Below are 56,005 nucleotides of genomic sequence, written 5' to 3' on the forward strand. Positions count from 1 at the left end.
GGCATGGCCCCGATGGGGAAGCCGAGGAAGGTGCCGCGCAGCCAGGGCTTCCACGAGCGCTTCCAGTCCTCGCGGGTCATGAACACCGAGCCCTTCACCGGCTCGATGATCTCGTCGGCGCGGGCGCCCGCCGCCACCACGGAGAGCGTCTCGCCGATGGCGAACAGGGCGACGGCGAGCGTGGTCACCTCCACGCCGTCGAGCAGGTCGGGCACGCCGAAGGACAGGCGCGCCTGCCCGCTCTGCAGATCGATGCCGATGAGGCCGAGCGAGAGGCCGATGAACAGGCTGGTGAGCCCGCGCGTCACCGACGAGCCGAAGGCCGCCGACACGGTGGTGAAGGCCAGCACCATCAGCGCGAAATAGTCCTCCGGGCCGAAGGAGATGGCGAGGTCGACCACGGTCGGCGCCACCAGCGCCAGCCCGATCGTGGCGATGGTGCCGGCCACGAAGGAGCCGATGGCGGCGGTGGCGAGCGCCGGCCCGCCACGCCCGGCGCGGGCCATCTTGTTGCCCTCCAGCGCCGTGACGATCGACGAGCTTTCTCCCGGCGTGTTGAGCAGGATGGAGGCGGTGGAACCGCCATACATGCCGCCATAATAGATGCCGGCGAACATGATGAGCGAGCCGGCCGGGTCGAGCTTGAAGGTGATCGGCAGCAGCAGCGCGACGGTCAGCGCCGGCCCGATGCCGGGCAGCACCCCGACGGCGGTGCCGAGCATGACGCCGACAAACGCGAAGAGGAGATTTATCGGCTGGAGGGCGACCATCACCCCGGAGCCGAGGGCGGCGAACGTGTCCATGGGTGCCTCCTCAGATCAGCCGTTCGAGGGGGCCGGCCGGCAGCGCGAGCTGCAGTCCCTTGGCGAAGACGACATAGATGACGAAGCACATCACCGCCCCGACGAGGAAGTGCTTCCACACCGGCCCGCGCCCGAAGCCCTTTGCGGTGGCGGCGAACAGCCATCCGGTGGCGATCGCGAAGCCGGCGCCGAAGGCCAGCAGCACGATCTGGCCGATCAGTCCCGCCAGCACCCAGGCCATGGGCCCGACCTCGTCGCGCGGGCGCTGCTGCGCGCCCTCGCGCACGGCCTCGACGGCATTGGCCAGCGCCAGCAAGGCGAGGCCGCCGGCGATGATGGCGGGGAACGCCTCCGGCCCCACGGCCGAATAGGAGTTGATCCCGGAGAGCCGCCACGCATCCCAGCCGACCACGAGGGCCAGCACGGCGAGGGCGAAGGCGATGACGAAGCGGGCCTTGTCGGGGCCGGCGGTGGAGGTGGGGCGGGAATCGCTCATCAGCGGGAGCTCCGGGGTGTCGGAACGAAAGACTCCCCCGCGGCACGCCGCGAGGGAGTCTCGGATCGGTCGTGAAGGCAGCGTCCCTTACTGGGCGAGGCCGATATCCTTCAGGATGGTCTGGGTGGCGGTAATGTCCTTGGCGAGCTGGGCGTCGAATGCCTCGCCGGCGAGGTACGTGTTGGCCCAGCCCTTCTGCGCCAGCATCTCGGTCCACGCCTTGGACTTCACCATCTTCTCGATGGTCTGGGAGAGTTCCTGCTTCTGCTCCGGCGTGATGCCCGGCGCGGCGGCGATCATGCGCCAGTTCTGGATTTCCACGTCGACGCCGGATTCCTTGAAGGTCGGCACGTCGGGGGCTTCCGGCAGGCGCGCGGCGCTGGACACGCCGAGAATGCGCAGCTTGCCCGCCTTCGCCTGCGCGTCATATTCCGACAGGCTGGAAATGCCGACCGTGACCTTGCCACCGAGAATCGAGGCAAGCGATTCGCCGCCGCCGGAGAAGGCGATGTAGTTCACCATCCGCGGGTCGACGCCGATGGCCTTGGTGAACAGTCCGGCGGTGATGTGGTCGGTGCCGCCGGCCGAGCCGCCGGCCCAGGACACTTTACGCGGGTCCGCCTTCAGCGCCGCGACGAGATCGGCCAGCGACTTCAGCGGCGAATTCGTCGGCACCGCGATGGCCTCGTACTCGCCGGTGAGGCGAGCGATCGGCGTTACCTGCGACAGGTTGACCGGCGACTTGTTGGTGATGATGGCGCCGACCATGACGTAGCCGCCGACGATCAGGACGTTCGGGTCGCCCTTGCTGGAATTGACGAACTGGGCGAGACCGATGGTGCCGCCGGCGCCCGGGACGTTGAGAACCTGCACGTTCTCCACCAGCTTGTCAGACTGCAGCACATGCTGGATCGAACGCGCGGTCTGGTCCCAGCCGCCGCCGGGGGCGGCCGGCGCGACGATCTTCAACTCGTTGATTTCGGCAAAGGCGCCCCCCAAAGGAGCGGCGACGACGGCGGCGGCGAGCAGCGCCCCGCTGAGCAGATGTTTCATGGTTTCCTCCAAGAGACAGGGCGGCGGCACGTTCTACGCTGGCCGCCGCTTGGCACGCGGTGAGCGAAGCTAAGGCCGCTGCCCCCCCGATGTCGAGTTCGCCGGAAGGATGAGAGTTTGCGCACGCCAGCCATGCACCGCCTTGACGCGGGCGGCTGGCGGGGCGACATGCCACCAGCAATCGGGCGCGCAGTGGAGAGACCCATCATGGACCAGTTCGACGTCGACCTGTTCGTCATCGGTGGGGGATCGGGCGGCGTGCGTGCCGCGCGCATCGCGGCGGGTTATGGCGCCAAGGTAAAGATCGCCGAGGAATACCGGCTCGGCGGCACCTGCGTGATCCGCGGCTGCGTGCCCAAGAAGCTGTTCGTCTATGCCGCCCGCTTCGCCCACGAATTCGAGGATGCCGCGGGCTTCGGCTGGACCGTGGAAGGCGCCCGCTTCGACTGGCCGACGCTGATCGCCAACAAGGACAAGGAGATCGACCGGCTGGAAGGCGCCTACCGGGCCAATCTCGGCCGGGCGGGGGTGGAGATCGTGGCCCAGCGGGCCGTCATCGAAGGGCCGCACGCGGTTCGCCTCGCCGACGGCACGGCGGTGACCGCGCGCACCATTCTCATCGCCACCGGCGGGCGGCCCAATCACGGCCTCGATTTCCCCGGCTGCGCGCTCGGCATCTCCTCGAACGAGATCTTCCATCTCGAACGTTTCCCGCAGCGCATCGTCATCCAGGGCGCGGGCTATATCGCGCTGGAATTTGCCAGCCTGCTGGCGGGGCTCGGCGCCAAGGTCACCGTCGTCCACCGCGGCGACAAGCTGCTGCGCGGCTTCGACGAGGATATCCGCACCCGCCTCGTCGACGAGATGGCGGCAAATGGCGTGGAGTTCGCCTTCGGCGTCACCATCGAGGCCATCCATGAAAACGGCGCCGAGAAGCGCGTGAGCCTCAATGACGGCCGCGACCTGTTCGTCGACGAGGTGATGCTGGCCATCGGCCGGGTGCCGAACACCACCGGGCTCGGGCTGGAGACGGTGGGGGTGCATCTCGACGCCGCCGGCGCCATTGTGGTCGACAGCGTTTCGCGCACCAATATCGATTCCATCTATGCGGTGGGCGACGTGACCAACCGGGTGAACCTTACCCCGGTCGCCATCCGCGAGGGCCATGCTTTCGCCGACACGGTGTTCGGCAAGCGGCCCTGGCAGGTGAGCTATGACAACATCCCGACCGCCGTGTTCACCGAGCCGGAGATCGGCACGGTGGGGCTGAGCGAGCAGCAGGCGCGGGCGCAGGGCCGCCGGCTCGACATCTACCAGACCGATTTCCGCCCGCTGAAGGCGACGTTGTCGGGCCGCACCTCGCGTACCTTCATGAAGATCGTGGTCGACCAAGCCAGCGACAAGGTGCTGGGCGTCCACCTCATCGGCGAGGGCTCGGGCGAGATGGTGCAGATGGCGGCCATCGCGATGAATGTCGGCGCCACCAAGGCGGATTTCGACCGCACCATGGCGCTGCATCCCTCCAGCGCCGAGGAACTCGTCACGCTGCGCTCCAAGCACGCCACCAGCGATCCGCTTCCCGAGGCCTCCGCCGAGGCGACGCCGGCGCTGTAGGGCGTGGGAAGGCCGGGTGCAAAGAGCGCTGGGCGCGGCTGCAATGACGCACCGTCGCCGGCCTCTGGTCTTGCCGGGATGCTTGGGTGTATAAGGCCCGCCTTTCCCGCCGGGGACAAGCTCCGGCGGCGTATTACGCTTGTTGGAGGCCGTCATGTCTGATCGCTGGACGCCGGATAGCTGGAGGGCCTTGCCCGTTCAGCAGGTCCCGGATTATCCGGACGCCGGAGCCTTGGCTTCGGTGGAGCGTCAGCTTGCCACCTTTCCCCCGCTGGTTTTTGCAGGTGAAGCCCGCCGGCTGAAGCGCGAACTCGCCAAGGTGGCGAATGGCGAAGCCTTCCTTTTGCAGGGCGGCGACTGCGCCGAGAGCTTCGCCGAGCATTCGGCCGACAACATCCGCGATTTCTTCCGCGTCTTCCTGCAGATGTCGGTGGTGCTGACCTATGCCGGCGCCTCGCCGGTGGTGAAGGTTGGCCGCATTGCCGGCCAGTTCGCCAAGCCGCGCTCGGCGCCGATGGAGACCGTGGACGGCGTGGAACTGCCGTCCTATCGCGGCGACATCGTCAACGATATCGAGTTCACGCCGGAAGCCCGCATTCCCGATCCGCGCCGGCAGATCGAGGCGTACCGCCAGTCGGCGGCGACGCTCAATCTGCTGCGCGCCTTCGCCAATGGCGGCTATGCCAGCCTTGGCAATGCGCATCAGTGGATGCTCGGCTTCATCAAGGACTCACCGCAATCCGGCCGCTACCAGGCGCTGGCCGACCGCATCACCGAGGCGCTCGACTTCATGCGCGCCATCGGGCTCGACCCGGAGCACCATCCGGAAATGCGCTCGACCGACTTCTTCACCTCGCATGAGGCGCTGCTGCTCGGCTTCGAGCAGGCGCTGACGCGGGTGGATTCGACCACGGGCGACTGGTACGCGACCTCGGGCCACATGATCTGGATCGGCGACCGCACCCGCCAGGCCGACCACGCTCATCTCGAATATTGCCGTGGCGTGAAGAACCCGATCGGGCTGAAATGCGGCCCCTCGCTGAAGCCGGACGATCTGCTGCACCTGATCGACATGCTGAACCCGCAGAACGAGCCGGGCCGGCTGACGCTGATCGCCCGCTTCGGCGCCGACAAGGTGTTCGACAATCTTCCCGGCCTGGTGCGGGCGGTGAAGCGCGAGGGACGCTCGGTGGTGTGGTCGTGCGACCCGATGCACGGCAACACCATCAAGGCCGGCTCGGGCTACAAGACCCGTCCGTTCGAGAAGATCCTGAGCGAGGTGAAGGACTTCTTCTCCGTCCATGCGGCCGAGGGCACCTATGCCGGCGGCGTGCATCTGGAAATGACCGGCAAGAACGTCACCGAATGCACCGGCGGCGCGCGGGCGATCTCGGATGCGGACCTGAAGGACCGCTACCACACCTATTGCGACCCGCGCCTGAATGCCGAGCAGGCCATCGAGATGGCCTTCCTCGTCGCCGAGCTGCTGAAGCAGGCGCGCTCCGGCCGGGTGCGCCCGGCGTTCGAGGCCGCCGAATAGCGCCAGCGCGCCGGCAGGGCTTTGCCGGCCCCGCCAGACGGACTAGGAAGCACCGCGGCTCCCCGGAGGCGCGGTGTTTTCATTTGGGAGGTTGCCCGCGTGCCGCAGGGCCAGGCCGGACGTCAGGTCTTTCTCGACACCGAGAACGTGCGCGTGGTGCGCACCGCCGGCACGCGCAGCGACGTCGTCTTCGTCACCTTCGAGGCGCACCAGCTCAACCCCGACCTCGAGCGGGCCGGCTTTGGCGAGAAGTTCCTCAGCGACAACGGCTTCCCCGCCTATCATTTTCTCGCCAAGGACAATTTCTGGTTCCAGTACCCGGAGATGGAGGAGGTTCTGGCAGCCGTGCGGGCCGATATCGCGCCGGGGACCGAGATCGTCGCGTACAGCGTCAGCATGGGCGGCTATGCCGCCATCCGCTTTTCCGGGCTGCTCGGCATTTCGCGCATTCTCACCTTCTCGCCGCAATACAGCATCGACCCGAAAATCGTGCCGTGGGAGAAGCGCTGGGACCGGCTGTTCGACCGCCCGCGCCAGATCTTGTGGGAGCGGCTGAGCCTTCCGCGCGGCGTGCCGATCATTCTCTTCTACGACCCGCATAACCGCGACCGCCGGCATGTCCGGCTGCTTGCGCGTGTCGCCGACGTGGTGCGGGTGCGCGTGCCCTATGCCGGGCATGCCTCGATCACCGTGCTGATGCAGTCCGGCCTGCTCGGCCGCGTGGTGCTGGACGTCGCCGAGAACCGCTTCGATGCCGCCGCCTTCCAGCGCGAGCTGGCCGCCCATCTCGACCGCTCGCCGCTCTACCGGGAAAAGCGCGCGCGCAAGCGCGGCCGGCTGTTCCGCCGGCTCCGCGCCGCCCTCGTCGACCGTTTCGGGTGACCCCCGCCCGCTTTGGGCAACGCTGCGACCGATTTGCCGCATTCCCGCGCAATTGCGCAATCTTTGGAAATTGTGATTGTCGGGTAACGCCGCCGGCCGTTAGCGTGACCTCTCGCAAGAGGCCGCCCCGCGGCCAGCGGGAGTTGCGGCGTGCGTCAGGTCATCTTCGAGAGCGAGAACCTCAAGGTCGTCAAGGTTCCGGGCCATGACGACGAGACGGTGTTCGTGACCTTCGAATCGCTGCGCCCCGACCGGCCGGACGACCGCAAGGCCTTCGGCGAGGTGTTCTTCGCCAAGCGCGAGCGCACCGCCTACCATTTCATGCCGACCGGAAATTGCTGGTATCAATACCCGGAAATGCCCGAGGCGCTGGCCCGCGTGCGCGCCGACATCGCGGAGAGCGCGCGCGTCGTCACCTATGGCATGAGCATGGGCGGCTATGCGGCGCTGCGCTTTTCCGAGCCGCTGCGGGCGGATGTGGTCATCGCCTTCTCGCCGCAATACAGCATCGACCGCTGGCGGGTATGGTGGGAACGGCGCTGGGGCTCGGAAAGCCGCTCTGTGCTCTGGGACCGCCAGAAGCCACGCGCGGAAGCGGTCAAATATGTCTTCTACGATCCACTCAACCAGGACCGACGCCATATTCGCGGCCTGTCGCGCGAGGCGGAACTCGACCTCGTGCGCATCTATTTCAGCGGCCACGCCTCCATCACCTATGTGCAGGAATGCGGCCTGCTGGACAGCGCCGTGCTCGACATCGCCGAAGGGCGCTTCGATGCCGCGCGGTTCGAGCGCCGCATCTGGCAGCACCGGCTGGTCTCGGCGACCTATGAGAAGATAAGGCGGCGCAAGAGCACCGGGATTTTCCGGCGCCTGCGCTATGTCCTCATCGAGCGTCTGCTCGAACGCCGGCTCGGTACGGCGGACCGGGCGGAGCCGGCCGGGCTGCTGCCCGACCGCGCGGTGTAGGGTCTGCTTCGCCGCAGCGGGGATCAGTCCCAGCCTTCCAGCACGATCTTGCCGATGGAGCGCCCGCTTTCCAATTGCGCATGAGCGCGCCTGAGATTGGCGGCGGTGATGGTGCCGAGATTCGCGCCCAGCGTGGTGCGCACCGTGCCGGCATCCACGAGGCGCGCGACCTCGTCCAGTATCTCGTGCTGGCGGATCATGTCCGGGGTCTGGAACAGCGAGCGGGTGAACATCAGTTCCCAATGCAGCGACAGGCTCTTGCCCTTGAGCGGCAGCGCGTCGAGCGACGCTGGGTCATCGATGATGGCGATGCGGCCCTGCGGCTTGGCGCCCTTCACGATCTCCGCCCAATGCGTGTCGGTGTTGGTCAGCGTGTAGGTGTAGTCCACCAGCCCCAGCCCGGCCGAGTCGAGTTCGGCGCTCAGCGGGCGGGAGTGGTCGATGACGGCATGGGCGCCAAGGGTCTCGACCCAGGCGCGGCTCTCGGCACGCGAGGCGGTGCCGATGACGGTGAGGCGCGTCAGCTGGCGGGCGAATTGCACCGCCAGCGAACCGACGCCGCCCGCTGCGCCGATGATCAGCACGCTGCTGCCCTCGCCGCCGCTCATCGGCACCTGCAGCCGGTCGAACAGGCCTTCCCAGGCGGTGAGTGAGGTGAGCGGCAGGGCGGCAGCCTCCGCGAAGCTCAGCGAGGCCGGCTTGTGGCCGACGATCCGCTCATCGACGAGGTGCAACTCGGCATTGGTGCCGGGCCGGTTGAGGTCGCCGGCATAGAACACGTCGTCGCCGACCTTGAACAGCGTGACCTCCGTGCCGACGGCCTCCACCACGCCGGCGGCGTCCCAGCCGAGGATGACGGGCGCGGCGTCCGTGCCGGCGCGGCGCATCCGCACCTTGGTGTCGACGGGATTGACCGAGACGGCCTTTACCCGCACCAGCAGGTCGCGCGGGCCGGGGCTGGGCGCGGCAGTCTCGAAATCGAAAAGCGCCCGCTCCTCGGTGATCGGAAGGGACTGGATGTAGCCGATGGCCTTCATGAGAGGTCTCCTGCACCGCGTCCGCAGACGCGTGCCCGATGGTGTGACAATCTGATCTCCAATGTCGCGATGCGGGCGCCAAGCGCAAGAACGCACGAAATTGTCGGCAGGTATCGAAAATGTGAGTCCCTTTCCTCGACATGGTGGACGACCTAAATTCCCGTGGCACGAAGCGGAGACAGCCCATGGCGAGGCGTCATCAGGATTACGGATGCGGCGCGGGTTGCCCGGTCGAGGCAGCGCTGGAGATCATCGGCGCCAAATGGAAGGGCGGCATCGTCTATCACCTGCTCGCCGGCGAACTGCGTTACAGCGAACTGCGCCGGCGCATGCCCAATGTGTCGCCGCGCATCCTCGCCAAGGCCCTGCGCGAGCTGGAGGCGGACGGTGTGGTGGCGCGCGCGGTCTATCCCACCGTGCCGCCGCAGGTCGGCTATCGCCTCACCCCGGAGGGCGGGCGCCTGCGTACCGCAATCGAGGAACTGCACCGCTGGGGAAGCCGCCCGCGCGGGCTTTTCGACATTGCCGCGGAATGAGTTTGCGGCCGTGGCTCTGGCCTTCGGCGCCGGCGCTGATTAGAACGCGGCGCAGGATCTTCCGCATCGGCCCGCCCGGAGTGTCATGAACCGTCCCGAGCCTCCCTTGTCGGCGCTGCCGCCGGCGCCCGATGCCGGTGACGCGGTGGGGCGCCGCCGCTATTTCGTGCCGAAGCAGCGCGGCAAGGTTCGCCGCACCATCACCGCGTACAGCCAGAAGATCGGCCGGTTGTTCAACCGCCTGCTGTTCGAGGCGGATGGCCGGCCTGGCGCGGTGCTGCGCACGCTGCTTTTCGATGCCTATCACCGTCCCCGGCCGGCCTTCGAAGCCATTGTGTTCAAGAAGCCGGGCTGGCCCCGGCGCGCCTTTGCCCCCTGGCTGGAGCAGGCGGACGACGCCTTGGCGCCGCTCGTGGCGGGGCTGGAATTTCCCGCGGCCCCACCGCCGGGACGCCGCCGGGTGTTCGTCATCGTCGAGGCCGATGCGGCGCCGGCGCGGGACCTCGCCCGTCACCTCGGCCACGAATATGAGGTGGTCGTGCTGCGGCTCGACGGCCCGCCGCCGGGTGAGGCTGCCACCACGCCGGCCAGCGAGGTTGCCGTGGCCGTGGCGGGGCGCCGGGTGCCGCGTGCCGTGCTGGTCGAAGCGCTGGCGCTGCGGGCCTATCAGGACCGGCCTTTCTTCGCCGTCACCATCGGCGGCAAGGTCGCGGACGCGGCCGATGCCTTCGAGCGGCGCAATGTTCCGGTCGTGGCGGTGGTCGATCCTTCCGAAGCGGGCTTGGCCGACATGCCGGAACTGGCGCTGGAAAGGCTGCTGGACCGGGCCAGCGCCGTCGTCTTTCCGTCCGAGGCGGTGCGCGAGGCCGCGCTGGCCGCCCTGCCGCAGTTCGCTGCCCGCCGCCGGCGCGTGGCGGTCGCCGGGCCGCTGACCTCAGGCGTCGCCACGGTCTGCGCGCTCGGCCGCGAGATCGGCGCGGAGCTGGACAATGAGCGGGCGCTGGCGATGTCCATGGGGCCGGCGCGGCTGGAGATGCTCACCCTTCCGCGCGAGAAGGACCCGCCGGGCCTGGTCTCGCTGGAGGCGAGGCTGGAGCGCGCCATCGCCGCCTGGCGGCACAGCGCGCTGCTGCACCTCAACCCCAATCGCCCGCCGCTGCGCCGCAACTGCTCCGGCTTCCATGCGCTCATCTATGCCGAGCACCATCCGGTCGCCTGCTTCGACCAGCGTCGCTACCCGCTCTCGCACTGGGTGGAACGCGGCAGGCCCGACGGCCCGTGGACCCTGCCGGTCTTCGGCCCGCTGGCGGCGCCGGCGCCCAGCCGTCTGAAGGCCGGGCTGCACGGGCATTTCTTCTACACCGACCTGCTGCCCGAACTGCTGGAGCGGGTGGCGGCTAATGCCGCGCGGCCGGACCTTTTCCTCACCACCGACACCGCGGAAAAGGCGGACGATCTGCGCGCCCTGACGGCGGCCTATCCCGCCCCGGTGCGCGTCGATGTCGTGCCCAATCTCGGCCGGGACATCGGTCCCTTCCTCACCGCCCTGCGCGACGCGCTCACCGGCGGCGGCTATGACGTGTTCTTCCATGTGCACGGCAAGAAGACCAAAGGCCGGCGCCGCGCCATCGGCGATCCGTGGCGCAGCTTCCTGTGGGAGAACCTGATCGGCGGGCAGCGGCCGATGATCGATTCGGTTCTCGCCTGCCTGGAGGCCGATCCCAGGCTCGGGCTCGTCTACCCCGAAGACGTCAATCTGCTCGACTGGGCGCGCAATGGCCGCATCGCGGACGAGCTGCGGGCGGATCTCGGCATTGCCGAGCCGGCAGGCACCTATGTCGACTTTCCCGTCGGCAACATGTTCGCCGTGCGCCCGGCGGCGCTGGCCGGCATTCTCGCCCTTGACCTGCAATGGGACGATTATCCACCCGAGCCGATACCGCTCGATGGCACGGTCATGCACGGCGTCGAGCGGCTGCTGCCGATGGCGGTGCGCAAGGCGGGCTTCGGTGTCGCTGCCATCCGGGTTCCGGGCACGGATTGGGAGTAGGGAGCGCCGCACGCGCCCCATTGCCGCCATGCCGGGGGGAGGCTAAATCACCGCCATGTCCCAAGCCCCCGCCGACCAGCTTCTCATCGCCCTCGCGCAGCTCAACCCCATCGTCGGCGACATCGCCGGCAATGCGCGCAAGGTGCGCGAGGCGCGGGCGCTGGCGGGCGGGCAGGGGGCGGAGCTGGTGGTGTTCTCCGAGCTGTTCCTCTCCGGCTATCCGCCCGAGGATCTCGTGCTGAAGCCGTCCTTCCAGGCGGCGGTCCGTCAGGCGGTGGAGGAACTGGCGGCAGAGACCGCCGATGGCGGGCCGGCGCTGCTGGTCGGCGCGCCCTGGGTCGACGGCGGCAAGCTCTACAACGCCGTGCTGCTGCTCGAGGGCGGCACCGTGGCGGCCATCCGCACCAAGGTGGACCTGCCCAATTACGGTGTGTTCGACGAGAAGCGCGTGTTCACCCCCGGCCCGATGCCGGGCCCCATCGCCTTTCGCGGCGTGCGGCTCGGCGTGCCGGTGTGCGAGGATATCTGGTCGCCGGACGTGATCGAGTGCCTTGCCGAGACCGGGGCGGAAATCCTGCTGATCCCCAATGGCTCGCCCTATCGCCGCAGCGTCTATGACGAGCGCACCAACATCGCGGTGGCGCGGGTGGTGGAGAGCGGGCTGCCGCTCGCCTATGTCAACCAGGTCGGCGGTCAGGACGAGCTGGTCTTCGATGGCGGCTCCTTCGTGCTGAACGCCGACCGCACGCTGGCGGTGCAGCTGCCGAATTTCCAGGAGCGCGTCCGCCTCACCCGCTGGGAGCGCTGGGCGGATGGCTGGCGCTGCGAGGAGGGCGCCCGCGCCCCGCTGCTGCTGGAGGACGAGGCCGACTATGCCGCCTGCGTCATGGGCCTGCGCGACTATGTCGGGAAGAACGGCTTTCCCGGCGTGGTGCTGGGCCTCTCCGGTGGCGTCGATTCCGCGCTCGTGGCGGCGATGGCGGTGGACGCGCTGGGCGCCGCGCGGGTTCATTGCGTGATGCTGCCCTATCGCTACACCTCGGACGAATCGCTGGCCGACGCGGCCGGCGTCGCGCAGGCGCTGGGCGTGCGCTACGACATCCTTCCCATCGCCGAGGGGGTGGAGGCGCTGGAGACGGTGCTGGCGCCGCTGTTCGCGGGTACGGCCCGCGACGTGACGGAGGAGAACCTGCAGTCGCGCGTGCGCGGCACGCTGCTGATGTCGCTCTCCAACAAATTCGGCGCCATGGTGCTGACCACCGGCAACAAGTCGGAGATGTCGACCGGCTACGCCACGCTCTATGGCGACATGAATGGCGGCTATAATCCGCTGAAGGACCTCTACAAGACGCAGGTTTTCCGCCTGTGCCACCTGCGCAACCGCTGGAAGCCGGCCGAGGCGCTGGGGCCTTCGGGGATGGTCATCCCCGAGAACATCATCACCAAGCCGCCGACCGCCGAGCTGCGCGAGAACCAGAAAGACCAGGACAGCCTGCCGCCCTATGAGGTGCTGGACGCCATTCTGGAGCGGCTGGTGGAGCGTGAGCTGCCGCTTGCCGCCATCGTCGCCGAGGGCTTCGAGCCGGCGCTGGTGGCGCGTGTCGAGCGGCTGCTGAACATCGCCGAGTACAAGCGCCGGCAGGCCGCGCCAGGGGTGAAGGTGACGGCGCGCAATTTCGGCCGCGACCGTCGCTACCCCATCACCAACCGCTTCCGCGAGACGGTGTGAGCCTCATGACCCCGCCCGTCCTGCGCTTCGCCCCCTCGCCGACAGGCCTGCTGCATGTCGGCAATGCCCGAACCGCGCTCTACAACGCTCTGTTCGCGCGGCGCGGGGGCGGCACCTTCATCCTGCGCTATGACGACACCGACACCGCGCGCTCGACGCCGGCTTTTGCCGAGGCTATCGCCGGGGATGTCGCCTGGCTCGGCATCGCGCCGGACCGGGTCGAGTACCAGTCCCGCCGGCTCGCGCGCTACGATGCGGCGGTGGAGCGGCTGAAGGCGCTCGGCCGGCTCTATCCCGCCTATGAGAGCGAGCAGGAACTGGAGGCGATGCGCCAGTCGCGCCGCCGGCGTGGCCTGCCCCCGGTCTATGACCGCGCGGCGCTGAAGCTGACCGACGCCGCCCGCGCCGCGCTGGAAAGCGATGGCCGCCGCCCGCACTGGCGCTTCAAGCTCGAGGGGCGGCAGGTGGTGTGGGACGACATGGTGCGCGGGCGCCAGGGCGTCGACACGGCCACCCTGTCCGATCCGGTGCTGGTGCGCGAGGACGGCTCCTATCTCTACACGCTGACCTCGGTTGTCGACGATATCGAGATGGACGTGACCCATGTCGTGCGCGGCGAGGACCACGTCACCAATACCGGCGTGCAGATCGAGATCATCGCGGCGCTGGGCGGAACGGTGCCGACCTTCGGCCACCACAATCTGCTCACCCTGCCGAGCGGCGAGGGGCTCTCCAAGCGCCTCGGCCACCTCTCGCTGCGTGCCCTGCGCGAAGAGGGCGAGGAGGCGCTGGCGGTCGCCGCGCTTGCGGTGCTCACCGGCACCTCGCTGGCGGTGGAGCCGGTAGCCGGGCTGGACGAGCTGGCCGCCAAGATCGACTTCGCCAAGATTTCCCGCGCGCCGGCGCGGTTCGATCCGGCGGAACTGTCGGCGCTCACCGCCGCGACGCTGCATCACCTGCCTTTCGAGGCGGTGGCCGGCCGGCTGGCCGCGCTCGGCATTGGCGGCGGCGAGGCGTTCTGGCGGGCGGTGCGCGGCAATCTCGCCCGGCTGGCCGACGTCGCCGACTGGTGGCGCGTCGTGGAGGGGCCGGTCGACCCGGTGGTGGAGCCGGCCGACGCGGCATTCCTGGCGCAGGCGGCGGCGCTGCTGCCGGAAGGGCCGTGGGACAATGAGGTCTACCCGCGCTGGATCGCGGCGGTGAAACCGGCAAGCGGGCGCGCGGGGCGGACGCTGTTCCACCCGCTGCGCCTCGCTCTCACCGGGCGGGAGAGCGGCCCTGAAATGAAGGCGCTGCTGCCGCTGATCAGCCGCGAAAAGGCAGCCGCACGACTGCGGGGCGAGCGGGCCTGACAGGGCGACCGGTCAGGGCTTCTTGGCGGTCAGGGCTTATTGGTGGTTCAGGGCTTCTTGGTTGCCGGGGGCGCTGCCGGTCGCGGCTGCGCCATTTCGCGCGAGGCATCCTCGGTGACGACGATATCGCCCTTGCGCAGGGTCGGGTCTTCCTGCCCGGCAAGTGCCTGCGACCAGCTCATGCCGGTGGGGCGGCAGGTGCAGGCAGGCACGAATTGCTTCTTGAACAGCAGCGCGGTCGGCAGCGACATGTAGGTCTGGCCGTTAATGCCGACCGCCTGGTTGATATCCTCGCCCGGGTTGCGATAGGCGAACAGGCGCGCCTCCGTGCCGGGGCACTGGCGCTGGCACTGCGCCTCGTCCGAGCCGAACTTCGCCGGGGTGGCAGCGAAGGAGACCGGGAAGAAGAAGCCGTCGCAGGTGCGCACGCAGACGGTGCGATAGGTCGAGACCTTCGGCATCTCCAGCGGCTGCACGTCAAGCGGCTCGGCTTCCTCGAGCGGCACGCCGAAGAGCTGCTCGATGAAGTTGCGCGGGCGGCGGTTCTGGTTGCCGTAATTGCCGCCGGCGCCCTGGCCACTGCCCTGTCCGAGGGCTGCCTGATACTGCGCGCCGCAATTGTTCTGGGCGAGGGCATAGATGAGCTGGCGGCGCTGCTCGTCATTGCCACTCTGCTGCCCGCGCGCCTGCATCATGGTGCGGTCGAGGGTCGAGCGAACCTGCGTCAGGCGACGGTTGAGCGCCTCGCACTGCGGCGGGAGCTGCGGCTGGAAAATCAGGAAGCCCCGCTTGTCGCACCCGAGCTGGCGGACCTGGGCCGACAGGTTGGCGATGTCCTGCTGCTGCTGGGCAATGGCGGCGCCGAGATCGGGCTGGCCACCGCCGCGGCCGCGGTCGAGGCCGGCAAGCTGGCCTTCCAGCCGGATGCAGGTCGAGCGATCGCCGCCGTCCACGCTTCCGGGCGGATAGTCCTGCGCGCCTGCGAGGCCGGTCGAGGCGACGAGCATCGCGGCGGCCAGGAAACGGACGGCGCGGCGGGCAGCGAGGCGGTGGCGGCGGAATGTCATCAAGGGGACTGCAATCGGGTGTCGGAGATGAGCCGGTGTGCCGGAATCGGGCGGAGGCCGCAAGGAGCACTGCAAGGTTGTCGAAAGTTTGAAGCGGCTTTCGCCCCGGAGCACAAGCGGGTAACCGTTCGTCATGCGTCGCGGCCGCCGCCCGTTGCGCTGCCTTCGCGCACCCCCATATGCGGAGCGTTGCGATCGGAGTTCACATCCGCATGACACGCGCCTTCCGGGTTTCCACGTTCCGCGCTTTCGCTCTCGCCGCCCTCGTGCTGGCCACCAGTCTCGCAGCCGGCCCCGTCCGGGCGCAGGAGCCGGACCTCATCTTCCGCAAATCGACGGTGTGGAAATTCCTCACGCCCGACGACAAGCTGGCGACCTATGGGATCGACGACCCCGTGGTGGATGGCGTGGCCTGCCACTACACCGTGCCCGAGAAGGGCGGCGTGAAAGGCATGCTGGGCGTCGCGGAGGAGGTGTCGGACATCTCGATCGCCTGCCGGCAGATCGGCCCCATCACCTTCAAGAGCAAGTTCGACCAGGGCGATATCGTCTATCGCGAGAGCCGCTCGCTGATCTTCAAGAAGATGCAGATCGTGCGTGGCTGCGACGCCAAGCGCAACGTGCTGGTCTATCTGGTCTATTCCGACAGGCTGATCGAGGGCAGCCCGAAGAACTCGACCTCGACCGTGCCGGTCATGCCGTGGGGTGCGACCAATGAGGCGCCCAAATGCGGCGACTATCTGAAATGAGGCGCGGGGCGCGTCTGCTCGACGCGCCCGAGATCGAAGCGTGCAGGCGCGATGCGCTCAGCGCGCGCAGGTGATGGCGACGGCTTCCTGGCAGGCCGCGCCTTCGCAGGCGGCGGTGCGCACCGGCTTGGCGCTGGCCTTGACCGGCGTAGCGTCCGAGCGGGCGATGCCGAAGCTGGTGGCGCGCTCGAAATCATGCACGCGGCACCAGGCATCTGCCATCGCCTGGCCGCAGGGCGAGCCGGAGGCGACGCAGGTGTCGATTCCGTAGCCGTCTGACAGGTCGACAAGGAAGATGCCGTTGCTCTCGTCCGCCACGGCGAGGCCGGGTGCGAACGACAGGGCAAGGGCGAACAGGGCAGGACGGAGGCGGCGGAAGCCGCGTGCATTCGCGATCATGGCGGGAGCATTTCTTGTGACGACAAGGTGGCGGCAGGACAACGCGAATGTGGCGAAAAGGTTTGAACCGACCCTTAATGTTTTTCGCGCGCTCGTCGTCGTTGGCGGGGGATAGCCCGGCCCGCCCCGCAGCGTCAACCATACCGCGATCCGCCGTCATGCGATTGGCCGCGTGACCGGGCGAATGCGCAGATATGCGGCGTTCGGCTTGACGCGGCCGGCCAAACCGACGACAGACGCGGCGCCGTGCCTCACCTGACGCGGCAGGATCCGGAAGGCACAGATATGTCGGGCACCAACGCGCAGGCGCTTCCCGAGCTCAAGCTCTACAACACGCTCTCCCGGACCAAGGAGGTGTTCGCACCGCTCGATCCGGCGAAGGTGCGCATGTATGTGTGCGGCCCGACGGTCTATGACTTCGCCCATATCGGCAATGCGCGCCCGGTGATCGTGTTCGATCTGCTCTACCGGATGCTCCGCCACCTCTATGGCGCCGACCATGTCAAATATGTGCGCAACATCACCGACGTGGACGACAAGATCAACGCGCGCGCCGCCAGCGAATTCCCGGGCCTCAACCTCAATGAGGCGATCGGCCGGGTGACCTTCACCACCGAGGCGCAGTTCCACGACGATCTCGAAGCGCTCGGCGTGCTGCACCCGGATGTGGAGCCGCGCGCCACCGAGCATATTCATGAGATGCGCCAGCTGATCGAGAAGCTGGTGGCCTCCGGCCACGCCTATGTCGCCGAGGACCACGTGCTGTTCTCGGTGCCGTCCATGCCCGATTACGGCAAGCTCTCGAACCGGCCGCTGGACGACATGCTGGCCGGCGCCCGGGTCGATGTCGCGCCCTATAAGAGGGACGCGATGGACTTCGTGCTGTGGAAGCCCTCCAAGCCCGGCGAGCCGGGCTGGACGTCGCCCGCCGGCATCGCGGCGCAGGGCCGTCCGGGCTGGCACATTGAGTGCTCCGCCATGTCGTGGAAGCATCTGGGCGAGACCTTCGACATTCATGGCGGCGGCATCGACTTGGTCTTCCCGCACCACGAGAACGAAGTCGCGCAGTCGCGCTGCGCCTTCCATTCCGGCGTGATGGCCAAGGTATGGATGCATAATGGCTTCCTGCAGGTGGAAGGCGAGAAGATGTCGAAATCGCTCGGCAACTTCATCACCATCCGCCAGTTGCTCGCCGACTGGCCCGGCCCGGTGCTGCGGCTGAACATGCTGAAGACCCATTACCGCCAGCCCATCGACTGGACGCTGAAAGGGCTGGAGGATAGTGCCAAGACGCTGGAACAGTGGTTCGACGCGGCGGCGCCCGACGCCTATCCGCGCCCTGCGACGGCGGTGCTGGAGGCATTGGCCGACGACCTGAACACGCCCAAGGCCATCGCCGAGATGCACGCCTTGCGCGACCATGCCGGCAAGAAGGCGCTGGCGGGCACGCTGGCCTTTCTCGGCTTCGAGCCCGGCCCGCTGGAGGCCTGGGCGGCGGCGCGGGTGCCCGAGCTTTCCATTCCGGCCGAAGCGGTCGAGGCGCGGATCGCCGAGCGCATCGAGGCCCGCCGCAACCGCGACTGGGCGGCCTCCGACCGCATCCGCGACGAGCTTCTGGCGCTCGGCGTGGCGCTGAAGGACAACAAGGACGGCACCACCTCATGGGAGCCGAAGCGGTGAGCGGGGACGCGAAGAAGGCCCCGGCCGCCGCGCTGCGCCCGGCGTTGCCGGGCGATGTGCCGATGCTCGCCGCCATCGCCGAGGCGGCAATTCTCGAACTGACCGGCGAGGATTACGACACGGATCAGCAGGAAGCCTGGGCGGCTGTGGCCTCCGACGAAGAGGCGCTGGCGGCACGGCTCACCGACCAACTCACGCTTGTCGCCACGCGCGAGGGCGAGACGGTGGGCTTCATCGCGCTGGCCGACAACCGGCTGATCGATATACTCTATGTGCGCCCTGAAGTAGCGGGCGAGGGCATCGCGGCGCTGCTCTATGACGCCGTCGAGCGGCTGGCGGGTGCGCGCGGGGCGACGAGCCTCACCGTCGATGCCAGCGACACCGCGCTCGATTTCTTCACCAAGCGCGGCTTCACTCCCAAGCAGCGCAACACCGTCTCGCTCGGCGGGGTCTGGCTCGGCAACACGACGCTGGAAAAGACGCTGGCGGCTCCTGAGACGACGCACTGACGGCAAGCACCCGGAACATCGCCCGGGCGCTTTTCTCATTCCCCTCAGGGTGCCTTGGCGGCGATGAGAGCGGCGGTGGCGTCGCCAGCCATGCCGTTCAGCGTTGCCAGCGGCAGCGAGACCACCGCGTCGCCGGCCGCGAGCTTGGTGAGATCGAAGCTGCTGTAGTTCATCCCGCCATAGGTGCGGACATAGAGCACGCTGCGGTTCAGATCGGTCAGCGCCGTCCAGGACGTGTATTCGCTGGTGAAGGGCGGGGAATCCTTGGTAGCCACCGCCGCGATGCCCTCATTGCCCCCAGAGTTGGTGTCGATGGTGATGTCCTTGGGGCGGTCGAAATTGTTCATGATGTGGGCGAGCGTGCGCACCGCGTCGTCGGGCTTGGTCACCTTTTGCGCGTATTGCGAATAATAGACCGCGCGTACAAAGCGCCCCACCGATGTGTTCGACGCCGGCAGTCCCGCCGTGGCGATGCCGGAATCGGGCTGGGCCACCTTCAGCGAGCCGAACTGGCCGCTCGACTGATCGACATTGCTGAGGAAGGTGTAGTTGTTCAGGTTGGTGAGATGCCAGGGCAGTTCCGGCCCGTTGGTCATCACCCCCACCGGGTTGTCGTAGACGGTCTGCTTGCCATTGGCGAATTCGATGACGATCGAGGCGCCGCTCCGGTCATGCAGCACATAGTGGAACGGCGATTTGGCGTTGCCGAGCACGGCCAGGGGGGCAAGCAGCACCGGCTGGCTGGCAAGTGCGGCCTTCACTTCGGCCACGTCCTGGAACTGGCCGAGCGTCCAGGAACCAAGATCGATGGCGGAGAGCGCAGCCTTGGTCATCTCGAAGGCGCGCGCGGGCCCAGCGGCGCCGGCGAAGGCGAGCAGGCTGAAGGTGAGGCCCCTCTCGTTGAAGCCCTCGACGATCTTCAAATCGTCAAGCGAGCCGTCCGGCACGGTGATCGCGAGCATGCGGTATTTGGTGGTGTAGGTGAGCGCGGGGGCACCGGCGTCGGCGGTCGACGTATAGCGCTGGCCGGCCGGGAGATAGGTCGCCCGGTAGGGAAGCTCCATCGCCAGCTCCAGCGTGCGGCCGAAATAAACCCCGCCATTGGCATCGCGATAGATCAGCGAGGTGCAGGCCTGCGCGCTCGGCGCGACCGCGAGGGTGAGTGAGATACCGGCCGCTGGCAGCAGCCGTGCCAGGGAGCGGCGGCCGATATGGGTGGAGAACGACATGATGAACTCGTGCGGGCCGGAGTGGCGACGGCCCTTGAATACCGTCCTTGGCCTCGCAACGCCATCGCCCTCGGCATCACGAAAGCCGGAGGGAGGCCGGCCCGCAAGGCCGACCACTCACATCCGGTCGAGCACCCGCTCCTCGGCCTCGCCGTGCAGTTCCCCCTCGCCGAGATGGGCGACGGCGCCTTGCAGCTTGGGCAGAATGGCGCGCACATTATGCGCCACCAGCAGCTTTACCGGGCGGGCGATGTTGACGAAGCCGGTCGACTGCATGTGGTCGAGCAGCGTCAGCAGCGGGTCCCAGAAGCCGGCGATGTTCAGCGCCATCACCGGCTTGGAGTGCCGATTGAGCTGCACCCAGGTGAGCTGCTCGATCAATTCCTCCAGCGTGCCGATACCGCCCGGCAGCGCGATGAAGGCATCGGCGCGCTCGAACATCAGTCGCTTGCGCTCATGCATGTCCTTGGTGACGATCAGCTCGTGAGCGTGGTCGAAGGCCTGCTCCTTGCCGAGCAGGAAGTCGGGGATGATTCCCGTCACCTTGCCGCCGGCCTCGGCGCAGGCGCGGGCGGTCGCCCCCATCAGCCCCACGCCGCCGCCGCCATAGACGAGGCGGATGCCTTCGGCGGCCAGTAACCGGCCGAGGGCCGTAGCCGCTTCGAGATAGACGGCCTCGGCTCCCGTAGCCGCACCGCAATAGACGCATATGCTCTTGATCTTTGTCATAGATACCATGGTGCACTGCGCAATAGGCCCGTCAAGTCCGGCCGTCCGGCCTGCGGTGTGAAGTTGCTGCGGGGCGTCGAGGTTCCGTGAGGACCGCTCACAGACCTTCGCGTGCTCGATAGTCGTCTACTGCGGAACGGACAAGCGGGCGCAGGACATTGACGAAGGTGTTCACCCGTTCGGCCAGCCATGCGAAGGCCAGTTCGCGCTGGCCGGGGTTTTCAAGGTCTGAGAAGCTGCGATGGTCGCCGACTTTCGGGCGGCCATAGCTGTCCTTCCAGAGTGCCGCCGTGCCGCCCAGTTGGGGCTGAACGGAGTTCCATTCCTCGGCGATCGTCGCCGCCGCGTATTCACCCGCGCTGTTGCGCGAGGCGGACAGGAAAACGCCCACCTCGTTCTTCTTCATGTCGCGATAAACCGTCAGCCAGCTGCTGCCATTCGGCGCCGGGAACATGAAGCTGAGATAGCCCTGCCGCGCGGGACGGGGAATCGGCTGCTCGGGGTCGTCGAGCTTCAGAACGGCGAGGAACTCTTTCCAGAATTGCTGGCGCCTGGCCGCCAACTCGGCCTGGTCGGGGTCTATCGACTCCGCGCTTTCGTCATCAGAGCCAACATCGGCGATGGCCATGCCTTCCGGAACCGCAACGACCTGGCGGACAATGTTGACGGTGCGGGCCAGCACCCGGGGCGTCACGAGGCGGCTGCCGTCGGGAAGGAGGAAGATGGGAAGCTCGACCAGACCGAAGGAGAAGTGAAGGCCCGCGTGCCTTTGCAGATATTCGGTGATGGCCTCTACGCCCTCACGGATGCCGTAGCCGACGATCAGAAGAAGGAAGCGCCCACGTCGGAGATTGGAACTGAGGGCATCGTTGAAGGCGATCTCGTCCACCTCGGGCGCGACCTCTCGCACCTTCTCCAGGAGAATATTGCCGGTCGTCCGCAGCCGCACATTGGCCTCGCGCTGAAGGTCCGACTGGGTCCAGCGGCTAAGCTCCTTGGCATAATCGAGAATCTGGCCGACCACCTCCCGCCGACCTTCCGGATTGCGCCAAAGCTTGCACTCCACAAGCACCGGCAGGCCGCCCGGCGTGACCAGGAAATTGTCGATGGGGCCGGCGGGCGTGCGCAGTTCGCGGCAAATCGAAACGGCGCCGACAAAGGTGGGGTCGATCTCCTCGATTGGCAGAACAGTCGGATGCTCGTGCACCAGCCGCTGAATATCGGTCTCGGCGACAGCTCCCTCGCCAGCCAGCATCGCCATTGGCGTCAGCTTCAAGGGGGCAGTGGTGCTGTCGCTGCGCAGGAGCAGCGGAGTGGCATGCTGGCGAGACACGAATCGACCTTCTCCGTGGATGGGACACCACTATGAGTGGCATCGGGGTAGTTGTCGCCTCACGCTGGCCGCTGCCGTCTTGAAATCATCGTCTATCGACGATAGACGATGACGATGTCTTCCGCCTCCGCCTCTTCCGAACGCGACGATGACCTGCTGGCCCTGCGCCTGCGGGCGCTGGCGCATCCGGCGCGGCTTGCCATTGTGCGGGCGCTGGCGCGGAACGAGCGCTGCCAGTGCGGGCAGATCGTGCGCGGGCTGGCGCTGGCCCAGTCCACCGTCTCGCAGCACCTGAAAGTGCTGAAGGAGGCGGGGCTCATCACCGGCACCATCGAGGGGCCGCGCTCCTGCTACTGCCTCGACCGCGCGACCGTCGCGGCATTGGCGGAGGATCTGGCGCCGCTCTTCGCCCTGCTCGTCGCGACGCCTCCGGCCGTGCCCGGCGGCAGCGAGGCCGGCAACCCTGATACGCGCGAGGACGCTCTGGTCTGAGCGCCCCACGTCCCTATCTGCACGACAGCCGACACCAACCGGGCCCCTGCCGCCCGCGACTGAGAAGAACTGGAATTCCTATGTCCGCAACCGATGGCGGCCCGGCCGCCTCGCGCTCCCCCAAGGCCTCCGAGATCAACCCGCGCGGCAGCCTGCTCGTCGCGCTGAGGGGCCTGTGGCCCTATCTCTGGCCGGCCGACCGGGCGGATCTGCGCACGCGCGTCGTCTGGGGCCTGCTGCTGCTGGTCCTTGCCAAGATCGCCACCATGTCGACGCCCTTCTTCTTCAAATGGGCGACCGACGCGGTAGCGGAAGGCGAGGGCGCCCGCATTTCCACCGATACCATCGCGTGGCTCATCGCCGGCCCGCTGATGCTGACGCTGGCCTATGGCTTCTCGCGCATCGTGATGGCGTCGCTGACGCAGTGGCGCGACGGGCTGTTCGCCAAGGTGGCGATCCACGCGGTGCGGCGCCTCGCGCTGGAGACCTTCCAGCACATGCACGCGCTGTCGCTGCGCTTCCACCTCGAGCGCAAGACCGGCGGCCTGACGCGGGTGCTGGAGCGCTCGCGCGAGGGCATCGAAACCATCGTGCGCATGCTGGTGCTGCATCTGGGCCCCACCATCCTCGAATTCGCGATGGTGATCGGCGTGCTGTTCTGGCAGTTCGACTGGCGCTATGTCGCGGCCACGGTGGGCATGATCCTCGGCTACACCGTCTTCACCTTCGTGATGACCGAGTACCGCATGGGCATCCGCGCGGCGATGAACGAGAGCGATACCGAGGCCAACGCCAAGGCGGTGGACAGCCTGCTCAACTACGAGACGGTGAAGTATTTCGGCGCCGAGAAATGGGAATCCGAGCGCTATGACCGCTCCATGGCTCGCTACGAGCGCGCCACCGTCACCACCCACACCTCGCTCGCCTGGCTGAATGCCGGGCAGGCGGCGATCTTCACCCTCGGCCTCACGGCGGTGATGGCGCTGTGCGTGTTCGACATCCGCGCCGGGCGCCAGTCGGTCGGCTCCTTCGTCATGGTCAACGCCATGATGGTCCAGCTCTACCAGCCGCTGAACTTCCTCGGCATGATCTATCGCGAGATCAAGCAGTCGCTGATCGACATCGAGGCGATGTTCGCCATTCTCGCCCGCTCGCCGGAGATCCGCGATCGCCCGAGCGCCGCGCCGCTGGAGCTGAAGGGCGGCACGGTGCGTTTCGAGGATGTGCGGTTCTCGTATGATCCCGAGCGCGAGATTCTCAAGGGCGTCAGCTTCGAGGTGCCGGCCGGGCGCACCGTGGCCATTGTCGGTCCCTCCGGCGCCGGCAAGTCCACCATCTCGCGGCTGCTCTACCGCTTCTATGACATCAATGGCGGGCGCATTCTGGTGGACGGGCAGGATGTGCGCGAGGTGACGCAGGCGAGCCTGCGCGCCGCCATCGGCATGGTGCCGCAGGACACGGTGCTGTTCAACGACACGCTCGGCTACAACATCCGCTACGGCCGCACCGGCGCCAGTGACGCCGACGTGGCGCGCGCGGCGGAACTGGCGCAGATCGACGGCTTTGTGCGCCGCACGCCCAAGGGCTATGCCACCGAGGTCGGCGAGCGCGGGCTGAAGCTCTCCGGCGGCGAGAAGCAGCGCGTCGCCATCGCCCGCACCATCCTCAAGGACCCGCCGATCCTCATTCTGGATGAGGCGACCTCGGCGCTGGACAGCCACACGGAGCGTGAAATCCAGGACGCGCTGGAGCGGGTCTCGCGCGGGCGCACCACGCTGGTCATCGCCCATCGCCTGTCGACCGTGGTGGGCGCCGACGAGATCATCGTGCTGGAGCATGGCAGCATCGCCGAGCGTGGCACCCATAACGAGCTGATGGACCGGCAGGGCCTGTACCACTCCATGTGGGAACGCCAGCGCGAGGCCGAGCGGGCGCGCGAGACGCTGAAGGCGGCCGGCGAAGCGGACGAGGACGACGCGGATGCGGCCATCGCCGCGCCCACCTCCGTGGCGGCACCGGACGCCGTCGTCGCCTGAAGCCCTTCCGCACCGGCTTGGCTGCCGGTGCGGAACCATGTCGCGCATCCGGCATTTGACGGGCGGGCCGGCTGGCCCTACCTCTCGCGGCAGGACCCGGTCCTGCCCCATGGGCGCCGGGCAGAAAGGCTAGTTGATGTCCGTCCTCGATTCGATCCGCAGCGGTCTCGCCCCCGTTCATCGGGAAGGCTACCCCTTCATCCTGATCGGCGCTGCCGTCTCGGCGGTGCTGCTGTGGCTGTTCCCGCCGCTGGGCTGGATCTGCGTGCTGATCACGCTGTGGATCTGCTATTTCTTCCGCGATCCCGAGCGGGTGACGCCGGTGCGCGAAGGCCTAGTTGTGTCTCCCGCCGACGGGCGCGTCTGCCTTGTCGGCCCGGCCGTGCCGCCGGTCGAGCTGGGGCTGGGCGATTTGCCGCTGCCGCGCGTGTGCATCTTCATGAACGTGTTCGACGTGCATGTGAACCGGGCGCCGCTGGCCGGCCGCATCACCCGCATCGCCTATCGCCCCGGCAAGTTCCTCAATGCCGACCTCGACAAGGCGAGCGAGGACAATGAGCGCAGCGGCATGGTGCTCGACACCGCCATCGGCCCGGTGGGCGTGGTGCAGATCGCCGGCCTGGTGGCGCGGCGCATCGTCAGCTTCGTGCGCGAGGGCGACCTGCTGGCGCCGGGCGAGCGCTTCGGCCTGATCCGCTTCGGTTCGCGCGTCGACGTCTACCTGCCGCTGGGCACCCGTCCGGCCGTGGCCGAGGGCCAGCGGGCGATTGCCGGCGAGACGGTTCTGGCGGATCGTGCGGCGCTGGGCACCGAGCCGACCTTCCGCGTCGATTGATCCAACCGAGCGAGCGTGCGATGGCCGATCCTTTCTCTCCCTTCGAGCCCGAGGCGACCGAACCGCCGCGCCGGCGTTTCCAGGCGGTGCCGCTGCGCGTGCTGCTGCCCAACCTGGTGACGCTGCTGGCACTGTGCGCCGGCCTCACCGGCATTCGCATGGCGATCGAGGGGCGGCTGGAACTGGCGCTCGGTGCCATCGTGCTGGCGGCGGTGCTCGACGGTCTCGATGGCCGGCTCGCCCGGATGCTGCAGGGAACGTCGCGCTTCGGCGCCGAGCTCGACAGCCTCTCGGACTTCGTCTGCTTCGGCGTGGCGCCGGGGCTGGTGCTGTATATGTGGGGGCTGGAGACGCTCGGCTCGGTCGGCTGGATCGCCGCCCTGGCCTTCGCCATCTGCGCGGCGTTGCGCCTCGCCCGCTTCAACGTGATGCTGGAAGACCCCAACAAGCCGCCCTTCGCCGGCGACTTCTTCACCGGCGTGCCGGCGCCTGCCGGGGCGATCTGCGTGCTGCTGCCGGTCTATCTGGAACTGATCGGCCTGCCGCGCCTCATCGCTTCGCCGGCGGTGGCGGCGTTTTACTGTCTGTGCCTGGCGTTGCTGATGGTGTCGAAGGTGCCGGCCTTCTCCGGCAAGCGTCTCGGCGCGCGCATCCCCCGCGACAAGGTGCTGCCGCTGTTCGTGTGCGTGGTGCTGTTCGTGGCGGTGCTGGTCACGTGGCCGTGGACCGTGCTGTCCATCATCTGCGTCGCCTATCTCGCGGCGCTGCCGTTTTCGGCCATGCGCTACACGCAGCTGGCGCGCGAACATGAGAAGAAACAGATGGTCGCGGCGGGAAATGCCGGACCGCACGCCGCGCCTGTTACCGGCGAGGACCGCAGCGACCGGCCCGGGCACCTCAACTAGACGCTGCCGCACATTTCAAGACGGGATTGCCGGACCGAACCGGCCAAAGGAAAGTGCCGTTCAGCGGGCGCGCAGCTTCATGGCATCGACCCGCGCCGCGAGAGATGCGCTGGGGAAGGCCTGCCTCAGCACGCGCAGGGCCTCCGCGTCCGAGCCGGGACGGGCGAGATCGAGGTGCTGGGACATCATCTGCGCCACCGTGGCCGGCTCGCGCCGGGGATAGCCGATCCGGGGGGCGTCAGCTTCGCGCAGCTTGGCGGCAGCCGGAACCGTCACTGTCACGCTCGCAGACTGCAGCATCACAACTTCCTCCGATCGCCGACACGAATCAATCAGCTTTCCTCATGCTTAAAATGAGGCCGATGAGCGTGAAACGCACGATCTAATTTTACGTTCCCGATCTTGTGAACGAGGGTGTGGCCAAGTTCTCACAGCCCACCTTCGTCGTCCTTCGAGACAACACGAAGACGAGGCGCTGGTATTTTCAATATCCAACCGGAATGTCCGCCTCGCACGACGTCGCGGGACGCGCGGAACAAGGCGGGGAGGGAGCCAACGGGCGAGGAATGACGCGGTCCCGGAGGGGCAGGCTGGACAGCGCCGCTTGAAACGGGCTGCGGGCGTCAGGAGCGCGTCAGCGTCACCTTGGCGCCGTCGCCGGTGGCGACGCCGTCATACTGGCCGGTGGCGGCCGGCTGGAGCCGCGCCGTGACCTTGCCGACATGGTTCTGCAAGACAATCTCGTTGCCCCACACATCCCAGCCCTTGGTCATGAAGATGTCGTTCGGGCAGTCGACATCGGCGGTGGCGGCGAAGCCGGACATGCCGCGCTCGGTCGACAGCGTGACCTTGCAGCTCTTCTGGCCGTCGTCCCACGCGAATTTCCAGGTGCCGGCGAGTTGGGTGCGCGCGGCGCCCGGCTCGGCATAGGCGACGCCGCCCGGCGCGGTGGCGGGCGGCGGGGCGAGCGCCACCTGCGAGGCGGTGGTGCGCTCTGTCGGGGTCACGGCGGCGGCGGCGGTGCTGGCCGAGGCGCCGTAGGTCGTCGCGGCCGGCGCCGGGAAGGGCGCGCTGGTGATCGAGCCCGAGGGGGCCGGGGTGATCTGGCTGGTCTCGACCGGGCTCGAATCCTTGTCGCCGAACCCGTCGAGCACCGTGCTGCATCCGCCCAGAAGGAGGGCGGTTGCGGACGTGATGGCGACGGCGGTGAACTTCATCGACGCTGTACTCCTCGCCCGGCAAAGTTCGCCGGACGTCTGCTCAGATTCTACACGGTGCGCGGCCTCGCGTGGCATTCGCACACTCCCTGTTTCCCCGGGGAAGATGGCATCAGCATGACCCCAACGCCCCGCAACGTGTCTTGGCTTCCGCTAGGGCCCCATTTCGCGCGGTTATGCTCAACGAAGGCTTAACGCGGCCGCACTACCGAAGGCAGCTGCCGGAGGTGGCTTTTGTACGCCGGCACGTTCAATTCTGCCGCAAACTGTTCTATGTGCGATGCAGCGAAGAGGAGTTGCGCCATGTACCAGATGCTGGATCCCGCCACACTGCGTGTCCTTGTCACCGGAGCGACCTCCGGCATCGGCGCCGCCACGGCCCGGCGCTTTGCGCTGGCGGGCGCCCGCGTCGTCGGCACCGGCCGCCGCGCCGACCGCCTGATCGCGCTGCGCGATGAACTCGGCAGCCATTTTCACCCGCTGGAAGTCGATGTGCGCGACAATGACGCCCTGGTCGCCGCGCTGGCCGGCGTCCCGGAGGCCTTCGCCCCGTTCAACGTGGTGTTCGCCAATGCCGGCCTCGCGCTGGGGCTGGAGCCGGCGCAGAAGGCAAGCCTCGACGACTGGGACGACATGGTCGAGACCAACATCAAGGGCCTGCTCTACACCGTCCGGGCGACGCTGCCGGCGATGGTGGAAGCCAAGGAGGGGCACGTGCTGTTCACCGGCTCGGTCGCCGGCGATTACGCTTATCCCGGCGGCAACACCTATGGGGCGACCAAGGCCTTCGTGAAGCAGTTCGCGCTCAACCTCATCTCCGACGTTGCCGGGACGGGGGTGCGCGTGACCAATATCGAGCCGGGCATGGTCGAGACCGAGTTTTCGCTGGTGCGCTTCCATGGCGATGCCGCGAAGTCGGAGGGGGTCTATGCCGGCACCGAGGCGATGAGTGGCGAGGATATCGCCGAGCAGGTGTTCTTCGCGTCCACCCTGCCGCGCCGCGTCAACATCAACCGCATTCAGGCGTTCGCCACCTGCCAGAGCTTCGCCCCGTTCAAGGTGTCGCGCGGCTGACCTCCGCAGCTTGCAGCGGTAGTTTCTGCAGCCTGGGTTTGCAGCAGCACTGCACTGCCGCCCTGCCGCGCGCGGGGGGATCTTACAGCAGGAAGGCGCCGCCGAGCGCGGCGCCCGCGACCACCGCCCAGGCCGGCACGCGCCACAGCGCCAGCGCCAGATAAGCGAGCAGTGCCAGTGCGAAGGCGCGGCCGGAGGTGATGCTCGATGTCACCACCGGGTCCCAGAACGCCGCGCCGAGCAGGCCGACCACCGCGGCATTGACGCCCGCGAGGCCGTCGCGCACCCGCCGGTTCGCCGCCAGCCGGGTCCAGAAGCGCAGCGCCGCGAAGACGAGCAGGGCCGAGGGCAGGAACGCCGCAACCAATGCCAGCAGGCCGCCCGCCACGCCCTGCAGCGAGCCCGGCATCATGGCGCCGACATAGGCGGCAAAGCTGAACAGCGGGCCCGGTACCGCCTGCGCCGCGCCATAGCCGGCGAGGAACACCTCGCGCGTCAGCCCGCCGGGTTTCACCACTTCCGCCTCGATAAGCGGCAGCACCACATGCCCGCCACCAAAGACCAGCGCGCCGGCGCGGTACAGCGTGTCGAACAGCGCGATGCCGGCATTGCCGCTGGTCTGCGCCAGCAGGGGAAGACCGACGAGCAGCACCACAAAGAGCGCGAAAGCGGCCACGGAAGCAGCGCGGCCGGGCAGATACGTCCCCGCCGGCTCGCGCACCGGCGTGCCGTCGAGCCGAATGAAGGCGAGGCCGATGAGGGCACCGCCGACGATGACGCCAATCTGGCCGAAGGCTCCGGGCAGCAGCGCCGCCATCGCGGCGGCGAGAAGGGCGAGGCTGCGGCGCGGGCGGTCCGGGCAGAGCGTTCTCGCCATGGCGAGCACCGCGTCGGCGACGATGGCGGCGGCTGCCACCTTCAGCCCATTGAGCCATCCCCCGCCAATGCCGGCGTTGTCCGCATGCATGACGCCATAGGCGAAGGCCAGCATGAGCAGCGCCGAGGGAAGGGTGAAGCCTACCCACGCGGCCGCCATGCCGGCCGGCCCGGCGCGCAGCAACCCGGCCGCCATGCCGACCTGGCTGGACGCCGGGCCGGGGAGGAACTGGCACAGCGCCACGAGGCTGGCATAGCTCTCCTCGCTCAGCCACCGTCGGCGGCCCACGAGTTCCTCGCGGAAAAAGCCGAGATGCGCCACCGGCCCGCCGAACGAGGTCAGGCCGAGACGCAAGAAGACAAGGAACACCTCCAGGGGCGTTCCCTTTTCTGTGGACTCGACAGGGGCCGGCGCATCGCTCATGGCGCAGCGATAGCGCGGCGCTGCAGGCTCTGCATGTGAATTTTCGACGCCGCGGCGCGCGTCCGGCGGATCAGGCGGCTTCCACCACCGGCATGGCCAGCGCCGCGCGCAGCATGTCGGCCAGGCGGCGGGCCGCCGAGGAGGCGGCGGGCGCGAGGAACAGCGCGATCTCTATATCCGGCAGCGGCGGCAGGCCCTCCGCCGCGCCCAGCCGGCGCCAATCCGCCGGCGCGGCGCATTCCGGCAGGGCGGTGATGCACAACCCGGTCTCGATGGCCGCGTGGATGCCACCTTGCGAGGACGAGGTGCAGGCGACGCGCCAGCCAAGTCCCGCCTTGTCCAGGCTGGAGGCAATGTGCGGGCGCACGCGGCAGCCGGTGGGAAAAAGCGCCAGCGGCAGCGGCGAATTGCGCTCCGGCCGGTAGCCGCGCGCCGCCAGCCAGAACAGCTTTTCGCGCTTGATGAGTTCGCCGGTCGGTCGGGCGCTGTCGCGGGTGAGCAGCGCGACGTCGATGTGCCCGCGATCGACTTCCGGCTCGATATGCTTGGACAACTCGCAGCGAATGGAAATCTCGACGCGCGGATAGGCGGCGGCAAAGCGGGCGATGGTGGGGGTGAAATAGGCGTCGACATAGTCGTCCGGCATGCCCACGCGCACGCTGCCCTCGGGCGTGCCGCCCTTCAGGTCGGCCAACGCCTCGCTCTCATAGGACAGCAGCCGGCGCGCATGGGCGACGAGGCGCTCCCCGGTCTCGGTGAGCGAAATGCCGCGCCGCGAGCGCTCCAGCAACCGGACGCCGAGATTATCTTCGAGCTGGGCGATGCGCGCGGACACCGCCGATTGTGTGCGGCCCACGCGCTCGGCCGCGGCCGTGAACCCGCCCGTATCAACAATGGCGATCAGCATGCCAAGCGATTCGGTGTCGAGATGTCGCATCGCGCCCTCCGGTCCGCCCGATGAGGATGTGCGGCGCCTGATGCCGACACACCGCCATTCATATCAGAAACGATGATGGAATGACAAAATAAACTCGCTTTCGCGATGCGTGTCTTCAGTCTAAACAGGTTGTGCTGGGGTGGGTATTCGACTCCACGCCGCAGCGAGAGCCGGAAGCCGGCTCGCCAGCGCTGCGTTCCGCCATAAATGCACCTGTCGAGTTCGGCAATGTCTCCGCCCCCCGCCGCCGTGATCGCGCCGTCGCTCGCGCTCTCTCATTCCGTCCCGTCCGCGACTGGCGAGACGCATCTGCGGCGCCAGGCGTTTTTCGCCGCGGTCCTGGCCGCGATGTGCATCGGCTTCTCGGCGCCGCTGGTCCGGCTTGCCGACGCCGGCCCCGCCGCCATTGGCTTCTGGCGTCTGTTCTTCGCGCTCGGGCCGATGCTGGTCTGGGCCTATGCCGAGCATCGCGCCGCAGCCCGCCATGCCCGTAGGGTGGGCGGCGCTACCCGACGCCCCTCGCGCAAGCAGGTGCTGCTGGCGATGCTGGCCGGGTTGTTCTTCGGCGGCGATCTCATCGTGTTCCACAAGGGGCTGGCGCAGACCAGCACCGCCAATGCGCTGCTGCTCGGCAATCTTGCCGTGGTGTTCGTGTTCGCCTTCGGCTGGCTCATCCTGCGGGAGCGGCCGACGCGCGGACTGATGGTGGCGCTGGTGATGGCGCTGATGGGCACGGTCATCATCATCGGCTCCAGCGCCTTCCACGCCAGCGGCATCGGCGGGCACCCGGTGAGCGTCGCTGGTGATGTGCTGTGTGTCCTGGCGGCTCTTTTCTATGCCAGCTACATGCTGGTCACGCGTGTGGTTCGCCGCGCCGGGAGAGGGGAGGCGCTGCCCCTGGGCGGCGGCATGGTCTCGCTCATTGCCAGCGCAACCGGCGCCGTGGTCTGCCTCGGCTGGGCGGTGGCGACCGGCGAGGTGTTGATCCCGCGGTCGCTCCAGGGGCTTCTGGCGGTGATCGGCCTTGGCCTCATTGCCCATGCGACGGGGCAGGGCCTCGCCACCTTTGCGCTGGGTCGGCTGCCGGCGGGGCTCATTTCGCTGGTTCTGCTGCTGCAGATCGTGGTCGGCGTCTCGCTGGCGGCGCTGATGTTCGGCGAAATTCCCTCGCTGACCGTTTTCCTTGGCGGCCTGCTGGTCGTCGCCGGCGTCGCGACCGCCCGCCCGGGCGGCCCCGGCTGAACGGCGGCGGCTGCAAACGCACTTGCGCTGCCGGGACAGCCGGACTACCTCCTGCCGGAGCCAAGGAGCACGACGATGCAGCCCAATCCGTTCGGTGGCGTGATCGAGAACCTCACGGTCGAGGAGGTCAAGGCCGGCCTCGACGACGGCACCATTCTGCTCGTGGATGTGCGCGAGCCGAACGAGACGGCCGCCGAGCGCATTCCCGGCGCCGTCGACTTCCCGCTTTCCACCTTCGATGTCGCCGCCTTGCCGGATCCCGGCGAGAAGACGCTGGTCTTCTCCTGCCGCTCGGGCCAGCGTTCGCAGAAGGCTGCTGCTGCCGCCCAGGCTGCGGGCCTCGACCTGCACCGGCACATGGCGGGCGGTATCCTCGCCTGGAAGGACGCGGGCTTTCCTACCGACAAGGGGTGAGGGCTCGGCGCGCGCCGCGTCGGTTCTTATTCGGTGAGCCGCCCCACGACCTGCGCCGTCGCCTCGATGAGCCGTTCGACCTGTGCGTCGGACGTGGCGGGGGAGGCCAGCATCATGTCGTGGAAGGGTGAGATCAGCACCCCGCGCACCAGCAGCGCGAGATGGGTCGTCGCCTCCAGCGCGGGGTAATGCGCGCTCTTGGCCTGCCGTCCATCGGTGAGGGGGAACGGCGCGCGCACCACCTCCACCCGTGCCCCGCAGCGCGCGACATGCCAGGGCAACCGTGCCTGCGCCAGCACGTCCGCAAGGCCCGTCTCCATGCGGTCGGCGAGGCGATCCATCTGCGCATAGGCGGCGTCGGTGGCGACGTGTTCGAGCGTGGCACGCAGCGCGGCGAGCTGCAGCGGGCTACCCGATAGCGTGGTGCCCATGCCGGAATGGCCGTCCGGCCGATTGATGCGGGCGGTGCGGAAGCGCTCGGCGACCTCTGCGTTCATACCCCAGACAGCCGCCGGAATGCCGCCCGCCACCGCCTTGCCGGCCACGAACATGTCTGGCTGGAGGCCGTGTGCGCGGGTGTAGCCGCCCGGGCCGGTGGAGAGGGTGTGGGTCTCGTCGATCAGCAGCAGCGTGCCATGCCGGCGGGTGATCTCGCGCAGGCCCTCGTGAAAGCCGGGCTGGGGCAGCACCATGGCGCAATTGGTCATGACAGGCTCGGCGATGACGCAGGCCACCGTGCGGTCGGCCAGCGCTGTCTCCAGCGCGTCGAGGTCGTTGAACGGGACGACGCGGGTGAGCTTGGAGAGATCGCGCGGCTCGCCCATCACTGCCGGCCGGTTTCCCACCCGCCCGTCCGGCCCGATCTCGACGAAGGTCTCGTCCACCGCCCCGTGATAGGCCCCGTCAAAGACGAGGATGCGGGGGCGCCCGGTGGCGGCGCGGGCGGCGCGCAGGGCGAAGCGGTTGGCGTCGGTCGCGGTGGTGGCAACCTGCCAGAAGGGCAGGCCGAAGCGCGCGCTCAGAAGGTCGCCGACGATCGCCGCATCCGGGCTCGGCAGCATGGTGGCGAGGCCGGCCCTGGCCTGACGGGCCAGCGCCTCCGCCACCGGCGCCGGACCGTGCCCGAACAGCGAGGCGGTGTCGCCAAGGCAGAAGTCGTCATAGGAATGGCCGTCGACATCGACAAGCCGGGCGCCGTCAGCCTCGGCGATGACGAGCGGCACCGGGGTCGACCAGTCGACCATCCAGTGCATGGGCACGCCGTCGAGCAGATGCGCGGCGGCCTCGGCGGCGGCGCGCGTCTTCGGGCGGGTGCCGAGATAGAGCGCTTCCGCCTCCGCCCGCAGCGCGGCGGTGCGGGCGGGGCTGACGCCCGGTCCTTCCGGGATCGAGGTCACGGCATTCATGTCGGGCTCGTGCGTGTTCTGCCTGCGGGCGATATAAGCACGTTTCCGCCGGCAAGGCGCCCGGTGTCTACCGCACCCAGCCCCAGCGCTTCAGCTCGGCATGGGTCTCGTCCAGCGTCCTGCGGGTGCGGGCCACCAGCTCGTCGCACTCCTCATGCGAGATGACCAGCGGCGGGGCGATGATGAGCCGGTCGCGCACGGCGCGCATCACCAGCCCGTTCTTGAACGAGAAGTCGCGCGCCAGCGTGCCGACCTTGCCGACATCGGCGAACTTAGTGCGGCCGGTCTTGTCCGGCGTCAGCTCCAGCGCGCCGACGAGCCCCATCATCGGCGCCTCGCCCACCAGCGGGTGTTCGGCCAGCGCGCTCCAGCGCGCCTGGAGATAGGGGCCGACATCGTTGGCGACGCGCCCGACAAGGTCCTCGCGCTGCATGATGGCGAGGTTGGCCAGCGCGGCGGCGCAGGCGGCGGGGTGGCCGGAATAGGTGTAGCCATGGTTGAAGTCGCCGCCTTCCAGCAGCACCTCCGCCACGCGGTCCGCCACCATGACGCCGCCGAGCGGCATGTAGCCGGAGGTGATCCCCTTGGCCATGACGAGAATGTCCGGCTCGGTGCCGAAGCTCTCGCAGCCGAACCAGTTGCCGGTGCGCCCGAAGCCGCAGATCACCTCGTCGGAGATGAACAGGATGTCGCGCTCGCGGCAGATGCGGGCGATCTCGGGCCAATAGGTGGCGGGCGGGATGATGACCCCGCCGGCGCCCTGGATCGGCTCGGCGATGAAGGCGGCGATGCGGTCCTCGCCCATGGCGTCGATGGTGGCTTCCAGCGCGCGGGCGGTGCGCAGGCCGAACTCGTCCGGGGTCTCGCCCTGGCGCGCCTCGCCCCAGAAATAGGGCTGGGCGATGTGCATCACGTCGGGGATCGGCGCACTCTGGCCGTGCATCGGCGCCATGCCGCCCAGGCTGCCGGCGGCGACGGTGGAGCCGTGATAGGCGTTGCGGCGCGAGATGATGATCTTCTTCTCCGGCTTCTCCTTGATCTGGAAGAAGCGGCGGACCAGCTTGATCACCGTGTCGTTGGATTCCGAGCCCGAGCCGGTGAAGAACACCCGGTTGAACTGCGGCGGGGTCAGCTCGGCGAGCTTGGCGGCCAGCTCGATGGCCGGCCGGTGGGTGGTCTTGAAGAAGGTGTTGTAATAGGGCAGCTCGCGCAGCTGGGCGGCAACAGCCTCGACGATTTCCTCCCGCCCATAGCCGACATTCACGCACCACAGACCCGACATGCCGTCGAGGATGCGGTTGCCTTCCGAATCGGTCAGCCAGACGCCCTCCGCCTTGACCACAATGCGGGAGCCTTCCGCATTCAGCGATTTCATGTCGCTGAAGGGGTGCAGGTGATGGGCGGCATCGAGCGCACGAAGCTCGGCAGTGGAGAGGGTGTGGGACATGACGTGCACTCGCGAGGGGGGACGGAATTTGCGACGCACAATGTGATCACATTTCGCGTGCGTCAAGCCATCCGCCGTGGCACTACTGCCGTCGGCGCGTGTGGGGCTTGACCCGGTCGCCCGTGCCGTGACCAGAATTACCTATCGACTTTTACCAGGTGGATCATGCCATTGCCCCAAGCCGTGGACGACGCCACGGCCGCTGCACGCGAAACCGTCCCGCAGATCGACGCCTTCGGTGCCTATGTCGCCGCCCATGGCGCCCCCGAGATCGTCGAGGTTCTGCTGCCCGACACGCATGGCATTCTGCGCGGCAAATGGATTCCCGGCGGCGCCGGGGCCAAGATCTGGGGCGATGGTGTCGCCATTCCGCTGTCCATCTTCGGCCTCGACATATGGGGCCGCGAGGTCGAGGAGACCGGCATCCATATCGAGACCGGCGACCGTGACGGCATCTGCCGTCCGGTGGCGGGTACACTCACCCCGGTGCCGTGGTCGCCGCGCCCGGCGGCGCAGGTGATGCTCTCCATGTATGAGCCGGACGGGCGGGGCGGCGAGCGGCCCTGGGACCTCGACCCGCGCCACAAGCTGGAGGCGCAGGTGCAGCGCCTCGCCGCGCGGGGGCTCACTCCCTGCGTCGCCTTCGAACTGGAATTCTATCTGCTCAAGCCGGCGCCCGGGCCGAACGGCGTGCCCGAGCCGGTCTTCCCGGCCTCGTCGAGCGGGCCGGCACGGCAGAACATGTACTCCATGTCCGACCTCGACGCCTATGCGCCGCTGCTCCACGATGTGCGCGAGGCCGCCCGCATACAGGGTCTGCCGGCCGACACGGTTATTTCCGAGGCGGCGCCCGGCCAGTATGAGGTGAACCTTTATCACCGGCGCGACCCGATGGCGGCGGCGGATGATGCCATATTGCTGCGCCGGCTGATCGACGGCGTGGCCCGCAAGCGTGGCGTGCGCGCCAGCTTCATGGCCAAGCCGTTCCTCGATTTCGCCGGATCGGGCATGCATGTGCATGTGAGCCTGACAGATAGCGCCGGCAACAACGCCTTCGGCGCCGGCGAGGCGGGCGAGCGGCTGCTGCGCCAGGGCGCGGCGGGCCTTTTGGAGACCATGGCCGACACCGCCGTGCTCTATGTGCCGAGCTATAATGGCTTCCGCCGCCTGGTGCCCGGCAGCTACGCGCCCACCAGTATCTCCTGGGGCTATGACAACCGCGCCGTCGCCGTGCGGGTGCCGAACGGGCCGCCCAAGGCGCGCCGGCTGGAACACCGCATCGCCGGCGCCGATGCCCATCCCCATCTCGTGCTGGCGGCCATTCTCGCCGGCATGCTGGAGGGCATCGAGCGCGACCTGGAGCCCCCCGCTCCGCTGACCGGCAATGCCTATGAGCAGGGCGCGCCGCATCTGTCCTATGACATGGGCGACGCCATCCGGGCCTTCGGGCAGTCGGACTTCGTGGCCCGCGCCTTCGGTGCCGAATACCAGCGCGTTTTCGCCATCATGAAGGAGGCGGAACTGCACGCCTTCGAGCGGCGGATCAACCCGCTCGAATATGAGACTTATTTGTAGGCAAGGCCGAGTTTCTATGCAGGCTCATGGCTTGAGCAGAAACGTTCGACGCTCTAGCCTTGGCGCCATGTGGCTCTCGCTCCACGCAACAACCCACCTCCCGAGGAGAATAGGATGTCCCGCCTCCTTACGACAATCGCGGCAGGCCTCTTGAGCGCGCTGGCCATCGTGCCGGCGTCGGCCCAGGAAAAGGTCGTGAACGTCTACAACTGGTCCGACTATATCGACGAGTCGGTGCTGGCGGAGTTCACCAAGGAAACCGGCATCAAGGTCCGGTACGACGTCTTCGACTCGAACGAAGTGCTTGAGACCAAGCTCCTCGGCGGCAAGACCGGCTATGACGTGGTGGTGCCGACCGGCTCCTTCCTGCAGCGGCAGATCCAGGCCGGCGTGTTCCTCAAGCTCGACAAGTCCAAGCTGCCGAACCTGCAATATGCCTGGCCGCTGATTTCCGAGCGCCTGGCCGTCTATGATCCCGGCAACGAATATGCCGTGAACTACATGTGGGGCACCACCGGCATCGGCCTGAACGTCGACAAGGTGAAGGAGCGCCTCGGCGACATCCCGCTCAACAGCTGGGACATCATCTTCAAGCCGGAAATCCTCGGCAAGCTGAAGGATTGCGGCGTCTATTTGCTGGACGGCCCGGAAGAGGTGATCCCCACCGCCCTGCGCTACATGGGCATGGATCCGAATTCCAAGGACCCGAAGGACATCGAGGCGGCCGGCAAGATGATGGCGCCGATCCGCAAATTCGTGAAGAAGTTCGACAGTTCGGGCTACATCAATGCGCTGGCCGGCGGCGACATCTGCATCGCGCTCGGCTGGTCGGGCGACGTGTTCCAGGCCAAGGCCCGCGCCGAGGAAGCCGCCGAGAAGACCGGCAAGAAGGCGGTCAACATCGAGTACATCATTCCCAAGGAAGGTGCGCTCATGTGGTTCGACAACTTCGCCATCCCGAAGGATGCCCCGCACCCCGAGGAGGCGCTGGCCTTCATCAACTATATGATGAAGCCGGAAGTGGCGGCGAAGAACTCCAACTACATCTCCTACGCCAACGGCAATCTCGAATCGCAGAAGTTCATCGACAAGGCGATTCTCGACAACCCGGCGATCTACCCGGACAAGGAGACGCAGGACAAGCTGTTCACCGTCACCACCTATCCGCAGAAGGTCCAGCGCGTCGTCACCCGCACCTGGAGCGATTTCAAGCGCGGCAAGTGAGCCCTGGGCGAGCAACGTTTCCAGCTGATACGAAAGGCCGGGCCCAGCGCCCGGCCTTTTTGTTGGGGCGGGGTGCCGTGGCCGTTGCTCTCCCTGCATTTGCGCCTTGGTGCGCCGTCAGCGTGAGGTGCGAGCACAGCGCGCCGCGAGGGATGGTCGTCACGCACAGGGCTCGCGTACTTCGCAGCGGGGCTGTGCCCGGCACCTCAGCATGGAGGGGGATTGGGAGCCGTCAGCCCGGCTGGGCGCCGTGGGATCCCGGAGCGACCTTCGGCCGCCGAATGACTGGGAACGTGCTTCCCAGCGCCTGCGCGGGGCTACATCCGCCAGCGCTTGTAGAACCAGGTCCATTGCTCGGGATATTCGCGCACCCAGCCTTCCACCACCGAGGTGATCATCTGCATGGAGCCGTCGACGTCGATCTTGCCCTTGGCGTCGCGCGGCAGGTCGAGGGCGGGGGTGCACTGGATGCGGAAGCGGCCTTCCGGCAGGCGGATCACCCGTACCCCGTGCACCGGGCACTCATAGAGCCGGGCGAGGCGGGCGATGGTGGGGTTGGACGAGCAGGGCTGGCCGAAGAACTGCACCACCGGCCCGCCCTTCCGCGCCTGGTCGACCAGAATGCCGAGATGCTTGCCCTGGTCGAGCACGGCGGCGAGCTCGAACACCGCGACATGCGAGGCGGCGACGAGGTTGCCCATTACCCGGCTGCGGGCCTCGAACAGCAGGTCGGCGAAGAAGGAATTGTCCGGCGCGCGGAACAGCACCGCACTGTCGAGCCCCTGCGCGGCGGCGGCGATGGCCGGCAGTTCCCAATTCGCCAGATGCGCGGTGAAGACGAGGGCCGGCTTGCCGTCCACCCGCATGGCGACGAAGTTGGACACGCCGGTGGTCTCGATCCGGCTCTTGGCCGGCTCCCACATATTGTACTGCCAGATGCGGTCGAGATGGACGAACTCTCCGCCCATGCGGCCGAGATTGTCCCACATGCCCAGCGCGATCGCCTCGCGCTCGGCCTCGGTCTTCTCGGGGTAGGCGAGGCGCAGATTCTTCAGCGTGGTGCGGTGGATCGATGTCCGCGGCCCGATCTTGCGCGCCCAGAATCCGCCCGCCCAGGAGGCGAAGCGCGGCGGCTGCAGGCGCATGGCGCGCGCCAGCGTCCACACGCCGGCCGAAAGGGCGGCGTCGCGCAGGCGCGTGGTCCAGGGGCGGGGCGCGGCCATCGGCGGTTGCTTCGGTCCTGGCTCCCGCGTCAGAAGGTGATGACGACCTTGCCGAACACGCGGCGCGTTTCCAGCCGCTCCAGCCCGGCGCCGAACTGCGCGAGCGGGAACTCGGAATCGATCACCGGCCGCACGCCGCGCTCCATGCGCTTCAGCCCGTCGGCAATGGCGCGGATCGGCGCGCCGAAGGAGCCGATGATGCGATACTGGCGCTGGAACAGCTGCATCAGGTTCATGCTCACCGACACGCCCGACGTCGACCCGCAGGTGACGAGGCGCGCGCCGGGCTTCATGGAGAGCAGCGAGCCGTTCCACGTCTCGGCGCCGACATGCTCGAACACGACGTCGACGCCTTTCTTCTTGGTGATCTTGCGGACCTCGTGCTCGAAGCGGTCGGTCTTGTAGTTGATGACGTGGTCGGCACCGAGGGCGGTGGCCTTGGCGCATTTCTCGTCGTCGCCCGCCGTGGTGATGACGGTGCAGCCGATTTCCTTCGCCATGCGGATCGCCACCGTGCCGATGCCGGAGCCGGCGGCGTGGACCAGAATGGTCTCGCCCGGCTCCAGCTTGGCGTTGTCGAACAGCATGTGCTCGACGGTGGAGAAGGTGACGGGCGCGGTGGCGGCGTCAGTCCAGGAAATGCCATCCGGGATCGGCACGCACAGGCGTTCCTTGATGTTGAGCTGGTCGCGGGCGAAGCCGTCGACATGGAAGCCCATGACGCCGGCGACCTCCTCGCAGAGATTGTCGCGGCCCTGCCGGCACATCTTGCACTGGCCGCAGGTCAGCGCGCCATACATGGCGACCTTGGAGCCCGGCTTGAAGCGGGTGACGCCTTCGCCGATGGCGGTGACCTCGCCCACCGCCTCGGCGCCCACCACCAGAGGCATCTTGCGCTTGGCGAAGGCCATGCCCCGCCAGCCCCAGACATCGATATGGTTCAGCGCCAGCGCCTTCACGCTCACCTGCACCTCGCCGGGCTCCGGCGCGCCGGGGGCGGGCAGGTCGGTGAGGATGAGTTCGCGGTCGGAGACCAGCTGAAGCGCGCGCATGAACAACTCCGGACAGATGTCGGCGGCACTCTGTGCCCCGCCCTACGCCAAAAGGGCGGATGGGGGGCGGCTGGATGCCGTCCGCAAAAGGATGAGGGTGGATACCGAAATCAGCGCTGGATGGCTAGTGCGGCGGTGAGCCCGCCATCGACCGGCAGGGTCGCGCCGGTGACATAGGCGGCGCCGGGGGAGAGCAGGAACGACACCACCGAGGCGACATCCTCCGGCGCGGCGAAGCGGCCGGCGGGGATCTGCTTCTCGACATTGGCGCGGTAGGCGGCATAGGGCGCCAGCATGGCCGTGTCGACGAAGCCGGGCGCCACGACGTTGACCGTTACCCCCCGCCGGGCGCTCTCGATGGCCAGCGTGCGGCAATAGCCCGCCAGCGCCGCCTTGGAGCCGGCATAGATGGCGTTGCCGGCATTGGCGACATCGGCGGCAATGGAGCCGATGGCGACGATCCGCCCGGCACGGGCGCGGGTCATCGGCCGCACCAGCGCGCCGACCAGCTTCACGAAGGACCAGTAATTCACCTGCATGAGCTGCTCGGCGCGGTTCTGGTCGACTAGCGCGGCCAGCGTGTCGTAGCTCATGCCGGCATTGTGGACGAAGCCGAAATAGGTCGGCTCCTCGGCGAGGACGGCGGCGAAGGCCTCGACCGCTGCCTTGTCGGCGAGATCGAGCGCGCGCGCCTCGACCCGGGCGTCCGGCTTCGCGGCGGTAATCTCGGCGATCAGCGCCTGCGCCTCGGCCTCTGCCGTGCGCACGGTGAAGACGACCTCGAAACCGGCCAGCGCCAGTATGCGGACAATGGCCGCGCCGACGCCGCGCCCGCCGCCGGTGACGAGAACGCGCTGGGTCACGCGGGTTCGCCGGTCAGGATGAGGCAGACATTCTGGCCGCCGAAACCGAAGGAGTTCGACATCACACGCGTTACCGTCGCGTCGCGCGCCACATTCGGCACCACGTCGAGCGGAATGGCCGGATCAGGCAGCTCGTAATTGATGGTCGGCGGAATGCGGCCATTGGCGATGGTCATCAGCGAGATTACCGCCTCGATGGCGCCCGCCGCCGTCAGCGTATGCCCGATCATCGACTTGTTGGACGAAATCGGGATGCCCGCCAGCCGCTCGCCGAAGACGGCGCTCATGCCGGTGAACTCCATGCGGTCGTTTTCCGGCGTCGAAGTGCCGTGGGCGTTGATGTAGTCGATGGCTTCCGGCTCCACACCCGCATCGGACAGCGCCCGGCGCATGCAGCCGATGACCGGCTTGGCGTCGGGGGACGACCGCGTGCGGTGGAAGCTGTCGGCCATCTCGCCGACGCCCTCGACCACGCCGAGGATCCGCGCCCCGCGCGCCAGCGCGTGCTCAAGGCTTTCCAGCACCAGCGCGCCGGCGCCTTCGGCAATGATGAAGCCGTCGCGATTCTTGGCGAAGGGGCGGGAAGCGGCTTCCGGCACGTCGTTATTTGTCGACAAAGCGGAGAGCAGGGAGAAGCGGATCAGTGCCTCCGCCGTCACCGAGCCGTCGGTGGCGATGGAGAGCGCGGCATCGCAGTCGCCGCGCCGGATCGCCTCGACGCCAAGCTGGATGGACGTGTTGCCGGAGGCACAGGCGGTGGACAGCGAGATCGGCTGCCCGCGCGTGCCGAAGCGGTCGGCGAGGTGGTCGGCGATGGAGCCGTAGAGGAAACGTTCGTGCCAGGCGTCGTGGCCATTGGCCTCGGCGGCGCGCAGCAGGTCATCGTAGGAAACCGGCGCGTTGGCAGCCGCTTCCTGCGCGAGGATACGACGCTGCGGCCATTCCAGCTCGATCGGCGGCACGGCGCAGAACAGCGGGCCGGGAAAGCTGCCGCGCGTGCCGATGCCGGATTCGGAAATCGCCTCGTCCGCCGCCAGAGTCGCCAGCTCCTCGGAGAGGTCCGGCGCGGTGCTCTTGCTCTTGGGCAGGTAGTCGACCGTGCCGGCAATGGTGGTTCGCATCGCGTCGATCGGGAAACGGGTGATGCGGTGAATACCGGACGTGCCGGATGTCAGCTTCGCCCAGTTGTCCTGCTTGCCCTGGCCGAGCGAGGTGACGAGCCCCATGCCGGTGACGACGACGATCGGCCGGCCGGCCTTGTCGGTATAGGAAGCCATGATCTGCTCCTCGGAAGCGGCGTGCTTCCGCGTGGTGGGTCAGCCGGCGCGCTCGACCAGCGCGACGCCTTCCCCACGCCAATGCCCCACTGCGGTGACGATGGCACGGGAAAGCGGGCCATCGAAAGGCTTTTCCAGCGTTTCGCCGGCAAGCGGCGCGAACAGCTTGCCCTCGGCGATGCAGAGCGTGGCCAGTGCGAGCGCGACCGGCATCTGCGCTTCCAGCCCATGGCCGACGCGATCGGTCACCGAGCGCACGGGCAGGCCCGATCGGGCCAGCACGGCAGCTTCCGCCTGGGTCGGCTCCGGTGCGCCGGAGGCGGCGGAGAACACGGCGGTCTCATCCGTGGTGCCGGCCTCGGCGGTCTTCAAAAGTTCTTCCAGCACCGCCTCGACGGCGCCGGGCTCGTTGCGCCGGGCCCGTTCGGACCAGACGCCGGACAGCTTGGCGATGGGCTTGGCGCCGCGCGCTGTCGCGTGCTCGGGCGATTCCAGCACGAGGAAGGCACCCGCCGAACCGGTAGGCACACCCTTCGGCTCCGCCAGCACCGGTGCCCAGGGGGCGTGCATGGCCAGGCGCTTCAGCGCGAAGAGCAGCAGCATGTCGCGGCGCTCGGCATTGTAGGCACCGCCCACCAGCGCGATCTCGCTGGTGCCGGCGGCAATGCGCGACCAGCCGATGCGCACCGCATCGGTGCCCGAGCTCTCCTCGCCCATGAAGGTGCGCGAGGAGCCGGTGACGCCGTGCACGATGGAGATGTTGCCGGCGAGAAGATTGGAGAGCTGGGCCAGGAACAGCGTCGGGCGCAGGTTCGACTGGAGTTGCTCGTTGAGGAAGACCTCGGGGTTCGTCTGCTTCTCGATATCGGTAAGGATAGCGCCGTCGACCGACTGGTCGCGCTCGCCGCCGCCCGCCGCCACCACCATGTCGGTGGTGCCGAGAATGTCCTTGTTGCCCTTGATGCCGGCCGAATCGAGCGCAAGGCCGGCGGCATAGGTGCCGATGCGCTGCCACGGCTCCATCTGCCGCTGGTCACCCTTCTTGGGGATCTGCGCATCAAAGCTGATCGTGGCGAGCGGGTGCACGACATAGGGCGCGAAGCCCGTCTCGTCGATCACCGGGCGCGCGCCGGAAGACAGGGCGTGCCAATGGGCTTCCGGCCCTTCACCGAGCGAGGAAACAAGCCCGATGCCGGTGATCCAGACGTCGCGACGATTAGACATGCGTGAGATTTCCTGCGCGCTCCGCCGTGTCGAGGACGGCCTCGCCCATGGGCATGCCGATGCGCTCGGCGGTGGAGAGCAGATAGCCGCGCAGCTCCGGGGCCGGGAAGGGCATGGTCTTCAGCGTTACGTCGGCATTGCAGACGAGCTTGCCGTCGACGCGCCCCTCGGCCTTCAGCCGGGCGTAGCCGGAGCCGTCATGCTCCAGCCGCGCGAACACGTCGATCACCTGGCCCGGCGTCACGAAGGTACGCAGCTTGCCCTTGTCGACCGAGGCGAGAAACGCCATGCGGTCATAATTATGCAGCCGCAGCAGCAGCATGCCGCAGCTCTGCGCCATGATCTCGAAAAGCAGCACCCCGGGCAGCAGCGGATGGCCGGGGAAATGGCCCTCGAAGATCGGGCTTTCGCACGGGACGGTGTTGGCGGTCTTCAAGGTGCGAGCGTCGAGATCGAGCTCGACCACCTTGTCGATCATCTGGAAATATTCGAGGCGCATCACCTGTCCCGCTTGTACAACGTCCTTCCGCCGGTCAGGCGGACTTGGCAGCGATCAGTTCGTCGATACGCGCGCAGAGATTCTTGAGGACGAAGTACTGCTCGGTCGTGGCCTTGCCTTCGTTGACTTCCTGCGTCCAGCTTTCCAGCGGCAGCTTGATGCCGAAAGCCTTGTCGATGGCGAAGGCGATATCGAGGAAGTCCAGGCTGTCGATGCCGAGATCGTCGATGGCATGGCTTTCCGGCGTGATGTTCTCGCGCGGGATGTCGCACGTTTCGGCAATGATGTTGGCAACGGTCTCGAACGTGGTCGACATGAAAGGCCTCTGGTCTCGGCGGCCGCGTCCGGCCACGGTTGAATGGGTTCGCCCGGCGCTCCCGCGTCGCAGGCCCCCGAATGGATGACGGCCCGTATACCTAAGCGCAGGCGCCGATTCAATGGCGGCGGCGCGGCAATCCTCGGCAGTGTGACATCCGTGCCGCCGCGCGGGCTGCCGCAGCGACTGCGCATCGTCATGGCGACGTGGCCGAATTCGGCCTATCGTCGCGTCATCAAACAGGCAGTCAGTCACGGAGCAGGTGCCATGAACCCGTTTACTTCGGCCTTTTCATGGCTCGGACACGGGGCTGCCGTGGCGATTCTTGCCGCCGTGCTCATTGCCCCGGCAGGCGCGCAGGCGCCCAAGCCCGCTGCTGCCACGCCGGCTGCAAAACCCGCTGCGGGCGCTGCTGCAAAACAGACTGCAGCGACTGCCGCCAAGCCGGCGCCCGACGCTCTGCCGAAAACCTATGCCCCGCAAGAGCTTGTCGAGGCCGCGCGGCGCCTGCAGGCGCTGCTGCAGCGTGAACGCGCGCCGCTGCCGAAACCCGCCGCCCAGCTGCGCAAGGACGCCGATGCCGCGCTCGCCGCCGGCGACGCGCGCACCGCTGCCGGCCTGTATGGAAAACTGGCGCAGGCGAACCCCGCCGATGCCGGGCTGTGGCAGCGCCTGTCGCGCGCGCTTTCCCGCATCAAGCCGAACGACAATGAGAGCGCCGACACCTTACTGGAGCGTGCGCAGGCCGCCGCCTTCCTGGCCTATCGGGCGGCGACGACGCGCGTGGCGCAGGCGGAGGCGCTGTTCGCCATCGGCCATCTCTATGACCAGCGCTCGCTCTGGCGCCCGGCGCTCGACACCTTCGCCACGGCGCTCGGCTATGCCGACGTGCCCGAACAGCGCGCCTTCTACGACAAGCTGCGCGAGGAACGCGGCTTCCGCATCCTCGACTACAGCGTCGATTCGGATGCCACCAATCCGCGCATCTGCGTGCAATTCTCCGAGCCCCTGGTGAAGGGCGGCAAGGATTATTCGTCCTATGTGACGCTGAGCGGCCCCGGTGGGCCGGTCGACAAGCCGGCGGTGACGGCGGAGGACAGCCAGCTCTGCGTCGAGGGGCTGAAGCATGGCGAAAGCTATGATGTGAAGCTGCGCGAGGGCCTGCCGTCGTCCATCGCCGCCGAGCCTCTGCGCGCCAATGCCGAACTCACCATCTATGTCCGCGACCGCAAGCCCGGCGTGCGCTTCAGCGGCCGCAACTATGTGCTGCCCAGCACCGGCCCTCGCGGGATTCCGGTTGTCTCCGTCAATACGAGCCGGGTCGGCGTCGAGCTCTACCGCATCGGCGACCGCAGCCTGATCCCGACCGCCCTCGACGGCAATTTCCGCCGGGACCTGGCCGGCTACGATCTGCAGGAACTCAAGAGCAGCAAGGCCGAACTGGTCTTTTCCGGCGAGCTGGAGACCGCCTCGCCGCTGAACGAGGATGTCACCACCTCGTTTCCCGTCGACGAGGCGGTGAAGACGCTGGCACCCGGCGTCTATGTGCTGGCGGCCCGCCCGGCCGGCGACGCGTCCAACCCGAACGACGAGTGGGGCACGCGCTCCACGCAGTGGTTCGTGGTCTCCGATCTCGGCCTCACCGCGCTCTCCGGCAGCAATGGACTCACCGTGCTGGTGCGTGGGCTCGGCAACGCGCAGCCCTTGGCGGGTACCGAACTGCGCCTCCTCGCCAAGTCCAACGACGTGCTGGCCACCGCCCGCACCGACGCCACCGGCACCGCCGTCTTCGATGCCGGGCTGATGCGCGGCACCGACGGGTTCGCGCCGGCGGTGATCGTGGCGCAGGCGAAGGAGGGCGACTATGCCTTCCTCTCGCTGGACGATCAGGCCTTCGACCTCACGGATCGCGGCGTCGGCGGACGCGCGGCGCCCGAGCGTTTCGACGCCTTCGTCACCACGGAGCGCGGTGTCTATCGCTCCGGCGAAGAGGTGCATGTCACCGCGCTGCTGCGCAATCCGCAGGTGATGGCGGCCAGCGCGCCGCTGACGGTGATCTTCAAGCGCCCCGATGGCGTTGAGGAGCGCCGCGTGCTGGCCGACGACCAGGGGGCGGGCGGCCGCACGCTGACCTATCCGCTGATGGGCGATGCCATGACCGGCACCTGGCGGGTCGAGGCCTATGTCGACCCGCGCGGCGCGCCGGTGGGTTCCACCACCTTCCTGCTGGAAGACTATGTGCCCGAGCGCCTCGCGCTCGACCTTTCCACCACCGCGACCTTCCTTGCCGCGAACGCCTCCGTAACCGTGGCGGCTGACGGGCGCTGGCTGTTCGGCCCGCCGGCGGCCGGGCTCGACATTCAGGCCGAGGTCGAGGTGCGTGTCGCGGACGCCCGCCCGGGCCTGCCGGGCTGGCGCTTCGGGCGCGCCGATGACGGCTTCACCCCGGTGCGCCAGCCGCTGGCGGATGCGCCGGTGACCGACCCGCAGGGCAAGGCGAGCCTGTCGGTGCTGCTGCCCGCGCTGCCGGCGACCGCCCGCCCGCTCGAGGCGGAAATCTTCGTCGCACTCAATGAGGGCGGTGGGCGCGCGGTGCGCCGCTCGCTCGTGCTGCCGGTGCGCCCGACCGGTGACGGCATCGGCGTGAAGCCACTGTTCGACAAGGCGGGCCCGGGCGAGAACGCCAATGCCGGCTTCGAGGTGCAGGGCTTTGACGCCGCCGGCCAGCCGGTGGCGCTGAAGGGCGCGCAATGGGCGCTCTACCGCATCGAGACGCGCTATCAATGGTATCGCCTCAACGGCAATTGGGACTTCGAGCCGGTCGAATCGATCGCCAAGGTCGCGGATGGCGCGCTTGACCTCGCGGCCGAGGCGCCGGCGCGGCTCAGCGTGCCGGTGGGCTGGGGGCGCTACCGGCTGGAGGTGACCGACGGCACGCGCGCCACCGCGGTTTCCTTCGATGCCGGCTGGGGTGGCGGCGCGACCGCCGACGCGCCGGACCGGCTGGAGGTGGGCCTCGACAAGGCACAATACGCCGCCGGCGACACGCTGAAGGTGAACCTCACCAGCCGCTATGCCGGCTCGGCAACGGTGCTCATCGTCGGCGACGGCGTGCTCGCCTCCAACACCCTCGACGTGAAGGCCGGGGACAGCGCCGTCTCGTTCACCGTGGCGCCGGAATGGGGCCCCGGCGCCTATGCGCTGGCCTTCCTGCACCGGCCGCTGGACGTGGCGGCGAGCCGCAACCCCGGCCGGGCCATCGGCCTTGCCTGGTTCGGTGTCGACCGTGCCGCGCGCGTGCTGGCGGTGAAGCTCGACGCGCCGCAGCTGGCGCGGCCGGAGACGACGCTTTCCGTGCCGGTGCAGGTGACGGGGGCCGGGCAAAGCGAGGCCTATGTGACGCTTGCCCTTGTCGATGTCGGCATTCTCAACCTCACCGGCTTCAAGGCGCCCGACCCGGATGGCTTCTATCTCGGCCAGCGGGCGCTGGGCACGCAGGTGCGCGACTTCTACGGCCAGCTCATCGACGGCATGCTGGGCAGCCGGGGGCGCCTGCGCTCGGGTGGCGACGCCATGGATGCCGGGCTGCAGGCCGAGCCGCCGACGCAGCCGCCGCTTGCCCTGTTCTCCGGACTGGTGAAGCTCGATGCGCAGGGCAGGGGAACGATCGACTTCGTGCTGCCGCCCTTCGACGGCACCGGCCGGCTGATGGCGGTGGCGTGGTCCGGCGCCGCCGTGGGGCATGCGCAGGCCGATGTGGTGATCCGCGACCCGGTGGTGATCACCGCCACCCTGCCGCGCTTCCTCGCCTCCGGCGACCGCTCGACGCTCAATCTCTCGCTGGACAATGTGGATGGCGAAGCGGGCGACTATGCGCTGGAGCTGGTGACGGACGGCCCGGTGAAAATGGCGAGCGCGCCGAAGACGGTGCCGCTCGCCAAGGGCGCGCGGCAGAGCTTCGCCGTGCAGCTGGATGGCACCGGCATCGGCGCGGCGAAGGTCTCGGTGCGGCTGTCGGGCCCGGGTGGGCTCGCCATCGTGCGCGACTATGCGCTGAATGTGCGGCCGGCCTATCCCGCCATTTCCCGCCGCAGCGTCGAAACGCTGGCGCCGGGGGCGGCGCTGACGCTGAGCGCCGACCTTGTCGCCGATCTTGTGCCGGGCCGTGGTGCGGTGAGCGTTTCCGCCGGGCTCGACCCGGCCTTCGACGTGCCGGCGCTGATCGGGGCGCTCGACCGCTACCCCTTCGCCTGCTCCGAGCAGCTGACCAGCCAGGCGCTGCCGCTGCTCTATCTCAGCGAGTTCGGGCCGCCGGCGCGTTTCCGGCTGACCAAGAACCCGGCCGAGACCGTCCGCAACGCCATTGCCCGGCTGATCGCCCGGCAGGGCTCGGACGGTTCCTTCGGCCTGTGGGACGCCGGCGGCAATGATCTGTGGCTCGACGCCTATGTGAGCGATTTCCTCACCCGCGCCCGTGAGCGCGGCCATGCCGTGCCGGAACAGCCCTTCACCATGGCGCTCGACCGGCTGCGCAACGCGCTGGCCTATGCCAGCGACGGCGCCACCGACGACGGCACGGCCTATGCCATCTATGTGCTCGCGCGAAACGGGCGGGCGCCGCTGGGCGACCTGCGCTATGTCACGGACGCCAAGCTCGACGAGGTGAAGAGCCCCTTCGCGCGCGGCCAGCTCGCCGCCTCGCTCGCCATGCTGGGCGACAAGGGGCGGGCGGAGAAGGTGTTCGGCGCGGCGCTGGAAATCCTGCCGGACGCATCCGAGACGCTTACCTCCGGCCGGCCGGATTTCGGCTCGATCCTGCGCGACGCGGCAGGCGTCGCGACGCTCGCCTCCGAGGCCGGCTTCACCGGTACGGCGCGCACCGCCCGCCAGCGCGTGGCCACCGCCTTCATCGATGCCGGCCCGACTTCGACGCAGGAAGATGCCTGGCTGCTGCTCGCCGCCCGCGCGCTGCGCGAGGGGCGCGGCATCGCGGTGGATGTCGACGGCACCGCCCATACCGGGCTCTATGAGCGCACCTTGTCTCGGGAGGAGCTGGCACGGCCGATCGTGCTCACCAATCGCGGCACCGCGCCGCTGGATGTCGCTGTCTCCATCGACGGCCCGCCGGTGGCGCCGGAGCCGGCGGCGGCGAACGGCTTCTCGCTGACGCGCAGCTACTTCACGCTGGAAGGCGTGCCCGCCGACCCCGCCAAGGTGGCGCAGAACCAGCGTTTCGTCGTGGTGCTGGAGGCGCAGGAGATGGAGGCGGCGCAGAGCCATGTGCTGCTCGTCGACCATCTGCCGGCCGGGCTGGAGATCGACAACCCGTCGCTGGCGGTGGGGTCCGATGTCGGCGCGCTGGCCTGGCTGGGCGAGACGACGTCGCCGGCGCATGCCGAGTTCCGCGACGCCTTCTTCGCCGCCGCTTTTGATCGCACGCAGGGTTCGGAGGAGCCGGAGCTGCTGCGCGTCGCCTATATCGTGCGCGCCGTCTCGCCCGGGCGCTACGCCCACCCGCCCGCCATCGTCGAGGATATGTACCGCCCCGGCCGCTTCGCCCGCACGTCGGCGGGCCAGACCGAGGTGACGGGGCCGGCGCCATGAGGAGCATGTGGTGAAGCGCGCGGCGGGGATCGCGCTGCTGGCTGCCATGCTGCTGGCGGGCGGCAGCACCGCCTGGCTCGCCGGCATGCGCGCGGCCGCCCCGCCGCTGCCCCGCGTCGCGCTGTCGGTCGAGGTGCTGGACCGCGAGGGCCGGCTGCTGCGCCCCTTCGCGCTGGCGGATGGGCGCTGGCGGCTGAAGGCGGAGACGAGCGACGTCGACCGGCGCTATCTCGACATGCTCGTCGCCTATGAGGACAAGCGCTTCTGGCAGCATGGCGGGGTCGATCCGCTGGCGCTGCTGCGCGCCGCCGGGCAGGTGATCCTGCACGGGCGCATCGTCTCGGGCGGCTCCACGCTGACCATGCAGGTGGCGCGGCTGCTGGAGCCGCGCGAGGGCAGCGGGCTCACAGCCAGGCTCGGCGCCAAGCTCGCCGAGATGCGTCGCGCGCTTGAGCTGGAAGCGCGGCTGAGCAAGCGCGAGATCCTGGCGCTCTATCTCACCCTGGCGCCCTATGGCGGCAATATCGAGGGCGTGCGCGCCGCCAGCCTGGCCTGGTTCGGCAAGGAGCCGCGCCGGCTCTCTCTGGCCGAGGCGGCGCTGCTGGTCGCCCTGCCGCAGGCGCCGGAAGCGCGTCGGCCGGACCGCCATCCCGCACGCGCGGCGCGGGCGCGGGACACGGTGCTCGCGCGGCTCGGCGAAGCCGGGCTGTTCGGGGAGGCGGAGGTGGTGTTTGCCGGCCGCGCGCCCGTTGCCGCCCGCCGCCTCGCCTTGCCGATGCTCGCCGCCCATGCCGCCGAGGCCGCCCGCCGCGCGCGCCCCGCCGCGCCGGCGCACCGTCTCGCCCTCGACGCCTCGGTGCAGGCGCGGCTGGAGGGCCTCGCCGCCGAACGGGTGCGCGAGCTCGGCAAGGGTGTGTCGCTGGCGCTGGTGATGGTCGACAATGCCAGCGGCGAGGTGCTGGCGCGGGTGAGCGGGGCCGATCCGCTCGACGCGGAGCGCGCCGGCGCGGTGGACCTGACGCGCGCCGTCCGCTCCCCCGGCTCGACGCTGAAGCCCTTCATCTACGGCCTCGCCTTCGAGGATGGCCTCGCCCATCCCGAGACGCTGATCGAGGACCGGCCGGCGCGATTCGGCGCCTACCGGCCGCGCAATTTCGACCGCGACTATCAGGGCACGGTGTCGGTCCGGCAGGCGCTGCAATTGTCGTTGAACGTGCCGGCGGTGGTGCTGCTGCAGGCGGTGGGGCCGCAGCGGCTGGCCAGCCGGCTGGGACAATCGGGGTTCGCACTCAAGCTGCCGCCGGGCGAGGTGCCGGGTCTGGCGGTGGGCCTCGGCGGCGTCGGCATGAGCCTCGACGCGCTGGCGGGCCTCTATGCCGGCATCGCCAATGGCGGGCAGGCGCACGGCTTGCGCGACCGGCTGGATGGCGGCGCGTCCGAGGTGGAGGACGTCCGCCGGCTGATGAGCCCGGTCGCCGCCGCCTATGTCGCGCAGGCGCTGGCCGGCACGCCGGCGCCGCACAACGAGCGCCCGGGGCGCATCGCCTTCAAGACGGGAACGTCCTTCGGCTATCGCGACGCGTGGGCGGTGGGATTTGACGGGCGCTGGACGATTGCCGTGTGGGTCGGGCGGCCGGACGGCCAGCCCGTGCCCGGCATGATCGGGCGCGAAGCCGCGGCGCCGATCCTGTTCGATGCGTTCGCCCGACTGGTGACACGACCCGTGCCGTTCGGCCCGTTACCGCGCGAGGCGCTGGACGTGCGCAACGCCGAGCTCCCGCTGCCGCTGCGGCATTTCGGGCGGATGGCGGGGAAGGAAAATGGGGCAGGGCCGCTGATCGCGTTCCCGCCGGATGGCGCCAGCCTCGACCGCGAGGGCGACGAGCCGCTGGTGCTGAAGGTGAGCGGCGGTGCCGGCCCACTGACCGTGTTCGTCGATGGAGTTCCGGCCGGCCAGCCCGCCCGTGCCGCCACGATGTTCTGGCGGCCGGCGGGCACCGGCTTCGTACGTCTGACCGTCATGGACGCTGCGGGTTCAACCGACAGCGTCACCTTGCGTATTCGCGGAGCGGCCGACCAGGATGGCGGCGCTCAGCCGGGACGTCTCAGCGGCCGTTGACAGCGGCGCGGGCGATGTCCTGGCGGGTCAGGCCACGCTTGGCGAGGGCGGCGTCCGAAAGGCGGGCGAGAGCCTCGTAGCGCTGGGCGATGCGACGGCCTTCGCCAACCGCTTCGAAGAAGCTGGTGACGGTCTCGACAACGCGGGAGAAGAAGTCCGGCGAGGTGTGGTGGGTAAGGGTCGTGGTGTTCATCTGAGCCTCCAGTATTCTGTATGCCAGTGAATATAGAGGCTCTGTGGCGGCGCAAAAGACGAAATGCTGCATGGCAGCACTGAGGTCGGCGCATGCCTCGTTTCGACCCTTAACCCGGCCTTAACCGTTCCAATGGCGATAAATTCAACCAAAAAGGTTGATACGTGCCGAGTTATGCTGAATTCGTGCCCGTTTTTTACGCCTTTCGACGCGTGAGCCATGTCGAAAACGACGGGCGATGCGGCGTGCCGTTTTCCCGGGGCCGTCATGGAGCAGCGGCCGGTAATCGCGGCATCGATTGCCCGGCAATGCCGGATGAGAGTCAACTGATAAGCAATGAGGCGGCGAAGCGAGTTGTCGATCTCGTAGAACAGGCTGTTGGCGACGAATCCATGGATCGTTGCGTCGAGGGCTGTCGGGCCCGGGCCGAAGACATAGCCGTATGCCGGAACCAGACGGCACGAAATGCCGAGGTCGGCCTGCCGCGCCAAGCCGAGGATTCGCATGAGTGGGCGCGGGTTGTGCCACCTTGCCGGCGTGGCGGCACGGTCACATCAACGAGCGCACCGGTTCCGACCCGGCCGCCCCGGCCGCCGTTTCGGGCGACAGCGAAAGCAGCGGCACGAGCGGCCGCAAGAGTGGCGGCAAGAGTGCGGTGAAGGCGGCGGTCCGGGTGCAATCGCCGCTTCATCCACATGCGGGCGCGGCCGCCCGTCGAAACTATGCGCGAGGGGGTAGACCGGGCCGGCGGGAGCGTTTATAGAGCGCGCCACTGCCGCTGCCGCCGCGATCCGACATCACCTGTCGCCGCGGAGGGCCACGGAAAGCGCCGCCCGCGGCGCTTCGGTGGGGGATAGTTTAACGGTAGAACTGCGGACTCTGACTCCGTTAGTCCTGGTTCGAATCCAGGTCCCCCAGCCACCCCAGATAAGTCTTTGAAATCAAAGGCTTTAATCTGCGGCTACACCCGCCAAATACACCCACGAATACACCCGCAAGCCTACGCGCTTGATGAACTGATATGGCTTTCTCGGAGGGAGTGATGACCCGACGCCCGCGTATCTATGTCATGGGGGCATCGTGTTCAGGCGTTTCCACGCTGGGGAGTGCTTTGGCTGCCCAGCTTGGGGTGCCGCATCTCGATGTGGACGACTTCTACTGGATGCCAACCGATCCTCCCTACAGCATCAAGCGTCCCCCGGAGGATCGAGTTCGCCTCATCACGCAGAATCAGAATGGGGCCGAAGGTTGGGTCCTCACGGGGTCGTTCATCGGCTGGGGCGACGCGCTTATTCAGGTCGTTGATCTGATCGTTTTTCTTTGGACGCCCACGGAGATTCGATTGCAGCGGTTGGCCGCGCGGGATGCGGAACGGCACGGTGCGCGCATTCTGCCCGGCGGCGATATGCATGAAGCCCACCGCGCATTTCGTGATTGGGCATCGCGATATGATGATCCCTCGTTCGAGGGGCGTAATCAGGCGCAGCATGAGCGCTGGTTAGCCGATCAATCCGCGCCGGTGCTTCGCCTGCAAGGTGAACGCCCCACGGAGGAATTAGCGCAGTCCGTTGTTGAGGCGCTCTCCGGCCGCACTCTCCGCGACTGATCGAACGGGCTGAGCGCCTGCGTGGGCGCGAAAGGGCGGTCTCTGCAACGAGCTTGGCGACTGCGCGCGCCATCCGGGGCATCTGGCGAAAGTGTCAACCCCGCAGGACACACTTTCCCTTCTTGTTCTCTTTTCGTTCTCATGCTTCGATCCGGGCGCGAGGAGAGACCGCCATGCAGACGAAACCCGACAGCACCCCCGAAGAGCAGCCTGACGCCCCCGAGGCGCCCGCCTTCGACATTACCGATGCGGACATAGACGAGGTGATAACGGCCTGCTCAGGGGACCCTAGGGCGGCCATCCGCGCCCTTCTGATAGGCCAGCAGTTCCTAGAGGCGGCGCTTGAAGAAGCCCGCAAGGAGGCGTCTTGGGGCTATGTGAGGGGACGGCCTTCGCGGTGGACGAAGGATGCGCCGGAAGGGTGAGCTGAGCCCCGGAATGATTCTGAGGGACCATCCGTGGCGCGTGGTGTTCCCTGAGGCGGAGGTGAACCACGACCACATGCGGGGCGCCGGGTTCTATCGCTCACATGCAGTGCGGAGCGTGGGGCGCACGAGGAATGGTTTGCGGGAGGTGCTCATATGCTTTGCTGACAGGGCCGATGCAGTGGCGTTTCAGCGGCACGCGGGCGGGGTCGTGGAGGGGCCTTCACTCGCTGCACTTCATTGGGATGAAGACGGCCCCGCGCGGCCCACTAGCGGCCCCTAGCCGAAGGGCAGAGCCTCTTCGGGGCCGCCTGAGGGGGCTCTCAGTCGAGCTGCGAACACCTGCCAATGGACATGAACGGTGTATGCGGGCTGTCGCCGTCCACGTACCCCTGAAGAAAAAACTCTTGGAATCTCAATGTGTTAACGTTCATCAAGAAGCCCCTTATGTAGCCCCCGCAGCGGACATGTACGCCCTCTCGAAAACACTCTGACGGTGGTTTTTTGACGCCGAATTCCGACACCTCGTAGCGCCCCCGCCCAGTGGCTTTGACCAACAGCTTGTCCTTGATTGTGACGTTGGCCGCCTGCCAATGGCCTTCCCTAAAGGCAAAACCCTGCCTCATGTCGGGAATGCAGACGTAGCTCTCCGCGACGGCGCTCTCGTGCAGCGCGCAAAGCATAAGCGCCGCTACCGCCACCTTCAAACCCACAAATGCCACTCCATCCCCCTCAGAATTTGAGAGGGTTATCTCGCACAAGGAGTGCCCATCACCAAGCTAAACGGCCCGGTCTCTTCGTCCATCGGGCTCAATTTTGAGCTGGTTGATTATCGAGACGCGAAGGGCGAGCTGCGGCCCGCCTATGAGATGACCCGCGACGGCTTCACGCTCCTCGCGATGGGCTTCACCGGGAAGCCGGCGCGCGCCTTCAAGGTGGATCAACAGCATTGCGGCCTGCTCAGAATGGAATTTCATCGTCAAGTTCAGCCAACTTGTCCGGGGCGGGCAATTCTCTTGGCTTCTCCGGTGCAGGGAGAGTCTTTGCCTCGTCCTCCTTAGCAGCCCCCAGCAGCCGAGAAATGGAGTCTACCCACTTCCGCCACGGTTCCAATTTCTCTCCCATCTGCCCCGCGACAGATGCTGCTTCAAGAAGAAACGATGCAACAACATCGAATCGTGCGCGCGGGCGCTCAATTTCTGTAGCTAGATCGCTAATTTTATTTAGAATAGACTCACGTTTCCAAATTGGTATCTCTAGTTTATTTGCAAGCTCGAGAAGTTTCGTGAGGTAATCATGTATATCTGATCGTGTATTTGCGTCGAGGGGGACGGAGTATTTTTTCGCTCGTCGTGAATGCTTAATTCGCAAAGTCAGCGTGAACTTTTGGGCCGAGGCGGCAAAGTCGCGATAATCGGCGTAATAGTTATCTCTGTCGAGTTCAATATTCTTCCATTCTTTGGGGCCTACGTCTAGCGCCTCGGCCGCTGCGCAGGTGTCAGTCACATAGTCGGTGTAATAATCTTGATAGGGACTGGTATTATTGTTTCCCTTATCAATTCTTTCCTGTAGTTTTTCTCGGAAAGCTCGTTCCAAATGAAGGAATGCTAACTCTGGATCCTCAGGCAAATCAAGATAATCATCATCTGAGATCATGCCAAAACACCTTAGCGGAAGATGCTCGCACGTCAGCACAATTTGCTGTTGATGCGCAATCCTACCGCGCTCGATTTCATCACCCGCA

51 protein-coding genes and 1 tRNA gene (2 of these 52 running past the window's edge) are annotated in these 56,005 nt (G+C 68.0%); 26 read left to right on the forward strand and 26 right to left on the reverse strand.

Annotated features, from left to right (window positions below; translation table 11 throughout):
• The 3 genes from ACQY76_RS14715 to ACQY76_RS14725 all read right to left on the reverse strand — a co-directional run.
• Positions 1-803, reverse strand: partial view of a tripartite tricarboxylate transporter permease gene (locus ACQY76_RS14715; RefSeq protein WP_428029484.1) — the 5' portion only. 709 nt of this gene lie to the left of the window's left edge; the window shows 803 of its 1,512 coding nt (coding positions 1-803); it begins with the start codon at positions 801-803; the stop codon falls past the left edge of the window.
• Between the two features lie 10 nt (positions 804-813).
• Positions 814-1,299, reverse strand: a complete 486-nt coding sequence (locus ACQY76_RS14720) for a tripartite tricarboxylate transporter TctB family protein (RefSeq protein ID WP_428029485.1) — start codon at positions 1,297-1,299, stop codon at positions 814-816.
• An 87-nt stretch (positions 1,300-1,386) separates the two neighbouring features.
• Complete coding sequence (locus ACQY76_RS14725) at positions 1,387-2,352, reverse strand: Bug family tripartite tricarboxylate transporter substrate binding protein (RefSeq protein ID WP_428029486.1); 966 nt, start codon at positions 2,350-2,352, stop codon at positions 1,387-1,389.
• Positions 2,353-2,559: 207 nt separating this feature from the next.
• On the opposite strand from ACQY76_RS14725, the gene gor reads away from it, so the two are divergent.
• The 4 genes from gor (at position 2,560) to ACQY76_RS14745 (ending at position 7,357) form a co-directional block, all read left to right on the forward strand.
• Entirely contained in the window at positions 2,560-3,966 is a 1,407-nt protein-coding gene (gene gor / locus ACQY76_RS14730; protein WP_428029487.1) for a glutathione-disulfide reductase, read from the forward strand.
• Positions 3,967-4,120: 154 nt separating this feature from the next.
• Positions 4,121-5,506 carry a class II 3-deoxy-7-phosphoheptulonate synthase gene (locus ACQY76_RS14735; RefSeq protein WP_428029488.1) on the forward strand — a complete coding sequence of 462 codons (1,386 nt, stop codon included), beginning with the start codon at positions 4,121-4,123 and terminating at the stop codon, positions 5,504-5,506.
• Between the two features lie 99 nt (positions 5,507-5,605).
• Positions 5,606-6,388: an alpha/beta hydrolase gene (locus tag ACQY76_RS14740; protein WP_428029489.1), complete on the forward strand. Its 783-nt coding sequence runs from the start codon at positions 5,606-5,608 to the stop codon at positions 6,386-6,388.
• Positions 6,389-6,538: 150 nt separating this feature from the next.
• On the forward strand, positions 6,539-7,357 hold the full coding sequence (locus ACQY76_RS14745; RefSeq protein ID WP_428029490.1) for an alpha/beta hydrolase: 819 nt from the start codon (positions 6,539-6,541) through the stop codon (positions 7,355-7,357).
• A 23-nt stretch (positions 7,358-7,380) separates the two neighbouring features.
• Here the strand turns inward: ACQY76_RS14745 and ACQY76_RS14750 are convergent, their stop codons facing one another.
• The gene (locus ACQY76_RS14750) at positions 7,381-8,394 is read right to left on the reverse strand and encodes a zinc-binding alcohol dehydrogenase family protein (RefSeq protein ID WP_428029491.1); all 1,014 of its coding nucleotides are present in this window, start codon (positions 8,392-8,394) and stop codon (positions 7,381-7,383) included.
• A gap of 185 nt (positions 8,395-8,579) precedes the next feature.
• Between ACQY76_RS14750 and ACQY76_RS14755 the strand changes: the two genes are divergently transcribed.
• The 4 genes from ACQY76_RS14755 to ACQY76_RS14770 all read left to right on the forward strand — a co-directional run bounded on the left by ACQY76_RS14755 (position 8,580) and on the right by ACQY76_RS14770 (position 14,061).
• Complete coding sequence (locus ACQY76_RS14755; RefSeq protein ID WP_428029492.1) at positions 8,580-8,930, forward strand: winged helix-turn-helix transcriptional regulator; 351 nt, start codon at positions 8,580-8,582, stop codon at positions 8,928-8,930.
• Positions 8,931-9,015: 85 nt separating this feature from the next.
• Positions 9,016-10,980 carry a rhamnan synthesis F family protein gene (locus ACQY76_RS14760; RefSeq protein ID WP_428029493.1) on the forward strand — a complete coding sequence of 655 codons (1,965 nt, stop codon included), beginning with the start codon at positions 9,016-9,018 and terminating at the stop codon, positions 10,978-10,980.
• 55 nt (positions 10,981-11,035) lie between these two features.
• A complete protein-coding gene (locus tag ACQY76_RS14765; protein ID WP_428029494.1) occupies positions 11,036-12,709 on the forward strand; it encodes an NAD+ synthase in 1,674 nt (557 codons plus the stop codon).
• 5 nt (positions 12,710-12,714) lie between these two features.
• Positions 12,715-14,061: a glutamate--tRNA ligase gene (locus ACQY76_RS14770; RefSeq protein ID WP_428029495.1), complete on the forward strand. Its 1,347-nt coding sequence runs from the start codon at positions 12,715-12,717 to the stop codon at positions 14,059-14,061.
• Positions 14,062-14,108: 47 nt separating this feature from the next.
• Here the strand turns inward: ACQY76_RS14770 and ACQY76_RS14775 are convergent, their stop codons facing one another.
• Positions 14,109-15,128, reverse strand: a complete 1,020-nt coding sequence (locus ACQY76_RS14775; protein WP_428029496.1) for a DUF2865 domain-containing protein — start codon at positions 15,126-15,128, stop codon at positions 14,109-14,111.
• 212 nt (positions 15,129-15,340) lie between these two features.
• Here ACQY76_RS14775 and ACQY76_RS14780 point away from each other — a divergent pair, with 212 nt between their 5' ends.
• On the forward strand, positions 15,341-15,877 hold the full coding sequence (locus ACQY76_RS14780) for a CreA family protein (RefSeq protein ID WP_428029497.1): 537 nt from the start codon (positions 15,341-15,343) through the stop codon (positions 15,875-15,877).
• A 57-nt stretch (positions 15,878-15,934) separates the two neighbouring features.
• Here the strand turns inward: ACQY76_RS14780 and ACQY76_RS14785 are convergent, their stop codons facing one another.
• Complete coding sequence (locus tag ACQY76_RS14785) at positions 15,935-16,276, reverse strand: hypothetical protein (protein ID WP_428029498.1); 342 nt, start codon at positions 16,274-16,276, stop codon at positions 15,935-15,937.
• Positions 16,277-16,561: 285 nt separating this feature from the next.
• On the opposite strand from ACQY76_RS14785, the gene cysS reads away from it, so the two are divergent.
• Both cysS and ACQY76_RS14795 read left to right on the forward strand, forming a co-directional pair.
• Positions 16,562-17,956, forward strand: a complete 1,395-nt coding sequence (gene cysS, locus ACQY76_RS14790; RefSeq protein ID WP_428029499.1) for a cysteine--tRNA ligase — start codon at positions 16,562-16,564, stop codon at positions 17,954-17,956.
• Positions 17,938-18,465: a GNAT family N-acetyltransferase gene (locus tag ACQY76_RS14795; RefSeq protein ID WP_428029500.1), complete on the forward strand. Its 528-nt coding sequence runs from the start codon at positions 17,938-17,940 to the stop codon at positions 18,463-18,465. Before cysS ends, ACQY76_RS14795 begins: the two co-directional genes overlap by 19 nt.
• A 44-nt stretch (positions 18,466-18,509) precedes the next feature.
• Here ACQY76_RS14795 and ACQY76_RS14800 read toward each other — a convergent pair whose 3' ends face one another.
• From ACQY76_RS14800 to ACQY76_RS14810, 3 genes are all read right to left on the reverse strand, one after another.
• Positions 18,510-19,694 carry a linear amide C-N hydrolase gene (locus ACQY76_RS14800; protein ID WP_428029501.1) on the reverse strand — a complete coding sequence of 395 codons (1,185 nt, stop codon included), beginning with the start codon at positions 19,692-19,694 and terminating at the stop codon, positions 18,510-18,512.
• A gap of 117 nt (positions 19,695-19,811) precedes the next feature.
• A complete protein-coding gene (locus ACQY76_RS14805; protein WP_428029502.1) occupies positions 19,812-20,432 on the reverse strand; it encodes a TIGR00730 family Rossman fold protein in 621 nt (206 codons plus the stop codon).
• Positions 20,433-20,520: 88 nt separating this feature from the next.
• The gene (locus ACQY76_RS14810; protein ID WP_428029503.1) at positions 20,521-21,756 is read right to left on the reverse strand and encodes a hypothetical protein; all 1,236 of its coding nucleotides are present in this window, start codon (positions 21,754-21,756) and stop codon (positions 20,521-20,523) included.
• A 108-nt stretch (positions 21,757-21,864) separates the two neighbouring features.
• Between ACQY76_RS14810 and ACQY76_RS14815 the strand changes: the two genes are divergently transcribed.
• The 4 genes from ACQY76_RS14815 (at position 21,865) to pssA (ending at position 26,024) form a co-directional block, all read left to right on the forward strand.
• A complete protein-coding gene (locus tag ACQY76_RS14815) occupies positions 21,865-22,248 on the forward strand; it encodes an ArsR/SmtB family transcription factor (protein WP_428029504.1) in 384 nt (127 codons plus the stop codon).
• 80 nt (positions 22,249-22,328) lie between these two features.
• Positions 22,329-24,284: an ABCB family ABC transporter ATP-binding protein/permease gene (locus ACQY76_RS14820; protein WP_428029505.1), complete on the forward strand. Its 1,956-nt coding sequence runs from the start codon at positions 22,329-22,331 to the stop codon at positions 24,282-24,284.
• A gap of 136 nt (positions 24,285-24,420) precedes the next feature.
• Positions 24,421-25,119, forward strand: coding sequence for a phosphatidylserine decarboxylase (locus ACQY76_RS14825; RefSeq protein WP_428029506.1), 699 nt, complete (start codon positions 24,421-24,423; stop codon positions 25,117-25,119).
• 20 nt (positions 25,120-25,139) lie between these two features.
• Positions 25,140-26,024 (forward strand): CDP-diacylglycerol--serine O-phosphatidyltransferase, encoded by an 885-nt coding sequence (gene pssA, locus ACQY76_RS14830; protein WP_428029507.1) that lies wholly within the window; start codon positions 25,140-25,142, stop codon positions 26,022-26,024.
• A 60-nt stretch (positions 26,025-26,084) separates the two neighbouring features.
• On the opposite strand, the gene ACQY76_RS14835 is transcribed toward pssA, so the two are convergent.
• Complete coding sequence (locus ACQY76_RS14835) at positions 26,085-26,324, reverse strand: transferase (RefSeq protein WP_428029508.1); 240 nt, start codon at positions 26,322-26,324, stop codon at positions 26,085-26,087.
• 323 nt (positions 26,325-26,647) lie between these two features.
• Entirely contained in the window at positions 26,648-27,241 is a 594-nt protein-coding gene (locus ACQY76_RS14840; protein WP_428029509.1) for a protease inhibitor Inh/omp19 family protein, read from the reverse strand.
• Between the two features lie 303 nt (positions 27,242-27,544).
• Here ACQY76_RS14840 and ACQY76_RS14845 point away from each other — a divergent pair, with 303 nt between their 5' ends.
• Positions 27,545-28,315, forward strand: a complete 771-nt coding sequence (locus ACQY76_RS14845; protein WP_428029510.1) for an SDR family NAD(P)-dependent oxidoreductase — start codon at positions 27,545-27,547, stop codon at positions 28,313-28,315.
• 82 nt (positions 28,316-28,397) lie between these two features.
• On the opposite strand, the gene chrA is transcribed toward ACQY76_RS14845, so the two are convergent.
• Positions 28,398-29,561, reverse strand: coding sequence for a chromate efflux transporter (chrA, locus tag ACQY76_RS14850; RefSeq protein ID WP_428029511.1), 1,164 nt, complete (start codon positions 29,559-29,561; stop codon positions 28,398-28,400).
• Positions 29,562-29,685: 124 nt separating this feature from the next.
• Positions 29,686-30,552 carry a LysR substrate-binding domain-containing protein gene (locus ACQY76_RS14855; protein ID WP_428029512.1) on the reverse strand — a complete coding sequence of 289 codons (867 nt, stop codon included), beginning with the start codon at positions 30,550-30,552 and terminating at the stop codon, positions 29,686-29,688.
• A gap of 228 nt (positions 30,553-30,780) precedes the next feature.
• Here ACQY76_RS14855 and ACQY76_RS14860 point away from each other — a divergent pair, with 228 nt between their 5' ends.
• Entirely contained in the window at positions 30,781-31,794 is a 1,014-nt protein-coding gene (locus ACQY76_RS14860; RefSeq protein ID WP_428029513.1) for a DMT family transporter, read from the forward strand.
• A gap of 75 nt (positions 31,795-31,869) precedes the next feature.
• Entirely contained in the window at positions 31,870-32,208 is a 339-nt protein-coding gene (locus tag ACQY76_RS14865; RefSeq protein WP_428029514.1) for a rhodanese-like domain-containing protein, read from the forward strand.
• A gap of 26 nt (positions 32,209-32,234) precedes the next feature.
• Here ACQY76_RS14865 and ACQY76_RS14870 read toward each other — a convergent pair whose 3' ends face one another.
• Both ACQY76_RS14870 and ACQY76_RS14875 read right to left on the reverse strand, forming a co-directional pair.
• Positions 32,235-33,614: a transaminase gene (locus ACQY76_RS14870; RefSeq protein WP_428029515.1), complete on the reverse strand. Its 1,380-nt coding sequence runs from the start codon at positions 33,612-33,614 to the stop codon at positions 32,235-32,237.
• 67 nt (positions 33,615-33,681) lie between these two features.
• A complete protein-coding gene (locus ACQY76_RS14875) occupies positions 33,682-35,061 on the reverse strand; it encodes an aspartate aminotransferase family protein (RefSeq protein WP_428029516.1) in 1,380 nt (459 codons plus the stop codon).
• A 171-nt stretch (positions 35,062-35,232) separates the two neighbouring features.
• Here ACQY76_RS14875 and ACQY76_RS14880 point away from each other — a divergent pair, with 171 nt between their 5' ends.
• Both ACQY76_RS14880 and ACQY76_RS14885 read left to right on the forward strand, forming a co-directional pair.
• A complete protein-coding gene (locus tag ACQY76_RS14880) occupies positions 35,233-36,636 on the forward strand; it encodes a glutamine synthetase family protein (RefSeq protein WP_428029517.1) in 1,404 nt (467 codons plus the stop codon).
• A gap of 114 nt (positions 36,637-36,750) precedes the next feature.
• Positions 36,751-37,860: a polyamine ABC transporter substrate-binding protein gene (locus tag ACQY76_RS14885; RefSeq protein WP_428029518.1), complete on the forward strand. Its 1,110-nt coding sequence runs from the start codon at positions 36,751-36,753 to the stop codon at positions 37,858-37,860.
• Between the two features lie 317 nt (positions 37,861-38,177).
• On the opposite strand, the gene ACQY76_RS14890 is transcribed toward ACQY76_RS14885, so the two are convergent.
• From ACQY76_RS14890 to ACQY76_RS14920, 7 genes are all read right to left on the reverse strand, one after another.
• Positions 38,178-39,083: a lipid A biosynthesis lauroyl acyltransferase gene (locus ACQY76_RS14890; protein ID WP_428029519.1), complete on the reverse strand. Its 906-nt coding sequence runs from the start codon at positions 39,081-39,083 to the stop codon at positions 38,178-38,180.
• A 29-nt stretch (positions 39,084-39,112) separates the two neighbouring features.
• The gene (locus tag ACQY76_RS14895; RefSeq protein ID WP_428029520.1) at positions 39,113-40,135 is read right to left on the reverse strand and encodes a zinc-binding dehydrogenase; all 1,023 of its coding nucleotides are present in this window, start codon (positions 40,133-40,135) and stop codon (positions 39,113-39,115) included.
• A 110-nt stretch (positions 40,136-40,245) separates the two neighbouring features.
• Entirely contained in the window at positions 40,246-41,025 is a 780-nt protein-coding gene (locus ACQY76_RS14900) for an SDR family oxidoreductase (RefSeq protein WP_428033019.1), read from the reverse strand.
• Positions 40,995-42,275, reverse strand: coding sequence for a beta-ketoacyl-ACP synthase (locus tag ACQY76_RS14905; RefSeq protein WP_428029521.1), 1,281 nt, complete (start codon positions 42,273-42,275; stop codon positions 40,995-40,997). Before ACQY76_RS14905 ends, ACQY76_RS14900 begins: the two co-directional genes overlap by 31 nt.
• A gap of 39 nt (positions 42,276-42,314) precedes the next feature.
• Positions 42,315-43,499, reverse strand: coding sequence for a beta-ketoacyl-ACP synthase (locus ACQY76_RS14910; RefSeq protein ID WP_428029522.1), 1,185 nt, complete (start codon positions 43,497-43,499; stop codon positions 42,315-42,317).
• On the reverse strand, positions 43,492-43,998 hold the full coding sequence (locus tag ACQY76_RS14915) for a 3-hydroxyacyl-ACP dehydratase FabZ family protein (protein ID WP_428029523.1): 507 nt from the start codon (positions 43,996-43,998) through the stop codon (positions 43,492-43,494). Before ACQY76_RS14915 ends, ACQY76_RS14910 begins: the two co-directional genes overlap by 8 nt.
• Positions 43,999-44,032: 34 nt before the next feature.
• Complete coding sequence (locus ACQY76_RS14920; protein WP_018390121.1) at positions 44,033-44,314, reverse strand: acyl carrier protein; 282 nt, start codon at positions 44,312-44,314, stop codon at positions 44,033-44,035.
• Positions 44,315-44,581: 267 nt separating this feature from the next.
• On the opposite strand from ACQY76_RS14920, the gene ACQY76_RS14925 reads away from it, so the two are divergent.
• Both ACQY76_RS14925 and pbpC read left to right on the forward strand, forming a co-directional pair.
• A complete protein-coding gene (locus ACQY76_RS14925; protein WP_428029524.1) occupies positions 44,582-49,918 on the forward strand; it encodes an alpha-2-macroglobulin family protein in 5,337 nt (1,778 codons plus the stop codon).
• 46 nt (positions 49,919-49,964) lie between these two features.
• Positions 49,965-52,037, forward strand: coding sequence for a penicillin-binding protein 1C (gene pbpC, locus ACQY76_RS14930; RefSeq protein WP_428033020.1), 2,073 nt, complete (start codon positions 49,965-49,967; stop codon positions 52,035-52,037).
• On the opposite strand, the gene ACQY76_RS14935 is transcribed toward pbpC, so the two are convergent.
• Together ACQY76_RS14935 and ACQY76_RS14940 are read right to left on the reverse strand one after the other, a co-directional pair.
• Entirely contained in the window at positions 52,024-52,230 is a 207-nt protein-coding gene (locus ACQY76_RS14935; RefSeq protein WP_428029525.1) for a DUF1127 domain-containing protein, read from the reverse strand. The genes pbpC and ACQY76_RS14935 overlap by 14 nt on opposite strands.
• Positions 52,227-52,736 carry a hypothetical protein gene (locus ACQY76_RS14940; protein WP_428029526.1) on the reverse strand — a complete coding sequence of 170 codons (510 nt, stop codon included), beginning with the start codon at positions 52,734-52,736 and terminating at the stop codon, positions 52,227-52,229. Before ACQY76_RS14940 ends, ACQY76_RS14935 begins: the two co-directional genes overlap by 4 nt.
• Positions 52,737-53,077: 341 nt before the next feature.
• Between ACQY76_RS14940 and ACQY76_RS14945 the strand changes: the two genes are divergently transcribed.
• The 3 genes from ACQY76_RS14945 to ACQY76_RS14955 all read left to right on the forward strand — a co-directional run bounded on the left by ACQY76_RS14945 (position 53,078) and on the right by ACQY76_RS14955 (position 54,261).
• A tRNA-Gln gene (locus ACQY76_RS14945) sits at positions 53,078-53,151 on the forward strand.
• A 121-nt stretch (positions 53,152-53,272) separates the two neighbouring features.
• Positions 53,273-53,836 carry an adenylate kinase gene (locus tag ACQY76_RS14950; RefSeq protein WP_428029527.1) on the forward strand — a complete coding sequence of 188 codons (564 nt, stop codon included), beginning with the start codon at positions 53,273-53,275 and terminating at the stop codon, positions 53,834-53,836.
• A gap of 173 nt (positions 53,837-54,009) precedes the next feature.
• Positions 54,010-54,261 (forward strand): hypothetical protein, encoded by a 252-nt coding sequence (locus ACQY76_RS14955; RefSeq protein ID WP_428029528.1) that lies wholly within the window; start codon positions 54,010-54,012, stop codon positions 54,259-54,261.
• 323 nt (positions 54,262-54,584) lie between these two features.
• Here ACQY76_RS14955 and ACQY76_RS14960 read toward each other — a convergent pair whose 3' ends face one another.
• On the reverse strand, positions 54,585-54,983 hold the full coding sequence (locus tag ACQY76_RS14960) for a hypothetical protein (protein ID WP_428029529.1): 399 nt from the start codon (positions 54,981-54,983) through the stop codon (positions 54,585-54,587).
• Positions 54,984-55,025: 42 nt separating this feature from the next.
• On the opposite strand from ACQY76_RS14960, the gene ACQY76_RS14965 reads away from it, so the two are divergent.
• A complete protein-coding gene (locus ACQY76_RS14965) occupies positions 55,026-55,322 on the forward strand; it encodes a Rha family transcriptional regulator (RefSeq protein WP_428029530.1) in 297 nt (98 codons plus the stop codon).
• Here ACQY76_RS14965 and ACQY76_RS14970 read toward each other — a convergent pair.
• A protein-coding gene (locus ACQY76_RS14970) for a hypothetical protein (RefSeq protein WP_428029531.1) crosses the window boundary here: on the reverse strand, positions 55,222-56,005 show its 3' portion. 8 nt of this gene lie beyond the right edge of the window; 784 of the gene's 792 nt are visible here — the last part of the coding sequence; the start codon falls outside the window, past its right edge — the gene reads right to left on this strand; its stop codon occupies positions 55,222-55,224. The genes ACQY76_RS14965 and ACQY76_RS14970 overlap by 101 nt on opposite strands.

Source organism: Ancylobacter sp. (assembly GCF_965279025.1).
Lineage (GTDB): Bacteria > Pseudomonadota > Alphaproteobacteria > Rhizobiales > Xanthobacteraceae > Ancylobacter.

Coding starts and splice junctions, on each gene's coding strand:
- ACQY76_RS14860 (WP_428029513.1), top strand. CDS start 30,781: ATGTCTCCGCCCCCCGCCGCCGTGATCGCGCCGTCGCTCGCGCTCTCT.
- ACQY76_RS14920 (WP_018390121.1), bottom strand. CDS start 44,314: ATGTCGACCACGTTCGAGACCGTTGCCAACATCATTGCCGAAACGTGC.
- ACQY76_RS14855 (WP_428029512.1), bottom strand. CDS start 30,552: ATGCGACATCTCGACACCGAATCGCTTGGCATGCTGATCGCCATTGTT.
- ACQY76_RS14760 (WP_428029493.1), top strand. CDS start 9,016: ATGAACCGTCCCGAGCCTCCCTTGTCGGCGCTGCCGCCGGCGCCCGAT.
- ACQY76_RS14725 (WP_428029486.1), bottom strand. CDS start 2,352: ATGAAACATCTGCTCAGCGGGGCGCTGCTCGCCGCCGCCGTCGTCGCC.
- pbpC (WP_428033020.1), top strand. CDS start 49,965: ATGCTGCTGGCGGGCGGCAGCACCGCCTGGCTCGCCGGCATGCGCGCG.
- ACQY76_RS14765 (WP_428029494.1), top strand. CDS start 11,036: ATGTCCCAAGCCCCCGCCGACCAGCTTCTCATCGCCCTCGCGCAGCTC.
- ACQY76_RS14825 (WP_428029506.1), top strand. CDS start 24,421: ATGTCCGTCCTCGATTCGATCCGCAGCGGTCTCGCCCCCGTTCATCGG.
- ACQY76_RS14820 (WP_428029505.1), top strand. CDS start 22,329: ATGTCCGCAACCGATGGCGGCCCGGCCGCCTCGCGCTCCCCCAAGGCC.
- ACQY76_RS14785 (WP_428029498.1), bottom strand. CDS start 16,276: ATGATCGCGAATGCACGCGGCTTCCGCCGCCTCCGTCCTGCCCTGTTC.
- ACQY76_RS14865 (WP_428029514.1), top strand. CDS start 31,870: ATGCAGCCCAATCCGTTCGGTGGCGTGATCGAGAACCTCACGGTCGAG.
- ACQY76_RS14735 (WP_428029488.1), top strand. CDS start 4,121: ATGTCTGATCGCTGGACGCCGGATAGCTGGAGGGCCTTGCCCGTTCAG.
- ACQY76_RS14775 (WP_428029496.1), bottom strand. CDS start 15,128: ATGACATTCCGCCGCCACCGCCTCGCTGCCCGCCGCGCCGTCCGTTTC.
- ACQY76_RS14915 (WP_428029523.1), bottom strand. CDS start 43,998: ATGCGCCTCGAATATTTCCAGATGATCGACAAGGTGGTCGAGCTCGAT.
- ACQY76_RS14950 (WP_428029527.1), top strand. CDS start 53,273: ATGACCCGACGCCCGCGTATCTATGTCATGGGGGCATCGTGTTCAGGC.
- ACQY76_RS14885 (WP_428029518.1), top strand. CDS start 36,751: ATGTCCCGCCTCCTTACGACAATCGCGGCAGGCCTCTTGAGCGCGCTG.
- ACQY76_RS14755 (WP_428029492.1), top strand. CDS start 8,580: ATGGCGAGGCGTCATCAGGATTACGGATGCGGCGCGGGTTGCCCGGTC.
- ACQY76_RS14875 (WP_428029516.1), bottom strand. CDS start 35,061: ATGTCCCACACCCTCTCCACTGCCGAGCTTCGTGCGCTCGATGCCGCC.
- ACQY76_RS14780 (WP_428029497.1), top strand. CDS start 15,341: ATGACACGCGCCTTCCGGGTTTCCACGTTCCGCGCTTTCGCTCTCGCC.
- cysS (WP_428029499.1), top strand. CDS start 16,562: ATGTCGGGCACCAACGCGCAGGCGCTTCCCGAGCTCAAGCTCTACAAC.
- ACQY76_RS14940 (WP_428029526.1), bottom strand. CDS start 52,736: ATGCGAATCCTCGGCTTGGCGCGGCAGGCCGACCTCGGCATTTCGTGC.
- ACQY76_RS14795 (WP_428029500.1), top strand. CDS start 17,938: ATGGGAGCCGAAGCGGTGAGCGGGGACGCGAAGAAGGCCCCGGCCGCC.
- pssA (WP_428029507.1), top strand. CDS start 25,140: ATGGCCGATCCTTTCTCTCCCTTCGAGCCCGAGGCGACCGAACCGCCG.
- ACQY76_RS14955 (WP_428029528.1), top strand. CDS start 54,010: ATGCAGACGAAACCCGACAGCACCCCCGAAGAGCAGCCTGACGCCCCC.
- ACQY76_RS14905 (WP_428029521.1), bottom strand. CDS start 42,275: ATGGCTTCCTATACCGACAAGGCCGGCCGGCCGATCGTCGTCGTCACC.
- ACQY76_RS14910 (WP_428029522.1), bottom strand. CDS start 43,499: ATGTCTAATCGTCGCGACGTCTGGATCACCGGCATCGGGCTTGTTTCC.
- ACQY76_RS14750 (WP_428029491.1), bottom strand. CDS start 8,394: ATGAAGGCCATCGGCTACATCCAGTCCCTTCCGATCACCGAGGAGCGG.
- ACQY76_RS14805 (WP_428029502.1), bottom strand. CDS start 20,432: ATGGTATCTATGACAAAGATCAAGAGCATATGCGTCTATTGCGGTGCG.
- ACQY76_RS14815 (WP_428029504.1), top strand. CDS start 21,865: ATGACGATGTCTTCCGCCTCCGCCTCTTCCGAACGCGACGATGACCTG.
- gor (WP_428029487.1), top strand. CDS start 2,560: ATGGACCAGTTCGACGTCGACCTGTTCGTCATCGGTGGGGGATCGGGC.
- ACQY76_RS14925 (WP_428029524.1), top strand. CDS start 44,582: ATGAACCCGTTTACTTCGGCCTTTTCATGGCTCGGACACGGGGCTGCC.
- ACQY76_RS14890 (WP_428029519.1), bottom strand. CDS start 39,083: ATGGCCGCGCCCCGCCCCTGGACCACGCGCCTGCGCGACGCCGCCCTT.
- ACQY76_RS14770 (WP_428029495.1), top strand. CDS start 12,715: ATGACCCCGCCCGTCCTGCGCTTCGCCCCCTCGCCGACAGGCCTGCTG.
- ACQY76_RS14835 (WP_428029508.1), bottom strand. CDS start 26,324: ATGCTGCAGTCTGCGAGCGTGACAGTGACGGTTCCGGCTGCCGCCAAG.
- ACQY76_RS14845 (WP_428029510.1), top strand. CDS start 27,545: ATGTACCAGATGCTGGATCCCGCCACACTGCGTGTCCTTGTCACCGGA.
- ACQY76_RS14870 (WP_428029515.1), bottom strand. CDS start 33,614: ATGAATGCCGTGACCTCGATCCCGGAAGGACCGGGCGTCAGCCCCGCC.
- ACQY76_RS14720 (WP_428029485.1), bottom strand. CDS start 1,299: ATGAGCGATTCCCGCCCCACCTCCACCGCCGGCCCCGACAAGGCCCGC.
- ACQY76_RS14800 (WP_428029501.1), bottom strand. CDS start 19,694: ATGTCGTTCTCCACCCATATCGGCCGCCGCTCCCTGGCACGGCTGCTG.
- ACQY76_RS14840 (WP_428029509.1), bottom strand. CDS start 27,241: ATGAAGTTCACCGCCGTCGCCATCACGTCCGCAACCGCCCTCCTTCTG.
- ACQY76_RS14935 (WP_428029525.1), bottom strand. CDS start 52,230: ATGAACACCACGACCCTTACCCACCACACCTCGCCGGACTTCTTCTCC.
- ACQY76_RS14895 (WP_428029520.1), bottom strand. CDS start 40,135: ATGCGCGCGCTTCAGCTGGTCTCCGACCGCGAACTCATCCTCACCGAC.